The sequence below is a fragment of the Pseudomonas sp. NMS19W genome (assembly GCF_051554255.1).
Classification (GTDB): domain Bacteria; phylum Pseudomonadota; class Gammaproteobacteria; order Pseudomonadales; family Pseudomonadaceae; genus Aquipseudomonas; species Aquipseudomonas kribbensis.
Genome location: NZ_CP136718.1, coordinates 638,284 through 690,000, shown reverse-complemented (window position 1 = coordinate 690,000; position 51,717 = coordinate 638,284). Strand labels below are relative to the sequence as shown.

At 62.2% G+C, this 51,717-nt stretch carries 44 protein-coding genes and 7 pseudogenes (1 of these 51 only partly in view); 34 read left to right on the top strand and 17 right to left on the bottom strand.

Annotated elements, in window-relative coordinates; genetic code table 11:
* Positions 1-46: 46 nt before the first annotated feature.
* Positions 47-1,540: a CoA-acylating methylmalonate-semialdehyde dehydrogenase gene (locus R1A29_RS02995; RefSeq protein ID WP_085711290.1), complete on the bottom strand. Its 1,494-nt coding sequence runs from the start codon at positions 1,538-1,540 to the stop codon at positions 47-49.
* A gap of 76 nt (positions 1,541-1,616) precedes the next feature.
* On the bottom strand, positions 1,617-2,966 hold the full coding sequence (locus R1A29_RS02990) for an aspartate aminotransferase family protein (protein WP_438300609.1): 1,350 nt from the start codon (positions 2,964-2,966) through the stop codon (positions 1,617-1,619).
* A 139-nt stretch (positions 2,967-3,105) separates the two neighbouring features.
* On the opposite strand from R1A29_RS02990, the gene R1A29_RS02985 reads away from it, so the two are divergent.
* The 6 genes from R1A29_RS02985 (at position 3,106) to R1A29_RS02960 (ending at position 9,492) form a co-directional block, all read left to right on the top strand.
* Positions 3,106-4,026, top strand: coding sequence for a LysR family transcriptional regulator (locus tag R1A29_RS02985; protein ID WP_007958517.1), 921 nt, complete (start codon positions 3,106-3,108; stop codon positions 4,024-4,026).
* 94 nt (positions 4,027-4,120) lie between these two features.
* Positions 4,121-4,771, top strand: coding sequence for a TetR/AcrR family transcriptional regulator (locus tag R1A29_RS02980; protein ID WP_085711287.1), 651 nt, complete (start codon positions 4,121-4,123; stop codon positions 4,769-4,771).
* A gap of 7 nt (positions 4,772-4,778) precedes the next feature.
* Positions 4,779-5,360 (top strand): IMPACT family protein, encoded by a 582-nt coding sequence (locus R1A29_RS02975; protein WP_438300608.1) that lies wholly within the window; start codon positions 4,779-4,781, stop codon positions 5,358-5,360.
* 537 nt (positions 5,361-5,897) lie between these two features.
* Positions 5,898-7,448, top strand: a complete 1,551-nt coding sequence (locus R1A29_RS02970) for an ABC transporter ATP-binding protein (protein WP_438300607.1) — start codon at positions 5,898-5,900, stop codon at positions 7,446-7,448.
* A gap of 11 nt (positions 7,449-7,459) precedes the next feature.
* A complete protein-coding gene (locus tag R1A29_RS02965) occupies positions 7,460-8,566 on the top strand; it encodes an ABC transporter permease (protein ID WP_438300606.1) in 1,107 nt (368 codons plus the stop codon).
* Positions 8,566-9,492 (top strand): ABC transporter permease, encoded by a 927-nt coding sequence (locus R1A29_RS02960; protein WP_134825389.1) that lies wholly within the window; start codon positions 8,566-8,568, stop codon positions 9,490-9,492. The genes R1A29_RS02965 and R1A29_RS02960 overlap by 1 nt, the downstream gene beginning before the upstream one ends.
* On the opposite strand, the gene R1A29_RS02955 is transcribed toward R1A29_RS02960, so the two are convergent.
* Positions 9,460-9,888 (bottom strand): hypothetical protein, encoded by a 429-nt coding sequence (locus tag R1A29_RS02955; protein ID WP_438300605.1) that lies wholly within the window; start codon positions 9,886-9,888, stop codon positions 9,460-9,462. The genes R1A29_RS02960 and R1A29_RS02955 overlap by 33 nt on opposite strands.
* Positions 9,889-9,971: 83 nt before the next feature.
* Here R1A29_RS02955 and R1A29_RS02950 point away from each other — a divergent pair, with 83 nt between their 5' ends.
* The 3 genes from R1A29_RS02950 (at position 9,972) to R1A29_RS02940 (ending at position 12,586) form a co-directional block, all read left to right on the top strand.
* On the top strand, positions 9,972-10,322 hold the full coding sequence (locus tag R1A29_RS02950; protein WP_408986543.1) for a MerR family transcriptional regulator: 351 nt from the start codon (positions 9,972-9,974) through the stop codon (positions 10,320-10,322).
* 27 nt (positions 10,323-10,349) lie between these two features.
* Positions 10,350-11,045: an SDR family oxidoreductase gene (locus tag R1A29_RS02945; RefSeq protein WP_119429996.1), complete on the top strand. Its 696-nt coding sequence runs from the start codon at positions 10,350-10,352 to the stop codon at positions 11,043-11,045.
* 182 nt (positions 11,046-11,227) lie between these two features.
* Positions 11,228-12,586 carry an 8-oxoguanine deaminase gene (locus tag R1A29_RS02940; RefSeq protein ID WP_119429997.1) on the top strand — a complete coding sequence of 453 codons (1,359 nt, stop codon included), beginning with the start codon at positions 11,228-11,230 and terminating at the stop codon, positions 12,584-12,586.
* 123 nt (positions 12,587-12,709) lie between these two features.
* On the opposite strand, the gene R1A29_RS02935 is transcribed toward R1A29_RS02940, so the two are convergent.
* Positions 12,710-13,801: a calcium:proton antiporter gene (locus R1A29_RS02935; protein WP_248742986.1), complete on the bottom strand. Its 1,092-nt coding sequence runs from the start codon at positions 13,799-13,801 to the stop codon at positions 12,710-12,712.
* A gap of 286 nt (positions 13,802-14,087) precedes the next feature.
* On the opposite strand from R1A29_RS02935, the gene R1A29_RS02930 reads away from it, so the two are divergent.
* The 3 genes from R1A29_RS02930 (at position 14,088) to R1A29_RS02920 (ending at position 17,222) form a co-directional block, all read left to right on the top strand.
* Positions 14,088-15,161 carry a BMP family ABC transporter substrate-binding protein gene (locus R1A29_RS02930; RefSeq protein ID WP_134825383.1) on the top strand — a complete coding sequence of 358 codons (1,074 nt, stop codon included), beginning with the start codon at positions 14,088-14,090 and terminating at the stop codon, positions 15,159-15,161.
* A gap of 61 nt (positions 15,162-15,222) precedes the next feature.
* Positions 15,223-16,188, top strand: coding sequence for an isopenicillin N synthase family dioxygenase (locus R1A29_RS02925; RefSeq protein ID WP_438300604.1), 966 nt, complete (start codon positions 15,223-15,225; stop codon positions 16,186-16,188).
* An 80-nt stretch (positions 16,189-16,268) separates the two neighbouring features.
* Complete coding sequence (locus tag R1A29_RS02920) at positions 16,269-17,222, top strand: adenosine deaminase (RefSeq protein ID WP_011332312.1); 954 nt, start codon at positions 16,269-16,271, stop codon at positions 17,220-17,222.
* A gap of 49 nt (positions 17,223-17,271) precedes the next feature.
* Here the strand turns inward: R1A29_RS02920 and R1A29_RS02915 are convergent, their stop codons facing one another.
* The 3 genes from R1A29_RS02915 to R1A29_RS02905 all read right to left on the bottom strand — a co-directional run bounded on the left by R1A29_RS02915 (position 17,272) and on the right by R1A29_RS02905 (position 20,746).
* Positions 17,272-18,651, bottom strand: coding sequence for an MFS transporter (locus R1A29_RS02915; protein ID WP_438300603.1), 1,380 nt, complete (start codon positions 18,649-18,651; stop codon positions 17,272-17,274).
* 126 nt (positions 18,652-18,777) lie between these two features.
* Positions 18,778-19,512, bottom strand: coding sequence for an ArsR/SmtB family transcription factor (locus R1A29_RS02910; protein ID WP_438300602.1), 735 nt, complete (start codon positions 19,510-19,512; stop codon positions 18,778-18,780).
* Between the two features lie 304 nt (positions 19,513-19,816).
* Positions 19,817-20,746 carry a LysR family transcriptional regulator gene (locus tag R1A29_RS02905; protein WP_438300601.1) on the bottom strand — a complete coding sequence of 310 codons (930 nt, stop codon included), beginning with the start codon at positions 20,744-20,746 and terminating at the stop codon, positions 19,817-19,819.
* 116 nt (positions 20,747-20,862) lie between these two features.
* Here R1A29_RS02905 and R1A29_RS02900 point away from each other — a divergent pair, with 116 nt between their 5' ends.
* The 3 genes from R1A29_RS02900 to R1A29_RS02890 all read left to right on the top strand — a co-directional run bounded on the left by R1A29_RS02900 (position 20,863) and on the right by R1A29_RS02890 (position 22,541).
* The gene (locus tag R1A29_RS02900; RefSeq protein WP_438300600.1) at positions 20,863-21,156 is read left to right on the top strand and encodes a putative quinol monooxygenase; all 294 of its coding nucleotides are present in this window, start codon (positions 20,863-20,865) and stop codon (positions 21,154-21,156) included.
* Between the two features lie 31 nt (positions 21,157-21,187).
* Positions 21,188-22,201: a zinc-binding alcohol dehydrogenase family protein gene (locus tag R1A29_RS02895; protein ID WP_438300599.1), complete on the top strand. Its 1,014-nt coding sequence runs from the start codon at positions 21,188-21,190 to the stop codon at positions 22,199-22,201.
* A gap of 166 nt (positions 22,202-22,367) precedes the next feature.
* Positions 22,368-22,541, top strand: a complete 174-nt coding sequence (locus R1A29_RS02890; RefSeq protein WP_265812418.1) for a hypothetical protein — start codon at positions 22,368-22,370, stop codon at positions 22,539-22,541.
* An 11-nt stretch (positions 22,542-22,552) separates the two neighbouring features.
* Here the strand turns inward: R1A29_RS02890 and R1A29_RS02885 are convergent, their stop codons facing one another.
* A complete protein-coding gene (locus R1A29_RS02885; protein WP_438300598.1) occupies positions 22,553-23,755 on the bottom strand; it encodes a multidrug effflux MFS transporter in 1,203 nt (400 codons plus the stop codon).
* A 117-nt stretch (positions 23,756-23,872) separates the two neighbouring features.
* Positions 23,873-24,070, bottom strand: a complete 198-nt coding sequence (locus R1A29_RS02880) for a heavy-metal-associated domain-containing protein (RefSeq protein WP_085711270.1) — start codon at positions 24,068-24,070, stop codon at positions 23,873-23,875.
* Between the two features lie 148 nt (positions 24,071-24,218).
* On the opposite strand from R1A29_RS02880, the gene R1A29_RS02875 reads away from it, so the two are divergent.
* From R1A29_RS02875 to cueR, 3 genes are all read left to right on the top strand, one after another.
* Positions 24,219-24,602 (top strand): hypothetical protein, encoded by a 384-nt coding sequence (locus R1A29_RS02875; protein WP_265812420.1) that lies wholly within the window; start codon positions 24,219-24,221, stop codon positions 24,600-24,602.
* A gap of 109 nt (positions 24,603-24,711) precedes the next feature.
* Complete coding sequence (locus R1A29_RS02870) at positions 24,712-27,102, top strand: heavy metal translocating P-type ATPase (protein WP_438300597.1); 2,391 nt, start codon at positions 24,712-24,714, stop codon at positions 27,100-27,102.
* Positions 27,099-27,512 (top strand): Cu(I)-responsive transcriptional regulator, encoded by a 414-nt coding sequence (gene cueR, locus R1A29_RS02865; protein ID WP_025111722.1) that lies wholly within the window; start codon positions 27,099-27,101, stop codon positions 27,510-27,512. Before R1A29_RS02870 ends, cueR begins: the two co-directional genes overlap by 4 nt.
* On the opposite strand, the gene R1A29_RS02860 is transcribed toward cueR, so the two are convergent.
* Both R1A29_RS02860 and R1A29_RS02855 read right to left on the bottom strand, forming a co-directional pair.
* A complete protein-coding gene (locus tag R1A29_RS02860) occupies positions 27,466-28,683 on the bottom strand; it encodes an MFS transporter (protein ID WP_438300596.1) in 1,218 nt (405 codons plus the stop codon). The genes cueR and R1A29_RS02860 overlap by 47 nt on opposite strands.
* A gap of 56 nt (positions 28,684-28,739) precedes the next feature.
* The gene (locus R1A29_RS02855) at positions 28,740-29,636 is read right to left on the bottom strand and encodes a PA4780 family RIO1-like protein kinase (protein WP_085711266.1); all 897 of its coding nucleotides are present in this window, start codon (positions 29,634-29,636) and stop codon (positions 28,740-28,742) included.
* Positions 29,637-29,977: 341 nt separating this feature from the next.
* On the opposite strand from R1A29_RS02855, the pseudogene R1A29_RS02850 reads away from it, so the two are divergent.
* A pseudogene (locus tag R1A29_RS02850) lies at positions 29,978-31,168 on the top strand (cache domain-containing sensor histidine kinase); the annotation flags it as partial.
* Between the two features lie 90 nt (positions 31,169-31,258).
* Positions 31,259-32,026: a methyl-accepting chemotaxis protein gene (locus R1A29_RS02845; protein ID WP_371850984.1), complete on the top strand. Its 768-nt coding sequence runs from the start codon at positions 31,259-31,261 to the stop codon at positions 32,024-32,026.
* Between the two features lie 48 nt (positions 32,027-32,074).
* Here R1A29_RS02845 and R1A29_RS02840 read toward each other — a convergent pair.
* A pseudogene (locus R1A29_RS02840) lies at positions 32,075-33,351 on the bottom strand (acetyl-CoA C-acetyltransferase).
* Positions 33,352-33,528: 177 nt separating this feature from the next.
* Here R1A29_RS02840 and R1A29_RS02835 point away from each other — a divergent pair.
* From R1A29_RS02835 to R1A29_RS02820, 4 genes and pseudogenes are all read left to right on the top strand, one after another.
* Positions 33,529-34,881, top strand: a complete 1,353-nt coding sequence (locus R1A29_RS02835) for a 3-oxoacyl-ACP reductase (RefSeq protein ID WP_438300595.1) — start codon at positions 33,529-33,531, stop codon at positions 34,879-34,881.
* 2 nt (positions 34,882-34,883) lie between these two features.
* On the top strand, positions 34,884-35,738 hold the full coding sequence (locus R1A29_RS02830; protein ID WP_438300594.1) for a MaoC/PaaZ C-terminal domain-containing protein: 855 nt from the start codon (positions 34,884-34,886) through the stop codon (positions 35,736-35,738).
* A gap of 349 nt (positions 35,739-36,087) precedes the next feature.
* Complete coding sequence (locus R1A29_RS02825; protein ID WP_438300593.1) at positions 36,088-37,716, top strand: collagen-like triple helix repeat-containing protein; 1,629 nt, start codon at positions 36,088-36,090, stop codon at positions 37,714-37,716.
* 133 nt (positions 37,717-37,849) lie between these two features.
* Positions 37,850-39,519 (top strand): annotated as a pseudogene (locus R1A29_RS02820) (ShlB/FhaC/HecB family hemolysin secretion/activation protein).
* 81 nt (positions 39,520-39,600) lie between these two features.
* Here the strand turns inward: R1A29_RS02820 and R1A29_RS02815 are convergent.
* The 3 genes from R1A29_RS02815 to R1A29_RS02805 all read right to left on the bottom strand — a co-directional run bounded on the left by R1A29_RS02815 (position 39,601) and on the right by R1A29_RS02805 (position 40,611).
* Positions 39,601-40,008 carry a response regulator gene (locus R1A29_RS02815; RefSeq protein WP_096819712.1) on the bottom strand — a complete coding sequence of 136 codons (408 nt, stop codon included), beginning with the start codon at positions 40,006-40,008 and terminating at the stop codon, positions 39,601-39,603.
* A 63-nt stretch (positions 40,009-40,071) separates the two neighbouring features.
* Positions 40,072-40,284, bottom strand: coding sequence for a Flp family type IVb pilin (locus R1A29_RS02810; RefSeq protein ID WP_085711258.1), 213 nt, complete (start codon positions 40,282-40,284; stop codon positions 40,072-40,074).
* Between the two features lie 117 nt (positions 40,285-40,401).
* Positions 40,402-40,611, bottom strand: coding sequence for a Flp family type IVb pilin (locus R1A29_RS02805; protein WP_085711257.1), 210 nt, complete (start codon positions 40,609-40,611; stop codon positions 40,402-40,404).
* A 331-nt stretch (positions 40,612-40,942) separates the two neighbouring features.
* Here R1A29_RS02805 and cpaB point away from each other — a divergent pair.
* From cpaB to R1A29_RS02765, 8 genes and pseudogenes are all read left to right on the top strand, one after another.
* Positions 40,943-41,883 (top strand): annotated as a pseudogene (gene cpaB, locus R1A29_RS02800) (Flp pilus assembly protein CpaB).
* Between the two features lie 20 nt (positions 41,884-41,903).
* Positions 41,904-43,127 (top strand): type II and III secretion system protein family protein, encoded by a 1,224-nt coding sequence (locus R1A29_RS02795; RefSeq protein WP_438300592.1) that lies wholly within the window; start codon positions 41,904-41,906, stop codon positions 43,125-43,127.
* A pseudogene (locus R1A29_RS02790) lies at positions 43,124-44,313 on the top strand (AAA family ATPase). Before R1A29_RS02795 ends, R1A29_RS02790 begins: the two are co-directional and overlap by 4 nt.
* Entirely contained in the window at positions 44,310-45,578 is a 1,269-nt protein-coding gene (locus R1A29_RS02785; protein ID WP_085711253.1) for a CpaF family protein, read from the top strand. The pseudogene R1A29_RS02790 and the gene R1A29_RS02785 overlap by 4 nt, the downstream one beginning before the upstream one ends.
* 18 nt (positions 45,579-45,596) lie before the next feature.
* Positions 45,597-46,481 (top strand): type II secretion system F family protein, encoded by an 885-nt coding sequence (locus R1A29_RS02780; RefSeq protein ID WP_438300591.1) that lies wholly within the window; start codon positions 45,597-45,599, stop codon positions 46,479-46,481.
* Between the two features lies 1 nt (position 46,482).
* Entirely contained in the window at positions 46,483-47,367 is an 885-nt protein-coding gene (locus R1A29_RS02775) for a type II secretion system F family protein (RefSeq protein ID WP_438300590.1), read from the top strand.
* Between the two features lie 15 nt (positions 47,368-47,382).
* The gene (locus R1A29_RS02770; RefSeq protein ID WP_085711250.1) at positions 47,383-48,105 is read left to right on the top strand and encodes a tetratricopeptide repeat protein; all 723 of its coding nucleotides are present in this window, start codon (positions 47,383-47,385) and stop codon (positions 48,103-48,105) included.
* A gap of 16 nt (positions 48,106-48,121) precedes the next feature.
* Positions 48,122-48,393 (top strand): annotated as a pseudogene (locus R1A29_RS02765) (DUF3613 domain-containing protein).
* Positions 48,394-48,430: 37 nt separating this feature from the next.
* Here R1A29_RS02765 and R1A29_RS02760 read toward each other — a convergent pair.
* Positions 48,431-49,209: pseudogene (locus tag R1A29_RS02760) on the bottom strand (response regulator).
* Between the two features lie 125 nt (positions 49,210-49,334).
* Entirely contained in the window at positions 49,335-49,805 is a 471-nt protein-coding gene (locus R1A29_RS02755) for an A24 family peptidase (RefSeq protein WP_438300589.1), read from the bottom strand.
* A gap of 75 nt (positions 49,806-49,880) precedes the next feature.
* On the opposite strand from R1A29_RS02755, the gene R1A29_RS02750 reads away from it, so the two are divergent.
* A complete protein-coding gene (locus R1A29_RS02750) occupies positions 49,881-50,327 on the top strand; it encodes a TadE/TadG family type IV pilus assembly protein (RefSeq protein WP_432218473.1) in 447 nt (148 codons plus the stop codon).
* Positions 50,324-51,717: the 5' portion of a PAS domain-containing sensor histidine kinase gene (locus R1A29_RS02745; RefSeq protein ID WP_438300588.1), read on the top strand. 1,357 nt of this gene lie beyond the right edge of the window; the window shows 1,394 of its 2,751 coding nt (coding positions 1-1,394); its start codon is at positions 50,324-50,326; its stop codon lies off the right edge, out of view. Before R1A29_RS02750 ends, R1A29_RS02745 begins: the two co-directional genes overlap by 4 nt.

Sequence of the window (51,717 nt, the reverse complement as noted above, 5' to 3'; positions counted from 1 at the left end):
GAAGGCCGACCTTAAAAGGCCGGCCTTCTTTGCAATGCCCTTCTACTTACAAGCTAGGGAATGCGAATTGCGAAGCTTCATGACTCGCACGTTGTGGCCAGCGTTGGGTGATCGCCTTGCGACGGGTGTAGAAGCGCACACCATCCGGACCATAGGCATGCAGGTCGCCGAACAGCGAGCGCTTCCAGCCGCCGAAGCTGTGGTAAGCCACCGGCACCGGCAGCGGCACGTTGACACCGACCATGCCGACTTCGATCTCGTCGCAGAACAGACGCGCCGCTTCACCGTCACGGGTGAAGATGCAGGTGCCGTTGCCATATTCGTGATCGTTGATCAGTTGCATCGCCTCTTCCAGGCTGTTCACCCGAACGATGCACAATACCGGCCCGAAGATCTCTTCTTTATAGATGCGCATCTCGGGGGTGACGTTATCGAACAGGCAGCCGCCGAGGAAGAAGCCTTCTTCATGACCCGCAACGCTCAGACCACGACCGTCGACCACAAGGGTCGCGCCCGCCGCCACGCCGTCTTCGACATAGCCGCTGACCTTGTCGCGCGCCTGCCCCGTGACCAACGGCCCCATGTCCAGACCGCAAGAAGTGCCGGCACCGATTTTCAGCGCCTTGATCTGTGGAACCAGTTTCGCCACCAGTGCATCGGCTACCTGGTCGCCCACACACACGGCCACCGAAATCGCCATGCAGCGCTCGCCGCAGGAACCGTAAGCCGCGCCCATCAGTGCGCTGACCGCGTTGTCCAGATCCGCATCCGGCATCAGCACCGCGTGGTTCTTCGCGCCGCCCAGTGCCTGTACGCGTTTGCCGCGCTTGGTGCCTTCGGCATAGATGTACTCGGCAATCGGCGTCGAACCCACGAAGCTCAGCGCTTTGACTTCCGGTGCTTCGATCAGCGCATCCACTGCAGTCTTGTCGCCGTGCACTACGCTCAGCACGCCTTTCGGCAGGCCGGCTTCCAGCAGCAGTTGAGCGATCAGCAGGGTCGAGCTCGGATCACGCTCGGACGGCTTGAGGATGAAGCAGTTACCGCAGACGATCGCCAGCGGATACATCCACAGCGGCACCATCGCCGGAAAGTTGAACGGGGTGATACCGGCCACCACGCCCAGCGGCTGAAAGTCCGACCAGGCATCGATGTTCGGGCCCACGTTGCGGCTGTACTCACCCTTGAGGATTTCCGGAGCTGCACAGGCGAACTCGACGTTCTCGATGCCACGCTTCAGTTCACCGGCAGCATCTTCCAGGGTCTTGCCGTGTTCTTCACTGATCAATTGCGAGATGCGCGCTTCGTTCTGCTCCAGCAGTTGCTTGAAGCGGAACATGACCTGGGCACGTTTGGCCGGTGGCGTATTGCGCCAGGCCGGGAACGCAGCTTTGGCGGCATCGATGGCTTTCTGGATGGTTTCCTGGCTGGCCAGCGGCAGCTTGTGGATAGCCTGACCGGTGGACGGGTTGAACACATCGACCGCGCGACCGTTCTCGGTCACCAGTTCGCCATTGATCAAATGCGGGATAACGCTCATCGAAAACTCCTGAATTCTTGTGCGCAGACGCCCACAAGGGACGCCTGCTATTTGCGTAGCTATATAGAAGGAAAAATCAGTCGAGCTTGTTCAGCACTTCGCCGACCGCGTCGAACAGACGATCAAGGTCTTGCGGCTTGCTGTTGAAGGTTGGGCCGAACTGCAGGGTGTCGCCGCCGAAGCGCACGTAGAACCCGGCTTTCCACAACGCCATGCCGGCTTCGAACGGACGCACGATGGCGTCGCCGTCACGGCCCGCGATCTGGATCGCACCGGCCAGGCCGTAGTTACGAATGTCAATGACGTTCTTCGCACCTTTCAGGCCGTGCAGGGCATTTTCGAAATGCGGTGCAACTTCGGCCACGCTCTGCACCAGATTTTCCTTTTGCAGCAGGTCGAGTGCCGCCAAGCCTGCGGCGCAAGCCACCGGGTGCGCCGAATAGGTGTAGCCGTGCGGGAATTCCACGGCGTATTCCGGGGTCGGCTGGTTCATGAAGGTCTGGTAGATCTCGGAGCTGGCAATCACCGCACCCATCGGGATCGCGCCGTTGGTGACTTGCTTGGCGATGCACATCAGATCCGGGGTCACGCCAAAGGTGGTGGCGCCGAACATGGTGCCTGTACGGCCGAAACCGGTGATCACTTCGTCGAACACCAACAGAATGTTGTGCTGATCGCAGATCTCGCGCAGACGCTTCAGATAACCCTGTGGTGGAACCAGTACACCAGCGGAACCGGCCAGAGGCTCAACGAACACTGCTGCGATGTTCGAAGCATCGTGCAGTTCGATCAGCTTCAGCAGTTCATCGGCCAGGGCGATACCGCCCTGCTCCGGCATGCCACGGGAGAACGCATTGCTCGCCAGCAGAGTGTGCGGCAGGTGGTCGACATCCATCATCGCCTGGCCGAACAGCTTGCGGTTGCCATTGACGCCGCCGAGGCTGGTGCCGGCGATGTTCACGCCGTGGTAGCCACGGGCACGGCCGATCATTTTGGTTTTGGTCGACTGGCCTTTCAGACGCCAGTAGGCGCGGACCATTTTCACTGCGGTATCGGCGCACTCAGAGCCGGAGTCAGTGAAGAACACGTGGTTCAGGTTGCCCGGGGTCAGCTCGGTGATCTTCTCGGCCAGCTGGAACGACAGCGGGTGGCCGTACTGGAAGCCCGGCGAGTAATCGAGGGTGCCCAACTGCTTGGCCACCGCTTCCTGGATTTCCTTGCGGGTATGCCCGGCGCCGCAGGTCCACAGACCGGACAGCGAGTCGTACACCTTGCGGCCTTTATCGTCGATCAGCCAGCTGCCTTCGGCACCGACGATCAGACGCGGATCGCGCTGGAAGTTGCGGTTGGCGGTGTACGGCATCCAGTGCGCGTCCAGCTTCAGTTGGCTGGCCAGTGGCGACGGCGCGTTTTCAGGCATGTTCATCGGGCAAAACCTCGCAGGGCAATAAGCTTCAGGGAGATAAAAGTCGTTGTTGCAGCTAAGTTGCCACGCCGATAAAGTCGGTGAAATTCAACTCTTCTAACCTTCAGTTAGAACTCCGCTAAACAATGAGAACAACAAAATGAGCAGCCGCCGCCCCGATCCGCTGGCCCAGGTCAGTGACTTTGATATTCGCCTGCTGCGGATTTTTCGCAGCGTGGTGGAGTGCGGCGGCTTCTCGGCGGCGGAAACCGTGCTTGGCATCGGGCGCTCCGCGATCAGCCAGCAGATGAGCGATCTGGAACAACGCCTCGGCCTGCGCCTGTGCCAGCGCGGGCGCGCCGGTTTCTCCCTGACCGAAGAAGGTCGCGAGGTCTATCAATCGGCGTTGCAGCTTTTAAGTGCACTGGAAAGTTTTCGCACCGAGGTCAATGGCCTGCACCAGCACTTGCGCGGCGAATTGATCATCGGCCTGACCGACAACCTCGTCACCCTGCCCCACATGCGCATCACCCACGCGCTCGCGCAGTTGAAAGAGCGCGGGCCGGACGTGCAGATCCAGATCCGCATGATCGCTCCCAACGAAGTCGAACAAGGTGTACTCGACGGTCGCCTGCACGTCGGCGTGGTGCCGCAGGCCAGTGCGCTGTCCGGACTGGAATATCAGCCGCTGTACAGCGAGCGCTCGCTGCTTTATTGCGCGGTCGGCCATCCGCTGTTTTACGTCGATGACAAGCAACTGGATGACGAACGCCTGAACAGTCAGGACGCCATCGCGCCGACCTTCCGTCTGCCGGCGGAAATTCAGGCCCACTATCAGGCGCTCAACTGCACCGCCAGCGCCTCCGACCGCGAGGGTATGGCATTCCTGATTCTGACCGGTCGCTACATCGGTTATCTGCCGGATCACTACGCCAGTCTCTGGGTGCAACAGGGACGGCTGCGTGCGCTCAAGGCCAGCACGCGGTTCTATGATTTGAGCCTGGCCTCGGTCACCCGCAAGGGCCGGCGTCCGCATCTGGTGCTGGAAAGCTTTCTCGAAAGCCTCGCCGCCACCCGCTGATGACCGACGTTTTATTGCCCGGGGCTTGTCGCAGGCCGACGGTTGCGCTATCAACGCAACTGGTTGCACCCCACAGACAAACCCGGAAGTGCCTATGACCTTTGAAGTCCCTGCTCACGGTGGCAAACCTGCCAGCCGCATTCGTCAGAAGAACGAAGAGACCATCATCAAAGCCGCCGAAGACGAGTTCGCCCGTCACGGGTTCAAAGGCACCAGCATGAACACCATCGCCACCAAGGCCGGGTTGCCCAAGGCGAATCTGCATTACTACTTCACCAACAAGCTCGGGTTGTACGTGGCGGTGCTGAGCAACATCCTCGAGCTGTGGGACAGCACCTTCAACACCCTCACGGCCGAGGACGATCCGGCCGAAGCGCTGACCCGCTATATCCGCGCGAAAATGGAGTTTTCCCGCCGTCAGCCACAAGCGTCACGAATCTTCGCGATGGAAGTGATCAGCGGCGGCGAATGCCTCACCGAATATTTCAACCAGGACTACCGCGCCTGGTTCCAGGGCCGGGCCGCCGTGTTCCAGGCGTGGATCGATGCCGGCAAGATGGACCCGGTGGATCCGGTGCACCTGATTTTCCTGTTGTGGGGCAGCACCCAGCATTACGCCGACTTCGCCACGCAGATCTGCCGCGTCAGCGGTCGCAGCAAGTTGACCAAACAGGACATGGAAGACGCCGGCAACAACCTGATCCGCATCATTCTCAAGGGCTGCGGCCTCACTCCTTCTCTATAAGACGTTTATGCCATTTACCCTCAGCGGCTTCTGCGAGTTCCGCGAAGAGATTCGCAAAAGCCGTTTCATCACCTTCGCCGCGCCGATCAGCAGCCCTGCCGAGGCGCAAGCCTTCATCGAGCAGCACAGCGACTTGAACGCCTCGCACAATTGCTGGGCGTGGAAACTTGGCGACCAGTACCGCAGCAACGATGACGGTGAACCAGGCGGCACCGCCGGGCGGCCGATTCTCGCGGCCATCGAGGCGCAGGATTGCGATCAGGTCGCGGTGCTGGTGATCCGCTGGTACGGCGGCATTCAACTGGGCACCGGAGGCCTGGCCCGGGCCTATGGCGGCGGCGCCAACAAGTGCCTGCAAGCCGCGCCGAAAATCGAACTGATCAGCCGCGTGCCCCTGCGTTGTGCCTGCGGGTTTGCCGAACTGGCACTGGTGAAGTTACGAGTCGCGGATCTTGGCGGTCTGGTGGTGGAAGAAAACTTCACCGCCAATGGCGTCGAATTACAGCTGGCGGTGGGTGAGTCGCAGATTCCATTGCTGCAAAACCAGCTGGCCGATCTCAGCCGTGGACGCATCCTGCTCCAGCGCTGAACACCTGCAATATTTCGGGGCACGAGCAAATCCCCATATTCCAGAGAGTTGCCCACATCACCTGTGCACCCGACTGTGGATAACCTGAGCACACACCGCTGTAACCCTTCTGTCACGTGGCTTTGCGCGATTTGTACACTTTTCGCCCAAAGCACATGAAAAAAGTTTAATTCCAAGCAAAAACAATCAGTTAGATCTGTTTATCGCCATTGGGAGATAGCACCGGTGCGCTTATGCCAAGGTTGTCCGATTGCGCACAAATACTGTGGAGCAACCTGTGGATAACCCGTTCATGACTCACGTAGCCTCAGGTGCAGCTTGGCTCCGGCGGGATTGCTCGTTTTTTAACCAGAATTTCACGAGCAAAACTGGAGCCTGATCAAAGGCTTTGCGCTGAATTGGTGCTGCGAATCGGAGCAGTTTTACCTTCGCGGCTCTAGGTGAAGGGGCGCCGGGCAAACGCTTGAAGGGTTCCTGACTCAATGGCCAGGAAATTGCTTTATCCACAGGCACAACTCCAAGCAAGCCGAGCCTGTCATGCCCAACCCCACACCCACCCCGCGCCTGCAACTGCGCCGCATCAGCAAACGCTATCCCGGTTGCCTCGCCAATGACGCCATCGATCTGAGCATCGCCCCAGGTGAAATCCATGCGCTGCTTGGTGAAAACGGCGCGGGCAAAAGCACGCTGATGAAGATCATCTACGGCGCCACCCAGGCCGACTCGGGCGAAATGCTCTGGCAAGGGCAACCAGTGAACATGCGCAATCCGGCGCAGGCCCGGCAGTTGGGCATCGGCATGGTGTTCCAGCATTTCTCGCTGTTCGAAACCCTGACCGTGGCGCAGAACATTGCGCTGGCGATGGGTCCGGCCGCCGGGACGCCGAAACAGCTTGAACCGAAAATCCGCGAAGTGTCCCGCCGTTATGGCATGGCGCTGGAACCGGAACGACTTGTCCACAGCCTGTCGATCGGCGAGCGCCAGCGAGTGGAAATCGTGCGTTGCCTGATGCAGGACATTCGTCTGCTGATTCTCGACGAACCGACCTCGGTGCTCACCCCGCAGGAGGCCGACGATCTGTTCATCACCCTGCGTCGGCTGGCTGCCGAGGGCTGCAGCATTCTGTTCATCAGCCACAAACTTGGCGAGGTCCGCGCCTTGTGCCACAGCGCCACGGTTCTGCGCGGCGGCCGGGTGGCCGGACATTGCGTACCGGCGCAATGCTCCGACCAGCAACTGGCGCAACTGATGGTCGGCGAGTCGGCGGCGCTGATCGGCGAGTTTCCGAAAGCCAGTGGCGGCGCGACATTCCTGCAGGTTAGCGGATTGAACTGGCACAACCCCGATCCGTTCGGCTGTTCGTTGACCGACATCGACTTGCAAGTGCGCAGCGGCGAAATCGTCGGCATCGCCGGGGTGGCAGGCAACGGACAGGACGAGTTACTGGCGTTGCTCAGCGGCGAACAGACTCTGCCACGCAACGTCGCAGCCACTATTCGTTTCGGTGAACACGCGGTAGCCGATCTGCGCCCGGATGCACGGCGCAGACTCGGTCTCGCATTCGTTCCTGCCGAGCGTCTCGGTCACGGCGCGGTGCCGGAGTTGAGCCTGGCGGATAACGCCCTGCTCACAGCCTTTCAGCAAGGGCTGGTCAGCCACGGTTTGATCGAGCGCAACAAAGTCGAATCCCTCGCCCAGGCAATCATCCAGCGCTTCGGAGTAAAAACCCCGGACACCCAAACCGCCGCCCGCAGCCTGTCCGGCGGCAACCTGCAGAAATTCATCCTCGGCCGGGAAATCCTCCAGCAGCCGAAACTGCTGATCGCCGCGCACCCGACCTGGGGCGTGGATGTCGGCGCGGCGGCGGTGATCCATCGCGCCCTGATCGCCCTGCGCGATGCCGGCGCGGCGATCCTGGTGATATCCGAAGACCTCGACGAGCTGTTCCAGATCAGCGACCGCCTCGGTGCGCTCTGCGGCGGGCGGATGTCGGCGCTGCAAGACACGGCGCAAACCCGAATCAGCGATATCGGTGGCTGGATGGCCGGCCAGTTCCACAGCCCTCAACCTCAACCCGCTGCGGTTTAACGGAGTTTTTCATGCTGCTTTCCCTCGAACCCCGTGGCCGGCAATCGCGCCTGATGTTGTGGTGCTCGCCGTTGTTGGCGGCGGTGCTGACCCTCGGCTGTGGCTCGCTGCTGTTCATCGCTCTCGGCCATGATCCGCTGCAAACCTTGCACACCTTGCTGATCGCGCCGGTCAGCGACTTGTATGGCGTGTCCGAATTATTGGTCAAGGCGTTGCCGATCCTGCTCTGCGCCCTGGGCCTCGCGGTGGCCTATCAGGCGCGGATCTGGAACATCGGTGCCGAAGGCCAGTTGTTGCTCGGTGCATTGGCCGGCAGTGCGCTGGCGGTGAACATCATCGACATGCAAAGCCGCTGGGCACTGGTGCTGATCCTGCTCACCGGCACACTCGCCGGCGCCGCGTGGGCCGGGCTCACCGCCTGGCTGCGCACGCGCTTCAACGCCAACGAAATCCTCACCAGCATCATGCTCAATTACATCGCGCTGAACCTGCTGCTGTTCTGCGTCCACGGGCCTTTGAAGGACCCGGCCGGGTACAACTTTCCCGAGTCGGCAATGTTCGGCGACGCCAGCCGCCTGCCGTTGTTGATGGAGGATGGCCGGGTTCACGCCGGAGTGTATTTCGCTCTGCTGGCGCTGGTGGCGGTGTGGGTGTTGTTGCAAAAAAGCTTTGTCGGCTTTCAGATCAAGGTGCTCGGGCAGGATAAACGTGCGGCAGGATTTGCCGGGTTTCGCGAGAAGCGTCTGATCTGGTTCGCGCTGTTGATCAGCGGAGGATTGGCGGGACTTGCCGGTGTCTGCGAAGTCACTGGTCCGATCGGCCAACTGGTGCCGCAGGTCTCGCCGGGCTACGGCTATGCGGCGATCACCGTGGCGTTTCTCGGGCGGCTCAACCCCATCGGTATTCTGTTTTCCAGCCTGTTGATGGCGCTGCTGTACATCGGTGGCGAGAGCGCGCAGATGACGCTGAACCTGCCGCAGGCGATCACCCAGTTGTTCCAGGGAATGATGCTGTTTTTCCTGCTGGCCTGTGACGTGCTGATCCTCTACCGGCCACGCCTGAACCTGCGCTGGGTGCGGCGCACTTCAACCACCGCCGTAACCGCCGGAGCGCTGTGATGGACATCGATCTGCTGAGCAATGTTTTCTACGCCATGGTGCGTTGCGGCACACCACTTCTGCTGGTGGCGCTGGGTGAATTGATTTGCGAGAAGAGCGGCGTGCTCAACCTCGGGCAGGAAGGGATGATGCTGTTTGGCGCGGTGATCGGTTTCATCGTCGCCTTCAACAGCGGCAACCTGTGGCTCGGCGTTTTACTGGCGATGCTCGCGGGGATGCTGTTGTCATCGCTGTTTGCCCTGGTGGCGCTGGTGTTCAATGCCAATCAGGTGGCAACCGGGTTGGCGCTGACGATTTTTGGCGTGGGCCTGTCGACCTTTGTCGGCGCAGCGTGGGTCGGCAAACCGCTGGCGGGATTCGAGCCACTGGCGATTCCCTACCTGAGTGAAATCCCGCTGATCGGCCGCATGCTGTTTGCCCAGGATCTGCTGGTGTACCTGTCGTTCGCGCTGTTTGCGCTGGTGGCCTGGGTGATCGTGAAAAGCCGTGTCGGGCTGATCATTCAAGCGGTCGGCGAGAATCCCGATGCAGCCAGTGCCATGGGCCTGCCCGTACTGACCGTGCGTACGCTGGCCGTATTGTTCGGCGGCGCGATGGCCGGACTGGCCGGGGCTTATCTTTCGCTGGCGTACACGCCGATGTGGGCCGAGAACATGACCGCCGGACGCGGCTGGATCGCCCTCGCGCTGGTGGTGTTCGCCAGTTGGCGGGTGTGGCGGTTGTTGCTCGGCGCGTACCTGTTCGGCCTCGCCAGCATCCTGCACCTGGTGGCGCAGGGGTTGGGGCTGGCGATTCCATCGAGTCTGCTGGCGATGCTGCCGTACGTCGCGACCATCCTGGTGCTGGTGTTGTTGTCGCGGGATGCAGTGCGTACGCGGTTGTATGCGCCGGTGTCACTGGGCCAGCCGTGGCAGGCCGGACACTGAGGGGCTTTTAACAGGCAACACCTGAGCAATGCCCCACGCCAGTTCGAAGAGCAGGAAACCCACCAGCAACGAACTGGCGCCGTGGGCCAGGGCATACGCCTGCCACGCGGCGAACAGAAACCGCGCCACCGCGTCATAGCGTCCATAAACCTGCTGCGGATCACGAATCCGCAGCACCGCCCACACGCAAACCACCGAGCCCAGCAGGTTCGCCATCAACAGGTGCACAGATTCGAACGGCGGCAACTCACCGGGCAGGTTCAGCGCCTGACTCAGCGCCGTCAAAACCCCATGCAGCGCGGCAAAACTCCACGGCGTGGCAAACGCAGCCGTCACGATCAAGTCATACCAGGCACTGCCACGCACCAGGTTGCGATACTGCGTTGAAGTCCACATCGTCCTTGCTCCGAAAATTCAGGGAGCAACCACGGTAAAGCCTGGAGTATGCTCCAGGGTCAAACACTTTCGAGATGTCCTTGATGCGCATCGGTGAACTGGCCCAGAGCTGCGATGTCAGCCGTGACACGCTGCGTTTCTACGAGGAACGCGGATTGATTGCAGCGCAACGCAGCGCCAACGGCTATCGCGACTATCCGCCGGAGATGGTGCAACTGGTGCTGTACATCAAGACGGCGCAGCGTCTGGGCTTTACCCTCGGCGAGATCGGCAGCAGCGTTGGCGCGCTGTGGCAATCGCCGGATCCGGACAGCGCCGTCACGCAACTGCTGCAAGACAAGCTCAAGCTGATCGAAACCCGCATGGCCGAACTGGGCGAGCTGCGCCACGAGTTGCAGCAACGGCTCGGTCAACGCTGTCCATTGAACCCGTGATCTTTCAACTTTCAAGGAAAGCCAATCATGTCCGCACTTAATCCTGCCAAGCACGCACTGATCATCGGCGCCTCCCGGGGCCTGGGCCTGGGTCTGGTGAAAACCCTGCTGGCCGACGGCTGGCAAGTCACCGCCACGGTTCGCAACCCTGCGAATGCCGAGGCGCTGAAAGCACTGGGCAACGTGCAGATCGAAAAACTCGACATGGACGACCAGCAAGCGGTAATCGCCCTGAGCCAGCAGCTCAAGGGCGAGACCTTCGACCTGCTGTTCGTCAACGCCGGGGTCAAAGGCCCTGACGTGCAGACCCCGGGCGGCGCGACGCTGGCGGAAGTCGGCCAGTTGTTCTTCACCAACGCCGTGGCGCCGATCAATCTGGCCCAGCGCTTCGTCGGGCAGATCCGCGACGGCAGCGGCGTGCTGGCGTTCATGAGCTCGGTGCTGGGCAGCGTGACCATGCCCGACGCGCCGGAACTGGCGCTGTACAAGGCCAGCAAAGCAGCGCTGAACTCGATGACCAACAGCTTCGTCACGCAGTTGGGCGAGCAGAAACTCACCGTGCTGTCGCTGCATCCGGGCTGGGTGAAAACCGACATGGGCGGCGAAGGTGCCGACATCGACGTGGAAACCAGCACCCGTGGTCTGGTGGATCAAGTGGACGCGTTTGCCGGCAAGGGCGGCCATCACTTCGTGAACTACAAGGGTGAAACCATTCCCTGGTAAGCACTGGACCCTGTGGGGCTCGCTCCCACAGGGTTATCCCGGTGTCTGGTCGGGTTGGACTTGCCCGCCGTAAAATTTTGTTCGAAACTCCGCACCTCGTCCTTCGCGGCGACCCTGGATCAGCAGACAGGGCAACACTGAGCTGGCAACCCTGAACCCAACTTTCAGAGGAGCCGGCCACAATGCCTGCGACCCGTATCTGGTTAAAAAATCCCCTCGCCATTTTCACGGCCAACGGTCTCGATGCCCGTGGCGGTCTGGTGCTGCAAGACGGTGTAATCACCGAAGTGCTCGGCGCCGGTCAGCAGCCGTCGACCCCGTGCAATGAAGTGTTCGACGCCCGTGAACATGTGATCCTGCCGGGCCTGATCAACACCCATCACCACTTCTATCAGACCCTGACCCGCGCCTGGGCGCCGGTGGTCAATCAGCCGTTGTTCCCGTGGCTGAAAACCCTGTACCCGGTGTGGGCGCGCCTGACGCCTGAAAAACTCGCCCTCGCCACCAAAGTCGCGCTGGCCGAGTTGCTGCTGTCGGGCTGCACCACCGCTGCCGATCACCATTACCTGTTCCCGGACGGCCTGGAAAACGCCATCGACGTGCAAGTCGAAACCGTGCGCGAACTGGGCATGCGCGCCATGCTCACCCGTGGTTCGATGAGCCTCGGCGAGAAGGACGGCGGCCTGCCTCCGCAGCAGACCGTGCAGGAAGGCCAGGTGATTCTCGACGACAGCCAGCGGCTGATTCACGAGTACCACGAACGTGGCGACGGCGCGCAAATCCAGATCGCCCTGGCACCGTGCTCGCCGTTCTCGGTGACCCCGGAAATCATGTCCGCCAGCGCCGAACTGGCGAACAAACTCGATGTGCGTCTGCACACTCACCTTGCCGAAACACTCGACGAAGAAGATTTCTGCCTGCAACGCTTCGGCCTGCGCACCGTGGATTATCTGGACAGCGTCGGCTGGCTCGGCCCGCGCACCTGGCTGGCCCACGGCATCCACTTCAACCCCGACGAAATCGCCCGCCTTGGCGCGGCCGGCACCGGCATCTGCCATTGCCCGAGCTCGAACATGCGCCTGGCGTCTGGCATCTGCCCGAGTATCGAACTGACCGATGCCGGGGCATTGTTCGGTATCGGTGTGGATGGTTCGGCGTCCAACGATGCGTCGAACATGATCCTCGAAGCGCGTCAGGCGCTGTACATTCAGCGCCTGCGTTATGGTGCCGAGAAGATCACCCCGGAGCGTGTGCTGGGCTGGGCAACCAAGGGTTCGGCGAGCCTGCTGGGCCGTACCGACATCGGTGAACTGGCGGTGGGCAAGCAGGCGGATCTGGCGTTGTTCAAGCTGGATGAGCTGCGCTTCTCCGGCAGCCATGACCCGATCTCGGCGCTGCTGTTGTGCGGTGCGGACCGGGCGGATCGGGTGATGGTCGGCGGCAAGTGGCGCGTGGTTGACGGGCAGGTTGAAGGGCTGGATCTCAAAGGCCTGATTGCCGATCACAGTCAGGCGGCGCGGCAGTTGATCGCCGGTTCCTGATTCCCCGGTACTTAACCTGTGGGAGCTAGCCTGCTAGCGAATGCGATCTGTCAGTAAACAGAGATGTTGACTGATGTACCGTAATCGCTAGCAGGCTAGCTCCCGCAGTGGTTTCTGGTGGGCTCAAAGTCCCAGCAGCGACAACATGATGAACGTCGCAAACAGCACAAAGTGCGTCATGCCCTCAATGGCATTGGTCTCGCCGTCATTGAGGTTGATCGCGCTGACGATCAGCGTGATGAAGATCATCACCGTCTGCACCGGCGTCATCGCCATCTGAAACGGCTGCCCCGTGTAGAGCGCCATCGCCTCCATCACCGGCACGGTCAGGATCACCGTCGACAACGATGCGCCCATCGCAATGTTGACCACCGACTGCATGCGGTTGGCCAGCGCTGCTCGTAATGCGGTCAGAATCTCCGGCGCTGCCGAGATCGCCGCCACCAGAATCGCCGTGATCACCGGCGGTGCGCCCGTCCCTTCCAGCCCCAGATCGAGGGTCTTGGACATCACCTCGGCCAGTGCACCGATCACCACCACACCGAACACCAGAATGGCAATCGACAACGGCAGATTGACCTTCTCCGGTTCCTCCTCCGGCGGCTGTTTCTTGCGGCGCTTGTCCGGGTAGCTGTAGCTGAAAAAGTAACTGTGCGGCCCGACCTGCATCCGCAGGAACAACGCGTAAAGCACCACCATCGCGCCGATGGTGAACGCCGAATAGATTTTCCAGTTGGCTTCGGGAATGAACTCCGGCACCACCATCGACACGCCCATGGCGGTGAGGATCATCACGCTGTAACTGCGGGCCGAGTCGTCGTTGTAGGACTGCTCGCCATGTTTGATCCCACCCATCAGCGCGGCGAGGCCGAGGATGCCGTTGATGTCGAGCATCACTGCCGAATAGATCGTGTCGCGCACCAGTGTGGCGGAGGCTTCGTTGCTCATCATGATTGCCAGGATCACCACTTCCACCAGCACGGCGGCGAGGGTCAGGATCATCGTGCCGTAAGGGTCGCCGACTTTTTCCGCGAGCAGTTCGGCCTGATGGGCAACGCGCATCGAGGCGGCGACGATGAATGCGATCAGCACCAGCCCGGCTGTCAGCGCGACGACCTGGCCACTATGTAGCAACCAGTGCTCCAGCGGATACGCAACGACGGCCGCGATCAGGGCCAGCAGCAGAAAGCTTTCTTGCTTGAGGATCGTGAGCATGGCGGGCCTTCGGTTGCCGGGGGCGAATGAGTTACTGACTGCGAAGCGGCGCTGATGGTTCGTTACACCTTAGCGCACCAGTGGATAGCGTCCCTTTACGGACATGCACTTTTTTCGGCCCGGCCGGCCTCATCGCGAGCAAGCTCGCTCCCACAGGTGACCGTGTTCCCATGTCGGAGCTAGCTTGCTCGCAAAGGCCTCGCCGCAATTTCGAATCGATTTGTTGTCCGCTTGGTCAGCCTTTTGCATTGCCCTCACCACACACAACAAAAGGGAGTTCGCGTTCATGCAAAAACGTCCATTGCAGAAACTGCTGTGCATCGCCATGGGCCTCGGCCTCAGCCTGGGCGCCAGTGCCGCCGATCCACTGAAAGTCGGCTTCGTCTATATCGGCCCCATCGGCGACCACGGCTGGACGTATCAGCATGAACAGGGGCGCAAGGCGCTGGCGGAAAAACTCGGCACGCAGATCACCACCAACTACGTGGAAAACGTCGCCGAAGGCGCCGATGCCGAACGGGTGATCCGCAACATGGCCAAGGACAACTACGACCTGATCTTCACCACCTCTTTCGGCTACATGAACCCGACGGTGAAAGTCGCCAAACAGTTTCCCAAAGTGACCTTCGAACACGCCACCGGCTACAAGCAGGACAAGAACCTCGGCACCTATCTCGCGCGCACCTACGAGGGCCGTTATGTCGGCGGTTTCCTCGCGGCGAAAATGACCAAGACGAAGAAGATCGGCTACGTCGCCTCGTTCCCGATCCCGGAAGTGATCCGCGACATCAACGCCATCCAGCTGGCCCTGAACAAATACAACCCCGGCACCGAGATCAAAGTGGTGTGGGTCAACTCCTGGTTCGACCCGGGCAAGGAAGCCGACGCCGCCAACGCGCTGATCGATCAGGGCGTGGACGTGGTGTTCCAGCACACCGACAGCCCGGCGCCGATCCAGGCTGCCGAACGACGTGGTGTCTATGCCGTGGGCTACGCTTCGGACATGGCGCACTTCGGACCGAAGGCGGTGCTGACCTCGATCGTCAACGACTGGGCGCCGCACTACATTCAGGCGACCCAGAGCGTGATCGACCACAACTGGAAATCCCAGGACTACTGGGGCGGATTGAAGGAAGGCACAGTCGAACTGCCGATCAGCGATCTGGTACCGGCACCGGTGAAGGCCGAAGCCGAGCAGATCATCGCCGACATCAAGAGCGGCGCCCTGCAGCCGTTCACCGGGCCGATCAAGGATCAGGCCGGGGTCGAGAAGATCCCGGCGGGCAAGAGCGCGACCAACGTGGAACTGGCGTCGATGAACTATTACGTCGAAGGCATGAAGGCCGAGATGCCGAAGTAAATTCCTCCAGATCGCTCCCACGCTCTGCGTGGGAACGATCATTAACTTTCAAGGGTTGTGTATGGATCAGCTTCCGATCATCGACATCTCGCCGCTCTACTCCACCGACCACAACGCCTGGCCTGCCGTCGCCGAACAGATCGACCGCGCCTGCCGCGAATGGGGCTTCTTCTACATCAAGGGCCATCCGATTCCGGCGCAGCGCATTGAATCCCTGCTCGATCACGCCCGGCACTTCTTCGCATTGCCGACAGTAGAAAAACTGAAGATCGACATCACCCGGACCGTCCACCACCGCGGCTACGGCGCCATCGCCACCGAACAACTGGACCCGGAAAAACCCAGCGACCTCAAGGAAACCTTCGACATGGGCCTGCACCTGACGGCCGATCATCCCGAGGTGCTGGCGGAAAAACCCTTGCGTGGCCCCAATCGTCACCCGGCCATCCCCGGCTGGGAGACGCTGATGGAGCAGCACTACCGCGACATGCAGGCCCTCGCGCAAACCCTGTTGCGGGCCATGACCCTGGCGCTGGGCATCGAGCGCGATTTCTTCGACAAGCGCTTCAACGAGCCGGTCAGCGTACTGCGGATGATCCACTACCCACCGCGCCACACCGCCAGTTCCGCCGACCAGCAAGGTGCCGGGGCACACACCGATTACGGCTGCATCACGCTGTTGTATCAGGACGCGGCCGGCGGCTTGCAGGTGAAAAACGTCAAAGGTCAGTGGATCGACGCACCGCCCATCGACGGCACGTTCGTGGTCAACCTCGGCGACATGATGGCGCGCTGGAGCAACGACCGATATCGCTCGACCCCGCACCGGGTGATCAGCCCGCTCGGCGTGGATCGCTATTCGATGCCGTTCTTCGCCGAACCGCACCCGGACACCCGCATCGAGTGCCTGCCCGGTTGCCAGGACGACCGACATCCGGCGAAATATCCGACCACCACCTGCGCCGAATTCCTGCTGTCGCGCTTCGCCGATACCTACGCCTACCGACGGGAGCAAGAAGCAGTGTGATGGATCGGTTGGTCAGGTTTTGCCAATTGTTTCGGCGCGCATCTGTAGAATGCCGTCATTGCACCTGATGAGAAAAGAATATGTACGACTGGCTCAACGCCCTGCCCAAGGCCGAACTGCACTTGCACCTCGAAGGCTCGCTGGAGCCCGAGCTGCTGTTCGCCCTGGCCGAACGCAACAAGATCGCCCTGCCGTGGAGCGACGTCGAAACCCTTCGCAAGGCCTACGCCTTCAACAATCTGCAGGAATTTCTCGACCTGTATTACCAGGGTGCCGACGTGCTGCGCACCTCCCAGGATTTCTACGACCTGACCTGGGCCTACCTGCTGCGCTGCAAAGAACAGAACGTGATCCACACCGAGCCGTTCTTCGATCCGCAGACCCACACCGACCGTGGCATCCCGTTCGAAGTGGTGCTCAACGGCATCGCCGCCGCCCTGAAGGATGGCGAGCAGCAACTGGGCATCACCAGCGGTTTGATCCTGAGCTTCCTGCGCCACCTGAGCGAAGACGAAGCGCAGAAAACCCTCGACCAGGCGCTGCCGTTCCGTGATGCGTTTGTCGCTGTAGGTCTGGATAGCTCCGAGATGGGGCACCCGCCGAGCAAGTTCCAGCGCGTGTTCGATCGTGCCCGTCACGAAGGTTTCCTGACCGTCGCTCACGCTGGCGAGGAAGGCCCGCCGGAGTACATCTGGGAAGCCATCGATCTGCTGAAGATCCAGCGTATCGACCATGGTGTGCGCGCCATCGAAGACGAGCGCCTGATGCAGCGGATCATCGACGAGCAGATCCCGCTGACCGTATGCCCGCTGTCGAACACCAAACTCTGCGTGTTCGATCACATGTCCCAGCACAACATCCTCGACATGCTCGAGCGTGGCGTGAAGGTCACAGTCAACTCCGATGACCCGGCGTACTTCGGCGGTTATGTCACCGAGAACTTCCATGCGCTGCACGAACATCTGGGCATGACCCAGGATCAGGCCAAGCGCCTGGCGCAGAACAGCCTGGATGCACGGTTGGTAAAACCGTAACAGCACAAAGCCGTTCGAATACACCCGTGTTCGAACGGCTTTTCAGGTCTCAGCGCACAACCGCTTCAGTCAACTCCTCCAGCGTCTTGCCCCGGGTCTCCATCCCGAACAACCACACCACCCCCGCCGCCACCGCAAAGCACAATGCTCCCAACGCAAACACCCCGCCCTGCCCGGTAATCGGGAACACCAGCCCGGTGACCAACGGCCCGAGCAGCGAACCGACGCGCCCGATGGCCGAGGCGAACCCCGAGCCCGTCGCCCGCGCCGATGTCGGGTACAACTCCGGCGTGTAGGTGTAGAGCACCGCCCACATGCCGAACAGGAAAAACTGCATCAACAGACCCGTGCCGATCAGCAGCGCCACGTTGCCGCCAAACACTGCGCTTTGTCCGTACAGAAACGCCATCACCCCGCCGCCGAGCAAGGTGATGATGCACACCGGTTTACGCCCCCAGCGCTCCACCAGCCACGCCGCCATCAGAAACCCGGGAATCCCGCCGAGGGAAATCAGCACCGTGTAATACACCGACTGAGTCACCGCAAACCCTGACTGTTGCAGCAACGCGCTGAGCCAGGACGTCAGACCGTAAAACCCGAGCAGCGCAAAGAACCACAAGCTCCAGATCATCATCGTGCGCTGGCGGTACAGCGGCGACCAGATCTGCCCCAGGGCCGAAAGGAAATTTCCCGGTGGCGTGATCACCCGAGGCAGGCGAACAGGCTCCGGCAACGCGGCCCCGCCCAGCGACTTCCGCACCCGATCCTCGATCCCGCACAACACTTTGTCCGCCGCCTCATGCTTGCCGGCCTGTTCCAGCCAGCGCGGCGATTCGGGAATGAAAAAGCGGATCGCCAGCACAAATACCGCCGGCACCGCCAGCACCAGAAAGATGTCGCGCCAGCCAATCAGTGGCAGCAGGAAATACGACAGCACCCCGGCGGCGACAAAACCCAGCGGCCAGAAACCGTCCATCAAGGCAATGTAGCGCCCGCGACGCTTGGCCGGTATCAGCTCCGACAGCATCGACTGGGCAATCGGGAACTCCATGCCCATGCCGATCCCCAGCAGGATGCGGAATAGCGTGAGGCTCTCGACCGTCTGCGCCGTGGAGCACAGGTAACTGGCCACGCCCCACAACACAATGCTCCACTGAAACACCGGTTTACGACCGAAACGATCAGCCAGCAGTCCGGACAGCGATGCCCCCAGCACCATGCCGAAAAAGCTCGAACTGGCGAGCAGACCGGCTTCGGCGCTGCTCAGGCCGAATTCGGTTTTGATCGAGCCGAGCAGGAAGGTCATCATCGCCAGATCCATGGAGTCGAAGAAAAACGCCAGGGCGATGATGATGAAAATGATCCGGTGATAGCCGCTGACCGGCAGGCGTTCCAGTCGATCCGCCGCGCTGAAGCTTCCTGTGTCCATGCCACCTCCTCCATCCGAAATGTCTGCGGATCGAGTGTGCGCGATAGACGTTGAGCGTTTGTGCCAGATGCGACCTGATCGCAGTCGTGGACGACGCCAATCATCAGAACAATGACAACAAGTGCTCTACAACGCCATTTCCAGCTCGGTCTCCCGGGCAAACCGGTGAATCTCTCGTTGCCCCGCCGCCGTCAGTTGCAAGGCGCGGGAGTCGTTGGGCAGCGTCAACCAGCCGGACTGCATGAACAGCTGCAACAACGCCGCGCCCAGCGAGCCGCCCATGTGCGGACGACGCTCGCTCCAGTCCGGGCAGGCACAGGCCACCTGAGCATTGCGATGAGCCAGCGCCTGAATGAAGACCCCGCGCCTGGCCAACTGTGTCGCCCCCTTCTGGGTGACCACCACCCGATGTTCGAGCTGTTCGATCCAGCCCGCATCGAGCAGGCGCTGGTATAGATCCGCAGCCAGCGTGCCGCCCAGATGGTCGTCGCAAAAGCGTGCTCGCAGCAGAGAAGACGGGGTCGCCCGTGGCCTGGCAATTGGCGTCGAGCGCTTGAATACGTCAGGAATCTTCTGCGGGGCACTGGCAATCGAGGCACTGGCCAGTGCCTCGATTGCCGCGCCGATTTCGGGAGCGGCGAGGCGAAAGAAGCGTTTGCGCCCACGGACCTCGACCTTCAACAGGCCGCCAGCGGACAAGCGCCCCAAATGTGCGCTGGCCGACGAGGGCGACAATCCTGCGAGCAGCGCCAGTTCCTCGGTCTGCCGGGCCGAGCCATCCATCAGCGCCCACATCATTGCGCTGCGTTTGGGATCGGCCAGCAACGTGGCGATCTGGCTGATGCAAGGTGCATGTTCCATGTATTCACTCCCTGTTGAATCGTATCGTCTACTGCCCGGAGACATCTTGACCAGTAATCAGCCGTCGGCCAATCCGCACAAATGCCTTGAGCAAAAGGCAAGGCACCACCCGGCCACCGGCATTCGCTGTACTTGATGCAGCCACCACCGCCACCGGTCAGTGACGATCTGATCGTGCCTGTGCCAGCGCGCCGGTGCAGGCTTCAGGCGGACGCTAGTATAAGCGGGTTGATAGCGGCGTCCTGCGCCGGAGCGGGTACGGCTGGTGATTGTTCCTGACAGAAATTTCGCTATTTACCTGCGACTAATGATCGACCTGCGAAAAAACGGGAAATCGGCTACTCAATTCGGCGCAACGACTGGCGAGCATTTCCCTCAACAGGTTCACCGGCTTACTCAATTGAGCGCGATGGGCGCACAACAGATTCAGCGGCGCCCGTTCGCAGAGCAGACCTGGCAACAGTACTTTCAGGCGTCCGGCGAGCACATCGTCGGCCACATCCAGCCATGATTTGTAAGCGATACCGACTCCCGCCACCGCCCATAAGCGCACCACATCGGCGTCATCGCTGAAGCGATCGCCACTGACGGTCAGGCCGACTTCGCGTTTGCCGTCATGAAAACTCCAGTGGTCGTGCACCCGACTGCCCAGCATGTACAACAGGCAATTGTGCTGCGCGAGCTGCTCCAGTTGAGTCGGTTCACCATGTTTCGCCAAATAGCCGGGAGAGGCACACAGTACCCGCCGGTTCTGCGCGGCGATGGGCAATGCGACCAGACTGGAATCCTCCGGTTCGCCATAGCGCAGGGCGATGTCCACCGGTTGGCGAAACAAGTCAGCGATGCGGTCGCCCAGCAGCAGACGCACGGTCAATTTCGGGTGTTCACGCTGAAACTCATCGAGCCACGGCAGCAGCAGGTTGCGACCAAAATCCGAGGGCGCCGACAGCTGCAGAATCCCGCTGACCTGATCCTGACCGCTGGCCAGCAGACGACGTCCCTCATCCAGGTTGCTCAGCGCCGCCCGGGCGTATTCGAGGAAGCCTTCGCCCTCGGACGTCAGCCGCAGGCTGCGGGTGGAACGCGCCAGAAGCCGTGCGCCGAGCTGTTGCTCGATACGCTTGAGCGCCGCGCTGGCCACGGCGGCGGACATATCCATGACCCGGGCCGCCGCCGACAGGCTGCCCAGATCCGCCGCCCGGACAAACAACTGCAAGTCATCGAAACGCAGCATTTCAGCCTCGATTATCAAAAAAACATTGAAAGAGACTGCTCTTTTAGCCGGTTTTATCTCGCGCAGAAATAGCCAATCATGCCTCCCATCGAATTCACCCCGTTCCGGAGTCGACCATGTCCCAGCCCTTCACCGCTGTCGCCACCCTGATCGCCAAACCCGGCCAGCAGGACGCCCTCGAAAACGCCCTGTGCGCACTGGTTGAGCCGAGCCGTGCCGAGGATGGCTGCAGCCAGTACGACCTGCACCGCGACCTGGCCGATCCGCTGACCTTTTATGTGATTGAGCACTGGGCCAGCGAGGAAGTCCTTCAAGCACACAATACCAGCGCGCATTTTCGGAACTTCCAGGCCACCGCCGGCCATTGCATCGAACACTTCCAGTTAAAACGCCTGGGCGCCATCGCCTGAATCCTTCTTCTATTAATTTGTGGAGCCAACCATGAAAGCCATCGCCTATTACGCATCCCTGCCGATCAGCGACGAAAAATCCCTGCAAGACATCGAACTGCCGGAGCCGGTGGCCGGCCCGCGCGACCTGCTGGTGGAAGTCAAAGCGATTTCGGTCAACCCGGTCGACACCAAGGTTCGCCAGAACGTCGCGCCGGAAGGCGGCGCCGCCAAAGTGCTGGGCTGGGACGTGGCCGGTGTGGTCAAGTCGGTCGGCAGTGAAGTGACGCTGTTCAAGGCCGGCGACAAGGTCTTCTACGCCGGTTCCATCGCCCGGGCCGGTGGCAACAGCGAACTGCACGTGGTGGATGAGCGGATCGTCGGCCATATGCCGAAAACCCTCGGCTTCGCTGAAGCCGCCGCCCTGCCGCTGACCGCCATTACGGCGTGGGAACTGTTGTTCGAACGCCTGCAAATCCGCGAAGGCAACACTGACGAAGGTCAGAGCCTGTTGATCGTCGGCGCGGCCGGCGGTGTGGGTTCGATCCTGACCCAACTGGCCGCTCAATTGACCGGGCTCAAAGTGATCGGCACCGCCTCCCGTCCGCAAACCCGGGAGTGGGTGACAGAACTGGGCGCCGACCGGGTGATCGATCACAGCCAGCCGTTGAGCGAAGAACTGAAGCGCGCCGGCATCGACCACGTGACCCACGTCGCCAGCCTGACCCAGACCGATCAGCACCTGGACCAACTGGTCGAGGCCTTGGCGCCGCAGGGCAAACTGGCGTTGATCGATGATCCGAAGTCGCTGGACGTGACCAAACTCAAGCGCAAGAGCCTGTCGCTGCACTGGGAGTTCATGTACACCCGCTCGCTGTTCGAAACGCCGGACATGATCGAGCAGCACAAACTGCTCAACCGGGTGGCCGAGCTGATCGATGCCGGGACGTTGAAAACCACGGTGGGCGAGCACTTCGGCAAGATCAACGCGAGCAACCTGCGCCGGGCCCATGAATTGCTGGAAAGCGGCAAGGCCAAGGGGAAAATTGTTTTAGAAGGTTTCTAAAACTCCGGAGGCTGCAGTCCTCGTCAGGGCCAGAAGTGGCTGACTCGGGGGCTGCGGTCGCTTTTTGCCGTCAGTCAGATGCTTGACCCTTGTCACAATTGCGATCGTATTCGGGTCTACAATCGAAACCTCTGCGATGCAATCTTTTACGTACGGGAGGTCAGCAATGAAGATCCTGATAAAAGAAGTGGCAAAGTCCCAATGGCAAGTTCGCCTTGACCAGCACGCCGTGACATTCCGCAGTGAAGCCGAAGCCCTGGCCTTCACCCGCACCCTCGAAGCGCGTCTGCACGCGCCCCATCAGATTCCCGACATTCCCCAGCAACGCGCTGTCGGCTGAGTTTCTTCGGTTCAGACTTCGGCCTGCGCCTTTGCCAGCGCCCGGGCATTCTGCATGCGCCGGGTGAGCATCGCCGCGCTGACCACCAACAGACCGCACAGGCTGATGACCATGGCCATCGGCACGGCGGAGCCGTCGTGCAAGACCCCCACCAGCGCCGAAGCCCCGGCGGCGACGCTGAATTGCATGCACCCGAGCAATGCCGAAGCACTGCCGGCGCGAGCGCCCTGGCCGTTCATCGCACTCGCCGCCGCATTGGGGCTGATGCAGCCAAGACTGGCCACGCAAATGAACAATGGAATCAGCAGCGGCCACAATGCCTCGGTGTGCAGGGCACTGACCGCGAGCAATGTCAGCCCGGCACCGAAGTAGACCCAGACCGCCCGCGACAACAGAAACGCCGGGCCGCGCTTGGCCAACAGTCGCGCATTGATCTGCGCCACCAGAATGAAGCCCGCCGCGTTGGTGCCGAACAGCCAGCCGAAATGCTCGGGCGGAACGCCGTACAGCTTGATGAAAATGAAGGGGGAGCCGGCAATGTAGGCAAACATCCCGGCGATGGCGATGCCACCGGTCAGGGCATGGCCCATGTAGATCGGGTCGGTCAGCAGTCGACCGTACTGACGCAATGCACCGGACAGTGGCTGGCGCGGAACATGGGCCGGCAGACTTTCCGGCAGGCCGAGGGCAACCGCCAGACCGGCCAAGGCACTGAACCCGGTCAGCACCAGGAAGATCGACTGCCAGCCCGTGGTGTTGACCAGCAGACCGCCGAGCATCGGCGCCAGGATCGGTGCCAGCCCCATCACCAGCATCAGTTGCGAAAAGACCTTCGCCGATTCCACGGCGTCGCATTTGTCGGCGACCACCGCCCGGCCAATCACCATCCCCGCACAACCGCCCAGTGCCTGAACGAACCGCGCACCGATCAGCCATTCCAGATTCGGCGCATAAGCGCAGGCCAATGACGCCAGCGTGAACAGCACCAGGCCCGTGAGCAATGGAATCCGCCGTCCGAAACGATCCGCCACCGGACCGTAAGCCAGTTGGCCGATGGACAAACCAAAGAAGTAAGCCGACAGCGTCAGCTGGACGTGTTTCTCATCGGTGCCGAACGCCAGCGCCATGGAGGGAAATGCAGGGAGATAGAAGTCGATCGCCAGCGGACCGAAAGCGGTCAAGGCACCGAGAATCAGAATGGTACGGAAGTTCATCAGGCGTCCAGGTTTGGCAGGCAGTTGGGCGGGCACTTTGGTAAAGAGTGCAGCCCGACAGTCTAGCCGCGCGAGGACGCCTTGAACAATCCGGTAGCTCGCTAACTATTAAAAAGTTCAGGCGAGTCGGATGGCGTAGCCTTCTTCGCTGATCGCCTCGATCACTTGTTCGGCGCTCAACGCACTTTCGACACCGACTTCCTTCGCCGCCAGATCGACCCGCACGCTGGCCGCCGGATCCTTGCTCTGCACCGCCTGGGTAACGGCCTTGACGCAATGACCGCAGGACATGCCTTCAACACTGAACACTTGCATGGAATGACTCCTTTGAGTGAGGTTGCCGGCAGTGTCGAGCTTGCCACGATGGCAAGGTCAAGTTCTGCAAACAACTGCCGGGCTGGCAATCGGCGCCGCGCTCGGCCAAGCTGCGTGCATCCATGACATCAATTCAGGAGATTCAGCCATGCGCTGGTCAGCTTTCAGCCTGTTTGGCCTACTCAGCTTCTTTGCCTGCCTGCCCCAGGCCAACGCGATCGGCGAGGATTACGCCGTTCTGATCATCTCCCGCGAGCGTCTGGAAGTGCCGACCTCCTGCGAGATCGGCGTGTACATCCAGGATCAGTTCGCCGGGCGGCTGCTTCAGGAGCAGTCCACCTCGTTCAACCTGCCCCACGGCACGTTCTCCATTCGTCTGAAGCTGGAACCGGGCCAGGTCCCGGGCTGCCAGCCGGGCATGCTGGCACCGCCGGCGCAGGAGATCTCGCTCAAGGCCGGCGATGTGGTGAAGTACCGGATCGCGGCAAACGCCAAAGGGTTGTACCTGCGGCCGGCCGCGCTCGAATACTGAGCGAATCGAAAATGGGGGAGCCGGCTGGCTCCCCCCATTTTTTTCGCGCTTGACCTTGCCAGCATGGCAAGGTTGATCCTGTAGGCATCCACTACAGGGAGTACGACCGATGTCCGATTCCATCACGTTCGATCTGCCCATCAGCGGCATGACCTGCGCCAGTTGCGCCGGCCGCGTCGAGCGCGCCTTGAGCAAAGTCAGCGGCGCCAGTGCCGTCAGCGTCAACCTCGCCACCGAACAGGCCCGGGTGCAGGCCCCCGGCGACAGCCTGCCAGCGCTGATGGAAGCGGTTGAGCGCGCCGGCTACAGCGTGCCGCAGCAAACCGTGGAATTGAACATCGACGGCATGACCTGCGCCTCCTGTGTCGGCCGCGTCGAACGTGCCCTGAACAAAGTGCCGGGGGTGAAAAGCGTCAGCGTCAACCTCGCCAACGAACGCGCTCATCTTGAGCTGCTTGGTGCGCTCGACCCGCAAACCCTGATCGCTGCCGTGAGCAAGGCCGGTTATTCGGCCAGCCTCTTCGAACTTGAACACCAGACCGACGATCATCAGCAACGCCTGAACCACGAGCGCTGGGCGCTGATCTGCGCCATCGCCCTCGCCTTGCCGCTGGTGTTGCCGATGCTGCTACAACCGTTCGGTATTCACTGGATGCTCCCGGCCTGGGCGCAATTCGCCCTCGCCACTCCAGTGCAATTCATTTTCGGCGCACGGTTTTATGTGGCCGCGTGGAAAGCCGTGCGCGCCGGGGCCGGCAACATGGACTTGCTGGTGGCCCTCGGCACCAGCGCCGGTTACGGCTTGAGTCTCTATGAATGGGCGACCGCCGACGGAGGCATGCCGCACCTGTATTTCGAAGCCTCGGCGGTGGTCATCGCTCTGGTGCTGCTCGGCAAATATCTGGAAAGCCGCGCCAAACGCCAGACTGCCAGCGCCATTCGCGCCCTGGAGGCATTGCGGCCTGAGCGGGCGATTCAAGTCATCGATGGCCGCGAACAGGACGTCGCCATCAGCGCCCTGCGCCTCGGCGATCTCGTATTGGTCAAACCCGGCGAACGTTTCCCGGTGGACGGCGAAGTGCTGGAAGGCCAGAGCCATGCCGACGAAGCACTGATCAGCGGCGAAAGCCTGCCGGTGCCCAAGCAGCCGGGCGACAAGGTCACCGGCGGCGCGATCAACGGCGAAGGCCGCCTGCTGGTGCGCACTTCCGCGCTCGGTGCGGAAAGCGTGCTGGCGCGGATCATCCGCCTGGTGGAAGACGCTCAGGCCGCGAAGGCGCCGATCCAGAAACTGGTGGATAAAGTCAGTCAGGTGTTCGTGCCGACGGTTCTGCTGCTGGCCCTGGCCACGCTGATCGGCTGGTGGCTGTACGGCGCGCCACTGGAAACCGCGTTGATCAACGCCGTCGCGGTGCTGGTGATCGCCTGCCCCTGCGCTCTTGGTCTGGCGACACCGACCGCGATCATGGCCGGCACCGGCGTGGCGGCGCGCCACGGGATTCTGATCAAGGACGCCGAAGCGCTGGAGCGCGCCCATGAAGTCAGCGCTGTGGTGTTCGACAAGACTGGCACCCTGACCTCCGGCACCCCGCGCATCGCGCATTTCAGTGCGATCGACGGTGATGAAGACGCCCTGCTGACAGCGGCTGGCGCACTGCAACGCGGCAGTGAACATCCACTGGCCAAAGCGGTGCTGGATGTCTGTGCCGAACGCAATCTGACTGTGCCGGATGTCAGCGACAGCCAGTCCCTGACCGGTCGTGGCATCGCCGGCCATCTCGACGGTCGACGTCTGGCGCTGGGCAATCGTCGACTGTTGGAGGAAACCGGTCTGGGCGCCGGCACGCTGGCGGAGTCCGCCAAGGCCTGGGAAACCGAAGGTCGCACACTGTCCTGGCTGATAGAACAAAGCCCCGAACCCCGTGTGCTCGGTCTGTTCGCCTTCGGCGACACCCTCAAGCCCGGCGCACTGCATGCGGTGCAACAACTGGCTGCGCGACATATCCACAGCCACTTGCTGACCGGCGACAACCGTGGCAGCGCCCGCGTCGTCGCCGAAGCGCTGGGCATCAAGAACGTCCACGCCGAAGTGCTGCCGGCGGACAAAGCCGCCACCGTCGCCGAGCTGAAAAAGACCGGGGTCGTAGCCATGGTCGGCGACGGCATCAACGACGCCCCCGCGCTGGCCGCTGCCGATATCGGCATCGCCATGGGCGGAGGCACCGACGTGGCCATGCACGCCGCCGGCATCACCCTGATGCGCGGCGACCCACGGTTGGTGCCGGCGGCGCTGGAGATCAGCCGCAAGACTTACGCGAAGATCCGCCAGAACCTGTTCTGGGCCTTCGTCTACAACCTGATCGGCATTCCGCTGGCAGCGTTAGGCTTGCTCAATCCGGTGCTGGCCGGTGCGGCGATGGCCCTGTCGAGCGTCAGCGTGGTGAGCAATGCGCTACTGTTGAAAACCTGGAAACCCGAGGATCTGGAGGACAACCGATGAACATCGGCCAAGCGGCCCGCCACAGTGGCCTGAGCGCGAAGATGATCCGTTATTACGAGTCGATCGGCCTGCTCAAGGCCGCCCATCGCACCGACAGCGGCTATCGCGTTTACGGCGACGATGACCTGCATACCCTGGCGTTCATCAAGCGCTCCCGGGACCTGGGCTTTTCGCTGGAGGAAGTCGGCAAGCTGCTGACCCTCTGGCAGGACCGCCAGCGCGCCAGCGCCGATGTGAAGGCCCTGGCCCGCCAGCACATTGACGAACTGAATCAGAAGATCCGCGAACTCGGCGAGCTGCGCGACACCCTGCAGGACCTGGTGGAGCACTGCAACGGCGACCATCGTCCGGACTGCCCGATCCTCAAGGAACTGGCGTCGGGCTGCTGCGCGCAACCCGCCCGCGCCTGAGCAACAGGATCTTCATCGACAGCACAGTGACAAGGGGAATGCCGTGGAACAGCAGCACCACGGCACCCGGTGCCCACCCGTTGTAGAACGGTGCGGCGATCAGCATGCCGACGCCGAACCCGGTCATCTGCAGCAGCGTCAGGAAGCTGAAGATCGGCAAGCGCAGCGGCTCCGGTTCCCGTTGCAGCCGTGACATCAGCCCCACTTCCGAGAATCCGTCGCCCAGCCCGGCCGGCAACGAAAACAGCAACAAACCGACGACGCTGTGCTGCTGAAACATCAGGATGAAACCGCAGGACATCAGCAGCACGCCGGCGAAGTAGCGGCGCTCCAGATGGATATTGTCAGAGCCGTTCAGGCGACTGGCGATTCGTGCGCCCAGCAGTTTGCCGACGGCCCAGACTGCTAGCATCAGGCCCAGCGTGGTGCTCGCCGAATCTGGTGTCAGCAGTCTGGAAATGATCGGAAACCCGACGTTGTGCGCAGCGCTGCCCAAGGTGTCGGCCATCGTGACCGCCAGCATCGCGGCAACCACCGGGGCACTGCGCAACCCCTGCAACAACGCCGACCACTCACCCTGTTTAGCGCCGGATTCGGTCACCGGCTCCGGTGCGCTGAACCGCAGCGGCGCAATCAACAGCGCCGCCAGCAGATAGGTCAGCGCGTTCAGAGCGAACACCGTTTCAAAACCAAACCCCGCGACCAGCAGCCCGGACACCAGACTGCCGCCGACCATCGCCATGGAAGAGGCGGACGTGATCCACGCATTGGTCTTGAGCAACTGCGCAGGCTCGATCAATCGTGGCAATTGACTGTTGAGGCCGATGGCGAACATCGAATTACCAAAACCCAGAGCGAACGCGATCAGCGGCAGCAAAAACGCCTGCTGACTGACCGGCACGATCAGCAACAACCCCAGCACAGCAGCGCGCAGCAGATCGAAGGCAATCAACGGCAAGCGACCGCTGCATCGGCGATAGAACGCGGTGCCGATCAGGCTGGCGAAAATCCCGCCGCCCACCCGACTGGCCAGGAAGATCCCGACGCTCATGGCGCTGTCGCTCAGCAGGTAGACATAAGTGGCCAGCGCCACCATGTTGAGGAAAGCGCCGAAATCGGAAATCAGCCGCGCCGTGATGATCAGCCGAGCATTGCGGGAGGTGGTGGTCACAATCAATCCTTGAATGTGTAAAACCCGGCCGAAGCCGGGTTTTGTTTTTCAGATGCTCACTGCATCCACGGTGGCGGAGGCGGTTCGTCGGATTTGCCTTTCGGCGCATCCTCTGCCGCGCGGATCGCTTGCTTGCGCTCCTCGTCCAGACGCGCCGCTTCGATCTCGCGCAGCACCCCGCCGACATCGGCCAGGTCCTCGGGATCGTCGAACTCGCCGGTCAGCACGCTGGCCGGGTGCAACGTACCTGCTTCGTACAACGCCCACATTTCCTTGGCGTACCGGGTCTTCTTCAACTCAGGGGCGAAGCGGCCGAAGTACGACGCCATGTTGCCAACGTCACGTTCGAGCATGCTGAACGCGTGGTTGTTGCCGGCGGCGTCCACCGCTTGCGGCAGGTCGATGATGACCGGGCCGGTCGGCGTCAGCAGCACGTTGAACTCCGAGAGGTCACCGTGCACCAGACCGGTACACAACATCAGCACGATCTGCGAAATCAGGAACGCATGGTATTCGCGGGCCTGATCCGGCTCCAGCACCACGTCGTTCAGACGCGGCGCGGCATCGCCGTATTCATCGGCCACCAGTTCCATCAGCAGCACGCCTTCGAGGAAGTCGTACGGCTTGGGCACCCGCACCCCGGCGTTGGCCAGGCGGAACAGCGCCGCGACTTCGGCGTTCTGCCAGGCGTCTTCGGCTTCCTTGCGCCCGAACTTGGACCCCTTGGCCATCGCCCGGGCCTGTCGGCTGTTGCGAACCTTGCGGCCTTCCTGGTACTCGGCCGCCTGGCGGAAACTGCGTTTGTTCGCCTCCTTGTAGACCTTTGCGCAACGTAACTGATTGCCGCAGCGCACCACATAAACAGCTGCTTCTTTGCCACTCATCAGTGGACGCAGCACTTCGTCGACCAGACCGTCCTCGATCAGGGGTTCAATGCGTTTTGGAGTCTTCATCAGCTTTTATTGTGGGTCCTTTATTGCCAAACACGCGAATGTCACTCGTTATACGGCAATCCCCGCATCACGGGGAAGGGTTGCCGACCTGTGAACCTGTGGATGCACACACTGTGCCGGATCAAATACGTCAATCCACCGCTCTTGTATCGACCGCTGCGAATCATAGCCGAGCCTGTCGGACTTGTTGGCGCAAGGACTTGAGGGCATTTGCGACAGAATCTGACATCCAGCTTCGCTCCCGTCGTAAGAATTTTCTCTTACAGCCTCAATTTCCCTCTTCGGCAGCCGAATTCCTCTGAGACAGAGGAATTTGTCCGACAATCGTTCCAAAAAAATCGATGTCGCACTCAAGGAAAGGAGTGGCAAACAACGTTTTTCGGCTGCCAAAAAACCGCGAGTCATCTGCACTGCGTGGGCCTACAAGAAAATCTGGAGCGCGGATGAACATCAAACAGAAGTTGACCTGGGCGTTTGCAATCATCGCCTGCTTGCCCGTGGTGCTGGTCGCCACCCTGGTGGTACTGAACCTGCGCAGCGATGCCCGGGAAGGATTTGTCGACAGCAGCGGGCGCGAGATCCGTCAGGTCAGCAATGCCATGCAGCTGTTCTTCGACGGCATCAGCCAGAACGTCGATTACCTGGCGGCGCAACCGCTGGTCCAGAGCGCCGATGGCAGCGTAAGAAGCCGCATGAGCGCCAACGCCGACGACACCCGCGACGGTGAAATCGACAAGCAGCTGTTTGCCCTGTTCGAAAGCCTGGCCAAATCCCATCCGGCCTATTCCTATGTCTCCTATGGCCTGAACAGTGGCGGCTACGCGTTCTGGCCGGGCGACCCGAAAATGTCCAACTACGATCCGCGCACGCGCCCGTGGTACAAGACCGCCATGGCCAACCCGGGCAAGACCCTGCGCACCGAAGCCTACTATTGGGCCGGCGACGATGCGGTTCTGGTCAGTACCGTGCGCGCGGTGGCCAACCAGTTGGGCGCCCAGGGCGGCGTGGTCAACATCGACGTTTCGCTCAAGCAGCTCACCGAGATCGTCAAACAGATCAAGCTGGGCGAAACCGGCTACCTGATGCTGATGGAAAACACCGGCACGGTGCTGGTCGATCCGAAGCAGCCCGAACACAACTTCAAACGCCTCGACAGTCTCGGCGAGGGCTACGCGCAACTGGCCAAGGCCGGCAAGGGCCTGGTGGAAATCGAGCTCAACGGCGAGCGCTACATGGCCAACGTCTGGCCGTCGGAGCAACTGGGCTGGACCTTCATCGGCCTGATCAAACAGAACGACGTGATGAGCTCCGCCACCCAGTTGACCTGGCTGATCGCAATCATCGCGGCTGTGCTGGCGGTGATCTTCGCCGTGGTCGGCGCCAGTTTCGCCAGCCTCATCGTGCGGCCGATCCGCAGCGTGGCCAGCGGTCTGGAAGGCATCGCCCAGGGCGAAGGCGACCTGACCAAGAACCTCGACATCCGTGGCAGCGATGAAACCGCGCAACTGGCGAGCTGGTTCAACCAGTTCCTCACCGCGATCCGTAGCCTGATCCAGCACATCGGCGGCGCCGCCGGGAAAATCCTCGCCACGTCGCAGAGTTCGACCCGGGTCTCCGGCGACATGGCCGAAGCCGCCGGACGCCAGCGCGAAGCCGTGGACATGGTCTCGACCGCGTTCCACGAAATGGTCGCCACCGCCAACGAGGTCGCACGATCCTGCAGCCAGGCAGCGGAGTCGGCCGACAGCGGCCAGCGCCAGGCCCGCGAAGGTCAGCAGCAGATCGATGCGGCGGTGCACAGCGTCGATCAACTGAGCCAGGAGCTGGAACAGTCGGCGCAGTCGATGCAGCAACTGGAACGCGACAGCAACGATATCCAGTCGATCCTCGGCACCATCCGCTCCATCGCCGAACAGACCAACCTGCTGGCGCTCAACGCCGCCATCGAAGCGGCGCGTGCCGGTGAGCAAGGGCGTGGTTTTGCGGTGGTGGCCGACGAGGTTCGCGCACTGGCGAAACGCACGGCTGACTCGACGGCGGAAATCGACGGGCTGCTGGGCAACCTGGCCAAGCGCACCAGCGCCGTGACCCAGCAGATGCGTGCCAGCCTCGATGTGTCGCAGCAATCAGTGGCGCGCATCGGTGAAGCGCGGGAAAGCTTCGGTCAGATCCGTGAGTCGGTGGATGTGATTCGTGACATGAACACACAGATCGCCACGGCGGCGGAAGAGCAGCATCAGGTGGCTGAGGACATCAATCGGCATATCAGCCAGATTCATGGTGATGCGCAGCTGGTGGCAGAGCTGGCGAATTCGGCGCGGCTGGATTCGCAGAGTCTGGCGGGGTTGTCGAATGAGCTGGATGGGTTGGTGCGACGGTTCCGCACCTGAGTAACCTTTGAATTCCCTCTCCCTTTGGGAGAGGGAATTCCTGTTCTTTCAGCGCTCGACGATCGCCGTCACACCCTGTCCGCCAGCCGCACAAATCGAAATCAAGCCCCGCCCGCGCCCCGCCGCATCCAGCAGCTTCGCCATGTTGGCTACGATCCGCCCCCCGTCGCGGCAAACGGATGCCCTGCTGCCAGCGAGCTGCCCTTGACGTTCAAACGACTGCGATCAATCGATCCCAGCGGCGCATCCAGCCCGAGCCGTGTCTTGCAGTACTCCGGATCCTCCCAGGCCTTCAATGTGCACAACACCTGCGCGGCAAACGCTTCGTGGATTTCGTAGTAGTCGAAATCCTGCAAGGTCAGACCGTTGCGCGCCAGCAAGCGCGGCACCGCATACACCGGGGCCATCAGCAGCCCTTCGGCGCCGTTGACGAAATCCACCGCCGCCGCTTCGCCGTCCCGCAGATACGCGAGGATCGGCAAGCCGCGTTCTTTCGCCCACTCTTCACTGCCCAGCAACACCACCGAGGCGCCATCGGTCAACGGCGTGGAGTTGCCGGCGGTCAGCGTGCCCTTGGCGCTTTTCTCGAAGGCCGGTTTCAGGGTCGCGAGTTTTTCCAGGGTCAGGTCCGGGCGCAGGTTGTTGTCGCGGGTCAGACCGAGGAACGGGGTCATCAGGTCGTTGTGCCAGCCCTCGCTGTAGGACGCCGCCAGTTTTTGGTGACTTTCGAGTGCCAGTTGATCCTGCTCTTCGCGAGGAATGTTCCAGGTCTGCGCCATCAGCTCGCAATGTTGCCCCATCGACAGGCCGGTGCGCGGTTCGCCGTTGCGTGGGAATTCGGGGATCAAGTGTTTCGGGCGCAATTGCAGGAAGGTCTTGAGCTTGTCGCCGGTGGTCTTGGCGCGGTTGGCTTGCAGAAGGATTTTGCGCAGGCCTTCGCTGACGCTGATCGGCGCGTCCGACGTGGTGTCGACGCCGCCGGCAATGCCGCAATCGATCTGGCCGAGAGCGATTTTGTTCGCCACCAGCAACGCGGCTTCCAGGCCGGTGCCGCAGGCCTGCTGGATGTCATAGGCCGGCGTCGCCGGTGACAGACGCGAGCCGAGCACGCATTCGCGGGTCAGGTTCATATCCCGTGACAATTTCAGCACTGCCCCCGCGACCACTTCACCCATGCGCTGGCCGTGCAGGTTGTAACGCTCGATCAGGCCTTCCAGGGCGGCGGTGAGCATCACTTGATTGCTCGCGGTGGCGTACGGGCCGTTGGAACGGGCGAACGGAATGCGGTTGCCACCAATGATCGCGACGCGGCGCAGCTGACTCATGAAAAACTCCTTGTGAAATATCCAGTCTGAAAATCGGGCACTGAAAATCCCGCCGGGCCCCAAAAACACCGGGGGCAAACTACTCTGCTGTTCTAGCGTAGGCCTTATTGCGTGGATCGAACGATTGATTGCCCTTCGCAGTCCACACTTTGAACCCCATCTTCTGGAGAGCGTTCCATGTCTGACCGCTATATCGACTTCGCCAACTCGTCCATCGGCCACCGTCTGGTCGGGGCCCTGGGCCTGCCGTCGCCGGTGCGCCTGGAACGCTGGCAGGCCGGGCGCCTGCGGCCGGTGGACGGTGCGCTGCTGATCGGCGGCGGGCCGCTGGCCGAACAGGTCAGCGCCTTCGCCAACCGGCTGACCGATGCCATTTATCGCTACGGCGACCAGCCTGCGTCCGCCACCCAATGGATTCCCGGCCATGGTCCGAAACTCAAGGCTGTGGTGTTCGACGCCAGCAATCTGCAGCACACCGACCAGCTCAAGCAGTTGCGCGAGTTCTTCCAGCCGTTGATGAAGAACCTCGACAGCAGCGCGCATCTGGTAATCCTCGGCCGTGCCCCGGAAACCCTGCGGGAACCGTTTGCCGCCAGTGCACAGCGCGCACTTGAAGGTTTCTCTCGTTCGCTGGCCAAGGAGCTGCGCAGTGGTGGCACGCTGCAATTGATCTACGTGGGCGAAGGCGCCGAGGATCAGCTCGAAGGGCCGCTGCGGTTTTTCCTCTCGCCGAAAAGCGCGTTCGTGTCCGGGCAAGTGATCCGGCTGAATCCTTGCGCCACACCAGTGACCGACTGGACGCGCCCACTGGCCGGGCGCAAGGCGCTGGTCACCGGCGCGGCGCGCGGCATCGGCGCCTCCATCGCCGAAACCCTGGCCCGTGACGGCGCCGAAGTGATCCTGCTTGACGTACCGCCAGCGAAAACCGATCTGGAAGCCCTGGCCGCCCGCCTCGGCGGCCGGGCCATCACCCTCGACATCTGCGCCGAAGACGCTGCCGCGCAACTGATCGAACAGTTGCCGGACGGCCTCGACATTCTGGTGCACAACGCCGGCATCACCCGCGACAAGACCCTGGCCAACATGACGCCCGAGTTCTGGGATGCGGTGCTGGCGGTCAACCTCAATGCGCCGCAAGTGCTGACCAAGGCCCTGCTCGACAGCGGCACCCTGCGCGACAACGCGCGGGTAATCCTGCTGGCGTCGATCAGCGGCATTGCCGGCAATCGCGGGCAAACCAATTACGCGGCGAGCAAGGCCGGGTTGATCGGCTTGGCTCAGGCGTGGGCACCTACGCTGCTGGAACGGGGCATCAGCATCAACGCCGTGGCGCCGGGCTTCATCGAAACCCAGATGACCGCGCACATTCCGTTCGGCCTGCGCGAAGCCGGCCGGCGCATGAGTTCGCTGGGCCAGGGCGGTCTGCCGCAAGACGTTGCCGAAGCGGCGGCCTGGCTGGCGCAACCGGGCACCGGCGCGTTTACCGGGCAGGCGCTGCGGGTCTGTGGACAAAGTGTTCTGGGGGCTTAGGCATGAGCATCGAATGGCACACGCTGCACCGCGAGCCGAGCCTGCCCGGGTTGTATGCCCGGGCAGCGACCCGGCGAAAAATCACCGGCATCACCTTGCCCGACAGCGGTTTGCGCTGCTGGGTCGACGTCGACGGTAAACGCCTGGCGGCCTATCGCAAGGTCTGCGGGTTTGCCGATGACGGTCTGCTGCCGCCGACGTATCCACACGTCCTGGCGTTTGCGTTGCAGATGCAATTGCTCACGGCCAGGGACTTTCCGTTTCCGTTGCTGGGATTGATCCATCTGAGCAACCGCATTCGCGTACTGCGGCCAATGGGCGGGATCAGCCGCGCACAGGTCAGCGTTCGGGTGCACAACCTGCAACCCCATCCGAAAGGCGCGACGTTCGACCTGCTGACCACCCTCGACGATCAGCTCGGTCCGCTGTGGGAAGCCGAAAGCCGGATGCTCTGTCGAGGTGTGAAGCTTGAGGGCGAACCGTTTGAACAAACCTGGGAACCCGCGCTGCCACTGATGCAGGTGGCGCAATGGAAAGCCCCGGCGGACATCGGCCGGCAGTACGCCAAAGTCTCGGGCGACTACAACCCGATCCACCTGAGCGCGGCCAGTGCAAAGCTGTTCGGTTTCCCTACCGCCATTGCCCATGGCCTGTGGAACAAGGCCCGTACGTTGGCGGCGCTGGCGGATCATCTGCCCCGGGCCAATCTGGAAGTCACCGTGCATTTTCGCAAGCCTGTGCGCCTGCCAAGCGAAGTATCGCTGTTCGCCAGTGTGGCGGGGGCCAGTGGTGAATTGCGCCTGATCGGTACCGGAGAACTCGAACACATGGTCGGCAACTGGCAACCGATTGCCTGAATCGATACGCCGCTTCGGCCGCGCTCCCGTCCCTGGCGGGAGGCGGATCACAGCGACGGAACATGATTAATTGTGTGTATATAACTTAAGTTTTTACGGGCGCCACCCGCCCGCAAGTCAAACACCAAGCCTTGATTTTCAAGGCTTTTTTTGCGCGTTTATATCCTCGGCATTAGTCGTTAAGCAGCAGGTTCACCGATCTATATAAAGGCGTTAATACCAAGTCGAGAATGGTGTGGATCCAGCCTTGCGATTGATATGAGCACAACGGGCGAAGGCATTGCCGGCGGCAGAATCGGCGGGCCATCGAAGACAACGAACGTTGTGACAGGTGCAAGGAATTACCATCATGAAAACCCAAGTGTGGTGCAAATCGGCAACAGCACTGGCATTGATTCTCTCCCTCGGCCTGGCCGGCTGCAGCAGCGGCGGTGGCGGTCATCACAGCAGCTCCAGCAGCTCGACTCCGGACAGTTCCACCGCCGGCACTGGCGGAACATCCGGTTCGGGTTCGGGTACCGGCACTGACACTGGCACCGGCACCGGCACTGGCGGAACAGGTGGCACCGGCACCGGTGGAACGGCAGGTACTGGTGGAACAGGTGGCACCGGAACGACAGATCCAACCAACCCCACCAATCCAACCAATCCAACCAATCCAACCAACCCGACGAATCCGACGAACCCCACCAACCCGAGCACACCAACGCCACTGGTCACCTCGACCCTGGTGCAGGATGTCGGCACCACCGTTGCCGGCGTCGGCAGCGGCGTCGGTCAGGTCGGCGACTCGCTCAGTAGCGTGCCTGTCGTCGGCGGTGTCGTGCAAAGCGCCGCCAAAACCGCAGGCAACGTGGTCACCACATTGGGCGACGGCGTAGCCAACGGCCTCGGCAAACTCGGCACCACCGACAACGGCCTGGGCGTCACCGCCTCCGCGGTCGGCGGCGTGGTGCAGGATGTCGGCAACGGCGTATCGGACCTGAGCGGCAAGCTGGCCACCGCCACCGGCAGCGTTCCCGTGGTCGGCGGTGTAGTGACCCAAGTTGCGCCGTTGCTCAACGGGGTGGGTGAAAAAGTCACCATGCTCGGCGATACCCTGAGCACGGCCACAACGACCGGACCACTCGGCTCGGTGACCAAGGACGTCGGCAACGGTCTCGTGCCGGTGATCGCCATGGTCGAAAGCACCACCGACAAACTGGGCAGCGCGACCGGACTGGGTGCGCCATTGAACGGCGTTCTGCAGAAAGTCGGCAGCACCGTCAGCGGCGTGGGCGGCAACGTCGCCGCGGCCGGTAACGGCAACGCCCTGACCAACACCGTCGGCGGCGCGCTGAGCAATGTCGGCACCACCGTCGGCAAGGCCGGCGGCCTGGTGGACAACGGCACCGGATCGGGCACCGGCGTGGGTGGCGGGCTCGGCGGTGTCGGCAACAATGGCCTGCTGCAAACCGTCGGCGGCGCCGTGGTCAACGTCGGCGCCGGGCTGGGTGCAGGCAACAGCACACTCGGCGCACCGGGCAACGTGCTGGTCTCGACCGGCAATACCGTGGCTTCGCTCAACACCGTGCTCGGTGGTTCAGGCTCGCCGATCACCAGCCCTACTACGCCTCTGGCCAGCCTGGGCAGCGGCGTCGGTGGCGGGCTCGCGCCAGTCACCAGCGCTGTCACCAACCTGACCCAGAACGTCGGCAGCGCCACCGGCCTCGGTGCTCCGGTGGCCGGCATCACCAGCCAGGTGGGCGGTGCGGTGGGTAATCTCGGTGGCGCCATCGCCGCCACCAACAACCCGGTCACCACCGCCGTCGGTGGGCTGGTCAGCAACGTGGGCGGTACCGTGGCGGCGGTCGGCGGGCTGGTCAACGGTGGCGCATCAACCGGTGGCACCGGTACCGGTACGGGCACTGGCGTCGGCGGCGGGCTGGGCGGAGTGCTCGGTGGCCTGACCGGTGCGCTGGGCGGCAATAAACGCTGAATTGCACCTGGCCGATTCGACGGCCGAACCTACAGCGCCTACGCTTGGTTGAGGGCGGAAGATTCCCGTGAGTCTTCCGCTTTTTTCTTAGGAAAACCCTGCCCGGTGCTGCGGTTTGAACATGGAGTGTCCTATGCGCGTAATGGCATCCCTGCTGTTGCTCAGTCTCAGTTCCACAGCCCTCGCCGACACCCTTCCCAGCTTTCTGAACAGTAACGAAACCATCCGCAACCTGCCGGTGCCGAACCTGCCTGCCGACGCCTACCGGCCAAGCGCGGCGCCGCTGCAGGTCCCGGAGCCCGGTGCCGCAGCGGCCGAGCCGTTGATGATGGGCACGAAGATCAACCTGAAAACCGTGCAGATCGAAGGGGGACGCTCTACCCGCTCAACGAGCTGGCAGAGATCTACAAGCCTCTGATCGGCCATGAATCCAGCCTCGCCGACCTGATCGAAGCCACCCGCAATATCACCCGACGCTACCAGAACGACGGTTACCTGCTGTCCTACGCCTTCCTGCCGAAACAGAATTTCGATAACGGTGTGGCGCGCGTGGTGCTGGTGGAAGGCTATGTGCGGGATGTGCAAGTGCAGGGCGACGTGGGCCGGGTCAAGGGGCTGCTCGACAGGCTGGCGGCGAAAATCCAGGCTGAACGTCCTCTGACCCGCAAGACTTTCGAACGCTACACCACACTGATGACCCGCATTCCCGGCGTCACGATCCAGGCCCAGGTGCCACCCCCGGGGACCACCGATGGCGCGACCACGCTGGTCGCCCAGGCCAGCCGCAAACCTTTCACCAGTTCTCTGAGCACCACCGAAGACAACCGCAAGGGTACTCAGGCCCTGCTCGGTGTGAGCAGCAACTCACAGACGTCGATGGGCGAACAGCTGACGCTCAGCGGGCTGTTTCCACCGGGAAAGGATCACGAGCATTACTACCGTCTGGACTACAGCCAGTTCCTCGACGCCGAAGGTACACAGCTGAATCTGTCCGCCTCGCGCTACCGTGCCGACCCCGGCACCAACGTCGCGCTGGACAATGGCCTGGAGCTCAAACCCCACCGCGAGAACGACCGTTACTCGGTCGGCTTCAGCCTGCCGCTGATTGCCGCCTCGAACGAACTGCTGACCGCCGGAGCGCGCCTGTACGCGGTCAATGACAAGACCCGCTATAACGTCATCGGCTACCCCTTGAGTGTCGAAGAACGCACCGACATCCGCGCCCTCGCCTTCGAAAGCGACTGGCGCAAGGCCGACGCCCGCCAGTTGCGGATTCTCAGCGGCGGCATCTATCAAGGGCTGGACAGCATGGGGGCGCACACCAACAACAGCGCCATCGATCTCAACTTCCTGCGCCTGCGCCTTTCCGGGGTGCAGAGCGACAAGTTCTTCGATAACTGGCAAGGCGTGCTGTCCGGCGCGCTGTACTGGACCGACGACACCCTGCCCGACAGCGAGCGCGCGGTGTTTGGCGGGCAGAATTTCGGCCGTGGCTACCCGGACGATCAGGCGTCCGGCGACAAGGGCTGGGGCGTGGCTTACGAGGTCAACTACAGCTTCAACCGCGACGGCAACTGGGTGCGCATCCTGCAACCCTACGTTGTGCTCGACCGCTCCCGCAGCTGGTTCAACCAGTTGCCGGTGCAGGCCAACAGCCTGTCATCGGCAGCCGTGGGCCTCCGATTTGGCGATGCCAAGTACTACAACATCGCCCTGGAAGCGGCCAAACCCATGTCGGATGAAGCGCTGGATACCTACAACCGCCGACCGCGCTACAGCATCAGTTTCAGCTATCAGCTGTAGCCATCGGGCGTCGGATTGAAGTTCTTTCGCAGTGACCGTCAGCCTTGAGACCACTGACGGTCACTGCAGCGGTCTCAGGATTCAGGAAACATTGACCTTGGGCTTGGGAAACAGGTTGTCCAGGGTTTCCAGCAGCCGCACGTGATAGATCGGCTTGCGGAACAGATCCAGCACTTGCAGGCGCAGCATGTCGCTGACGTCCTCCATATCCGCATGTCCCGAGGTCACGATCACCGGCAGGTGCTGGCGCGAGGTATGTTCACGAAGACGTTTGATCAGCGACATGCCACTTTCCTCCGGCATGCGCAGGTCGGTGATCACCAGGGCGATGTCTGGATGGCGGGTCAGATGATGCAGAGCGAGCTTCACCGAGGTCGCGGTATGACAGACGAAGCCCTCGCCCTCCAGCAACTCCGCCAACTCCAGCAATGCGTCCTCTTCATCGTCAACCAGAAGCAACTGTTGGCGGGGCAGTGAAGAAGCAGTCATTGGTCAATCCCTGAGAAGCTGAAGGTGGAACCGAGTGTAGTGCGAGATTCGCCACCCATCGAGTCAGGGTAACTGCGTCGGCGCAGTCTGTGCCGTACCGCCCAGGGCCACGAGGATGTTGTTGAAGATCGCCAGCACCTTGGCACCTACCGGCGTCACGAACACCACAACCACAATGGCAACCATTGCCACCACAATTGCGTACTCGATGGCCGACGCGGCTTCGGTGCTTGCCAGGAACGACCGGGCACGCATCATCAGGTATTCGAAGAGCATGGACATTCTCCTTCATGCCCGGGATTTTCCGGGCACCGGAAAGCCAATGATCGGGGCAATGCCTGAACGCTCCTGCTCGGCAGCAGACAGGCATCGACAGAGGGAGAGTGCGTTCGGTCAAGGTATGCCGGGCTTGGTCGGGGCAGTGCCACCGAGCGAGGTCAGGATCGCGCTGAAAATATTGAAGACCTTGGTGCCCATCGGTGTCACGAACACCACGACCACCACCGCCACCATCGCTACCACGATCGCGTACTCGATAGCCGAAGCCCCTTCCTCACTCTTGAAAAACAAACGGGCCCTGGCCAGCAGATAATCGAGAATCATACGTCCACTCCTTTGCGCCCATGGCGCCGATGTCGCGACAGCGGCAAAGCTTCCACCGTGCTATCTGAGCATTGTCAACAAAGCCCCCGTCAACAACTGTAAGAACGGATTAATCACAAAGCGTTAATTGCTTCGTCGATCCCCGGATTTCGACTGCTAATTGGCCAACACCCATACTTTCGTAGGTTATTTACCGGACAGTAATGGCGTTTTGGCTTGTTTCAGCTAGCGTGGAAATAGCGAAATAGTTGGATGTTCATAGCTGCCTGATTGCGATGTTCCCTTGGTTGGAAGTGCGGGCTGGTAGTGCAGCAGGAAAGGGAGAGCCGTCATGAACAGTCGTGTCACCATGGGTCTTGCCGCCGTGCTTCTGCTGGGGGCTATCGTCGTCGGCTACTGGGGCCTGGTGCTCAGCCGGCAACCGGCGCCGGTTGCCGAGGCGCCCGCGCCGGCAGTGGTCACCGTGGAAAAGACCGTCGCCGCCGCCGAAGACCAGACCCGCCAGCCTGTGGTGGTGCTGGTGCATGACGTCCCGCCATTCACCCCCTCACCGCCGCCGACCTGGCCATCGAAAAACTGCGCAGCGCCCCCGCCGGCAGCCTGAGTGCAATCGATCAGGCCGTGGGCCGCACACCGTGGCGTCACCTGAGTGCCGGCACCTGGCTCAACGCTGAAAGCTTCGAGGCCGGCGGCGCGCTGGCGCGCATGATCCACAGCGACGAGCGCGCGCTGGCGGTGTCGGTCGATGAAGTCATCGGTGCCGCCGGGCAACTGATTCCCGGCGATTACGTCGATGTGTTGCTGTACCTGCGCCAGGACGCCAGCAACCCGCAACAGTCGGCGCAGATCGTGGTGCCGGCGATGCGCGTACTCGGCGTCGGCGAACAGTACGGCCTGACCAACGACGGTCAGCCGGCCACACCCACGCTGAGCGCCGACGACAAGCTCAAACAGGATCAGCGCCGACTCACCGCGCGCACCGTGGTGCTGGCGGTGCCGGAACAACTGCTGAGCCGGATGATGCTCGCCACCCAGGTCGGGACGTTGCGCCTGGCGGTGCGCAGCAGCGAAGAACAACGTCTGGCCAAGTACTGGGCCGGTGAAAACCAGGCACCGGACAAACTGGTGGCCGCCAACAGCCAACTCTTCCAGTTCACCCAACTTGCGCTGGGTGCTGCGCCGAAAATTCCGTCCAGTGGCGAGCACAGCGGCGCAGTGCGGCCGGCGGTGGAAGTGATTCGCGGCAATCAGATCACCCAACAGAATCCATGACAGAGCAAGGATCCAAGTGCATGCAGAGTCGTTTCTGGCCGACCTTCAATCCCCTGCTCCGGGCCTTGCTGTTGACGGGACTGTCGATCAATGCCGCGCAGGCTGCCACCGGCAACTGTTCGGCCCTGAGCCGACTGCCGCCGGTAATCGAAGTCAATGAAGGCTGGCAAAAGGATCTGCAATCGCCGGTGGCAATCACGCGCCTGGCCATCGGCGATCCGAAAATCGCCGACGTGCACGCCACCGGCAACTCGTCGTTCCTGCTCACGGGTGTAGCCCCCGGCGCCACCAGCCTGATGGTCTGGACCGGCTGCTCCAGCGAGCCGCGCCAGAGCATGGTATTTGTCCAGGGCGCTGCCACGAACGCCCTCACCGGCGCCGGTCCGTTGCCTTCAGATGACGCGCAGCTGCCTTCGCAGGTACAGACCGACATTCGTTTCGTTGAAGTCAGCCGCACCAAACTCAAGCAGGCCTCGGCCAAGCTGATCGGCACCCGCGGCAACTTCCTGTTCGGCTCCCCCGGGACACTGCCGCCCATCGATGGCGTGCCGCAGCCGCGACTGCCGGTGGACAACTCGCTGTTCAACTTCTCGTGGATCGGCGGCAATACCATGGCGATCATCAACGCCCTTGAAGGCAGCGGCTTCGCCTACACCCTCGCGCGGCCAAGCCTGGTGGCGCTGAACGGGCAGAGCGCGAGCTTCCTGGCCGGCGGCCAGATCCCGATCCCGGTCCCCAGCGCCGGCAGCGACAGCGTATCCATCGAATACAAGGAGTTCGGCATCCGCCTGACCCTGACGCCCACGATCATCAGCCACGACCGCATCGCCCTGAAAGTCGCACCGGAAGTCAGCGAACTGGACTTCAGTAACTCCGTGCAAATCGCCGGCACCACGGTACCGGCCCTGACCATCCGCCGCACCGACACCAGCATTTCCCTGGCCGATGGCGAGAGCTTTGTCATCAGCGGTTTGATCAGCACCACCAACAGTTCCCAGGTCGACAAGTTTCCGGGGCTCGGCGATATCCCGGTGCTCGGGGCGTTTTTCAAAAGCTCGCAGATCAAGCGAGAAGAGCGCGAGCTGCTGATGATCGTCACCCCGCATCTGGTGCGTCCACTGTCGGCGGAGGCGCAACTGCCGTCGCTGCCGGGAGAAAAACTGCGCAACTACGACCCGAACTTCTATCGCATGTTTTTCATGGAAAACGGCAACTTCGACAAGCGCAGCGGGTTGTCCCAATGAGCCAGAGCCTGAGCCAGACCTTTCTCGCCATCACCCGCAACAGCACCGATCTGGAATGGCTGCAAAGTGCGCTCGCGCCGCTGGGGCAAGTGGTCAGCGCCGGTACGGGCAGCCTCGATGAATTGCTCGCGCTGGTGGATGTCACCTTCGCCAGCCTGGTGTTCGTCGGCCTCGACCGTGAACATGTGGTGGCGCAAAGCGCTCTGATCGAGGGCGCGCTGGAGGCCAAGCCGATGCTGGCGATCGTCGCCCTCGGCGACGGCATGGACAATCAGTTGGTGCTCAACGCCATGCGCGCCGGCGCACGGGATTTTGTCGCCTACGGTTCGCGCTCCAGCGAAGTGGCCGGGCTGGTACGCCGCCTGAGCAAACGCATGCCGCCGGTGACCCACAACACGCAACTGGGTGGCCTGACGGTTCTGTACGGTGTGCAGAGCAGTTCCGACGGCGCGCTGTTGTCCAACCATATGGCGCTGGTGGTGCAAAAGAGCGGGCAACAGACGCTGCTGCTGGACCTCGGCCTGCCCCGTGGCGACAGTCTGGCGCTGCTGGGGCTGGAGAGCTCGTTCCACTTCGGCGATGCCTTGCGCCACTTGCGCAGGCTCGACGCAACGCTGATCGACAGCGCCTTCACCAGCGCCGAATCCGGGCTGCGGATTCTCGCGTACGCCGACAATGACGAGCCGCTGGAAAGCACCAGCGCTGCCGAGCTGTACATGTTGCTCAGTGCCTTGCGCCAGCACTTCCAGCACATTGTCGTGAACCTCACCGGCCAGCCTGACAGCGAAGCCTTGCGCACCTTTGTCAGCCATTGCGACAAGCTGATCTGGTACACCGACCAGAATGTGCTCAATTGCCGGCGCAACCTGGCAATGTTCAACCTGTGGCGGGAAAAAGGCATGAAGCTCGATCACGGACGGCTGTTGGTCGACCGCTATCTGAGCAACGTCGCACCGGATGCGGACACCCTCGGCAAGACCTTCAATCTGGAGGTGATCGCCGTGCTGGCCCTGAGCCCGGAACTGCGCCTGAATGCCAAGAATCAGGGCGTCAGCCTGTTTGAACTGGCCCCCGGGAAAAACTCACCCAGAGCCTGCGCGCACTTGGCGAGCGTCTGGCCAAGCGTTCCGAGGGCCTGGCCAAACCCAAGGTCACCTGGTTCGACCGGTTGCGGGGCAGCTCATGAGTCCGGAAAAACTCTTCGGTGCCCCGGCTCGCGGTCAGTCGGGCAACACCGACCACGAAGGCCTGAAACTGGTCCTGCATCGCTACATCATCGATGCCATCGAGGAGTCCGGGAAAAACCTGCTCGAAGGTTCGCGGCAGTTGCTGGCGCAGTTCGTCACCGACAAGGTCGCCGAATACATCGCCCGTCTGCACCTGGCGATTTCACGTTACGAGATGGAGCGGCTGGCGGAAGAAATCGTCGATGAACTGACCGGTTTCGGCCCGCTGGAAGTGTTGCTGCGCGACAGCGCCGTGACCGAAATCCTGGTCAACGGGCCGCACCGGGTATTCATCGAACGCGACGGCGTGCTGCACCAGAGCGACTTGCGCTTCATCGATGCGCACCACGTCGAACGGGTCATGCAGCGCATTCTCGCGCCGCTCGGGCGACGGCTCGACGAGTCGTCGCCGATGGTCGATGCGCGCCTGCCCGACGGCAGCCGGGTCAACGCGATCATCCCGCCGATCGCCCTCGACGGGCCGTGTCTGTCGATTCGAAAATTCCGCAAGGACATGCTCAAGAGCAGCGACCTGATCGCCATGCAGACCATCGACCTGGCGATCTTCGATTGCTTCCAGGAGGCCGTGGGCAAACGCTGCAACATCCTGATCAGCGGCGGCACCGGCACCGGCAAGACTACGTTGCTGAACATTCTCAGTCAGTTGATCAACCCCCATGAACGGCTGGTGACCATCGAAGACGTCGCCGAACTGCAGCTCGGCCACCCGCACGTGGTGCGCCTGGAAACCCGGCCGCCGAACGCCGAGGGACATGGCGAGGTCAAGGCCAGCGACCTGATCCGCAACGCCCTGCGGATGCGCCCGGACCGGATCATCCTCGGCGAGATCCGTGGCGTCGAAGTGCTCGACGTGCTCACGGCGATGAACACCGGTCACGACGGTTCGATGAGCACGGTCCACGCCAACAATGCCCAGGATGCGTTGCTGCGTCTGGAAACCCTGGTCGGCCTGACCGGTCGCACGGTGGCCGAGCGCACGTTGCGGCAAATGATCTGTGCCGCACTCGACATGATCATCCAGTTGACCCGCATGCCCGACGGCCGCCGCTGCGTGAGCGAGGTGGTGGAAGTGGTCGGCGTGCGCGAAGACATCTACGTCACCAACACGTTGTTCCGCCTCGATCGACGCACCGGGTTCGGCTTCCTGCGCGAAGCGGTCAATCCAGCCGGCGACAAGTTGCGGCACGAGTCGAGCCTGGGCTGAGCACATGGAGCTTTCGTCATGATGGGGCCGGTGATTCTCATCGTCATTTGCCTGATGCTGCTGGGGCTGTCGATTCGCCTGTTCCTGCATGGCGTGCGCAAGACCGCCAACGAACGGGTGCTCACCCGACTGGCCGCCGGGCAACCGCAGACAGCGCCCGGCAAAACTACTTGGACGGGCCTCGAACGCATGTTCCTGCGGGCTGGCCTGGGCCGCCCCGGCGAGCGTCTGGGGTTGTGGCTGGCGTTATGGGCCATCGCGATGATGCTGGGTTACCTGACCGCCGAGTGGATCGGCCTGCTGATCATGATGCTGGCGCCGCCCCTGGTGTTGCGCCTGTACATCGCGTGGCTGTATCGCCGTCGGCTCAACCGCATGATCGAGCAACTGCCGCAGTTGCTGGACCACACCGTGCGCAGCCTCAAATCCGGGCGCACCCTGAACGACGCGGTGCTGGGCGGCATCGACTCCAGCGAGGATCCGCTGAAGATCGCAATGGGCCGGGTGCAGCGCAACGTGCAACTGGGGGTGAACCTGCCGGATGCGGTGAGCGACTTCGCCGAGCTCTACGAACAGGACGAACTGCGCATGTTCGCCCTGGGCCTGAAGGTCAACTATCGCTACGGCGGCAACGCCAGCGAGTTGCTGGAAAACCTGATCAAGCTGATCCGCGAACGCGATCAGGGCGCCCGCCAGTTGCGTGCCCTGACCGGCGAAACCCGCCTGACCGCGTGGGTGCTGGGATCGCTGCCGGTGATCATCGTCAGCTACTTCATGCTGACCAATCCCGGTTACATGCTCGGCATGTGGAAAGACCCCGGCGGCCAGACCATGCTGATCATCGCGGTGGTGTTGCAGGTCATCGGCAGCCTGGCGCTGTGGCGCATGTTGAGGAGTGTCTGAGATGGTGATCCTGGCCAGTCTCATGCTGCTGCTCGGGGCGCTGTTGCTGGTCGGCAACCATTTGCTGACCGAACGTCGCCGGGTACGTCAGGTCAACCAGCGCCTGCAGGGCCATCTGGTGCGCGAGAGCCGTTTGCGCACCTTGTTGCGAGCGCTGGGCAACAGCCGGTTCGGCCAGCGTTCGGTGAGCATGGACAGCGAAACCCAGACCCTGCTCAACCGTCTCGGCTGGCGCCGGGCCAGCGAGCGCTCGCTGTTCGCCGCGTGCCAGATCGGCACGCCGTTACTGGCACTGGGCATCGGTTTGTTTCTGCAGGAAGTGTTCTTTCCCCAGGCGTCCAAGGGCTGGCTGGTGCCGATGTTCGCCACCGGTTTGGGCTACCTGCTGCCCAAGCGCCTGCTGGCGTATGCCGCCGCCCGGCGGCAGAAAATCATTTCGGTGGAGGTTTCGACGTTCATTCCTCTGCTGCGCATCCTGTTCGAGTCCGGCATGGCGGTCGAACAGGCATTGCGCGTGCTGAGCATCGAGGGCCAGAAACTGCTGCCGGAACTGACCAGCGAATTGCGCCTGATCCTCGCCCGCGTCGATTCGGGGCTGGAGCTGGGCCAGGAACTGAACAAGGCGGCGGTGATGCTGGCGGTGGATGAATTCACCGACACCTGCGTGATCCTGCAACAACTGATTCAACAGGGCGGCGGCGCGATGAAATCGCTGCTGGCGCTCAAGCAACTGCTGGATGACCGACGCCTGACGCGCTTGCAGGAATACATCTCGAAGATGTCGGCGAAGATGTCGGTGGTCATGATGCTGTTCCTGTTTCCGGCCTTGCTGATCGTACTGGCAGGCCCCGGATTTACCGCAATCACCCGGGCGTTTGCGTCCTGACATGGAGAGCGTTTGATGAAAGCACTGATGGTGGTGGCAAGCCTGTTGCTGCTGGGCGGTTGCGCAACCGATGGTCAGGCGCCATGGACCGCCATGCTGGCGCCGACCAATTGCAGCAAGCTGAGCGCCGAGCAGGAGCTGTCGCTGAATCTGGTGGATGATCTGGCCAACGACGGCAAGCTGCACGCCAGCCTGGCCAACCTGCAGGGCCTGCCCGATAACCTCGTGGAGGTGCGTCTGCGCAAGGCCAAGGTCTATCGTCTGCTGGGGCGCAGCGAAGCCGAACCGCTGTATCGCGGCCTGCTCGGCACTTGCCTGAGTGCCGACGCCGAACACGGTCTGGGTCAGCTGTATGCCGCCCGTGGCGATAATGGCCAGGCCCAGGCGCACCTGCAACGGGCCGTTCGACTGGCACCGACCAATGAAAACATCCACAACGATCTGGGCGTGGTGTACCTCAATCAACTGCGGCTCGAAGACGCGCGCTTCGAGTTCCTCACGGCCATCGAGCTCAAGCAGAACAATCAATTGGCGACGCTGAACCTGATCACCCTGCTGATCTACCAGAACAACTGGCAGCAGGCCGCCGAAATCGTCAGTCGCGCGCATCTGACCCCGGAACAGTTCACCGACGCTCAGGAGCGGGCGGAAAAGCTCAAGTCCCCGATCAAGGCAAAACCTGCCACCGGCAATCAGGTCGCGGTAGTGGCCGACCCGCAACCGGCGACGATCAAGTGACCTTCAAGGAGGCGCCATGAACCGCTTCAAGAAATTGTGCTGTCTGGGTCTGTTGAGCCTGCCCTTGAGTGCGCAGGCCATCGACGCCGGCCCCGCCTCGGCTCAACAGCAGGAAACCGAGGGCTGGTTGTTGCTGCAAAGCCGCAACAAGGCCGCCTCCCCGATCCGCAGGCGGCCACGGCCACCGAACGTGAACTGGCCATGCAGCGCTGGTTGAAGAAGTACAAATATGACATCCCCGACTTCTATGACCCCGACGCCGGGGGCAAGATCGAGAGGAAGAACTGACGTCCCTGGCCGCACGATGGCGGCCAGGCACAACGGACTAGTGCGCGGTCACCCGCTGCCGCAACGCCGCCGCACTCGGCGACAAGGCCAGCGCCAGTTGGGTGCGGTTGTGCATGTGGGTCAGGCGCAGCACCTGCGAGACGTAAAGCTTGACGGTGTTTTCGGTGATGCCCAGCTCGCAGGCGATCTGGTAGTTGGTCTGGCCCTTGCCCACCAGGCGCGCCACGTCCAGTTGCCGCGGTGACAACTGATTGAAGATGGCCGGGATCTCCAGCGCGTCGGTGTCACCCGATGCCTGCTCACTGACGGGAGCCGGCCCGCGGCGCACCTTGTCCAGATCCTGGTACAGATCGTCGATGGACGACGACAGGTCCTGAAGCTTCTGATTCAGGTGCCCCAATTGCAGGGGGTTTTCTGCCGCTCCTGCAGCACCGCCTCCTGACGCTGCAGGCCTTCGAGCAGTTCGTCCAGGTTGACCGGTTTCTGGTAGTAGTCGGCAATCCCGGCGCGCAACGCCTTGATCACATCCTGCTTGTCGGCGCGGCCGGTGAGCATGATCGCTTCGAACACCCGCGCCTTGCCGGCCTGTCGCTGCAGTTCCTGCACCAACTGAATGCCGTCGAGGTCCGGCATGTGCAGATCGCACAGCACCAGACCGATCGCCGGATCTTCGGCAAAACGCTCGACGGCCTCTTTGCCGGACCCGCAGGGGACACAGCGATAGCCGTTGCTCTCGAGGAACTCACAGAGTTCCTCGACGATCAGCGCCTGATCATCGACAACGAGGACTTTTACCGCAGATGTAAGCTTGTTCACGTGCCACTCCATGCCCGGGCCAAAACTGACCATTCCTGTACTGTCAGCCGTTGGCCGTATAACCAGTACCTTTGAAAGTAGACGCACTTTCCGACTATGTACATAAGACTAGTGGCGTTTGGCGACTAATGGATCCAAGGTAGTACAAGCAGGAAACCGATCAGCACGAACGGCGCAAATGGCAGCTTTTTTGACATGGATGGCCCCATATATCGAAGACGATACCTAAGCCCTTGACTCATATGCAGCCAGACTCTTGGCGCCAGCAGGATCCAGACGACGCTTGCGACGCCGGCGCCGATAAAAATCCCGAGCAACGACAGACCGTCCGTCGCAAGGCCGAGGGCTGTCATTAATTTCACATCGCCGGCGCCCATGCGCCCCATGAAATACCCCGGCAGGGTGAACGCCAGTGCCACCAGACAGGCCCAGCCGCCCTGCTCCGCTGCAGCCCCCGTCCAGGTCGTTCCGAAATACAGCAGATAAACCAGTGCCAGGGCGCCAACGCCCAACGTCATGGCGTTGGCGATCCTTCGTTGCCGGGCATCCTGGGCCGCACACAAGGTCAACCAGATCAGAAGAACAAGGCTTTGCATCCGGTAAAAACCGTCCGTTTTGGCTGAATGATTCTATGCTGATACTACGCAGTGACTGTCAGGGTAGACGCACGGATGAAAACCGGCTCTCGGAAGGCGCAAAAAGGCGCGGTGGCGATCGAATTCGCCCTGGTGTTCGTGATCTTTTTCGCGGTGTTTTACGGCCTGGTCAGCTATGCCCTGCCGTTCGTACTGATGCAGACGTTCAATCAGGCCACCGCTGAAGCGGTCCGTCGCAGTGTGGCCGTCGACCCCACGACGCCCAACTACTCGACAGTTGTCGTCAACACCGCCAACGCCGCCCTGACCCAGCAGTTTTCAGGCCTGCCCAGTGCCCTGAACGTGGTGGTCGGCGTGGACACTTCAGCGATCTATGACTCGACGCAAGGTACGCTCACGGTCAGCGTCAATTACCCCGTCAGCAAACTCAATCAGGTCATTCCGTTTCTGGTGTTGCCGGGCGTCGGCGCCGTCCCCAGCCTGCCCACCAACCTGACCGCCAGCTCGAGCCTGAAATTTTGACGGCCGGGGACAATCTGTTCGGTCGCCTGCTCAAGCGCGCGCCGCTGGCCGGCGACCTGCCGGACGTGCTCGGCTCGCCCGCGACGGGCCTGCACCTGTACCTCGATGGCGAAGGCGTCGTATTGCAGATGGCCGGCCCCTTGCGCCTGTTGCTGGCACAGCAGATGCCCCATGACAAACCGTTGCCGCTGCACGATTTACTGCTACCCCACAGCACCCTGGCGATCGAAGGCCGGCCTCAGGAATGGCAAGGGCTGCTGCTGGACCTGGATTTCCCCGGCCTGGGCGAACAGACCCTGCACCTGCGCGGCTGGGCCCAGCCTCTGGGCAACGGCTGGCTGCTGCAACTGATCGACATTGCCGACCTCTTGTCCGAACGCCAGCAAGCGCATCAACGCGAGGCGTGCCAAGGGATTGCCGGGCAGATCAGCAAGCAGTTGCGCAGTTGCAGCCTCGGACGACTGCCGGTGGTCGTCAGCGAACAGCTGCAGATCATCGCCCAGCGCTGGCAGATCCCCTGTGTGGCGCTCGCCTTGCTCAATGAGCAGGAACAGGTGTGGCAGGTTCACTGCCAGTTCCACGCCCACGACGCACCCGCGCTGTGGCACGACGGCCAGCGCCTCGGTACGCCGCTGGATAGTCTCAATGGCACCGGCCCGCAACGCCTCGGCGCGCATTACGGCCAATATGAACATTCACGGGTGCAGGGGCTGTTCGGCAATGCCGAGGGTTTCGCCGTGCCCTACAGCGATGATCGAGGCGTGATGGCGTGGCTGCTCTGCGGCTTTTACGCAGTCGACAAGACCGCGCCGTATCTGACCGACCGTGACTGGCTGATGCTGGCCGGCGCACTGGCGGGGCCGTTGCTCGGGCGTTTGCGTGAGCAGCAGCATCAGCTGCAACTGGAGCGCCTCGAGTCGTTGCAGACATTGCTGGGCACCGGCTGGTGGGAAATCGGCAGCAGTGGCGAACACATTCAGCTGGCCCCGACGCTGACCGTCACCCTGCAACAGGACAGCTCGACGCTGGCCCTGGAACATTGGCTGAACCTGATCCACCCCGCTGACCGCGAAGAAGTGCGCAGCCGACTGCAAGCCCTGCAGATGCACGGCGAAATCCTCGACCTGTGCGTGCGCCTGCACCGACCTGACGCCAGTCAAACGCCAGCGTGGTATCGCCTTCAGGGGCAGGTCAGCGGCACCGGCGATCACCGTCGGCTGGCGGGCTTCATGCTGGACATCAGCGACATCAAGAACCAGCAGCAACTGGCCGCTGCGGCCCATGCGCGACTGGACAACCTGATCGCCAGTTCACCCGCAGTTATCTATGTCCAGCACTACGTCGAAGGGGCCTTGCTGCCGGCGTTTTTCAGCGCCAGTCTGCAGCCGTT

What these genes read in the sequence shown, in the direction of transcription:
- R1A29_RS02995 (WP_085711290.1), bottom strand. Translation starts at nt 1,540, where the DNA reads ATGAGCGTTATCCCGCATTTGATCAATGGCGAACTGGTGACCGAGAAC.
- R1A29_RS02990 (WP_438300609.1), bottom strand. Translation starts at nt 2,966, where the DNA reads ATGAACATGCCTGAAAACGCGCCGTCGCCACTGGCCAGCCAACTGAAG.
- R1A29_RS02985 (WP_007958517.1), top strand. Translation starts at nt 3,106, where the DNA reads ATGAGCAGCCGCCGCCCCGATCCGCTGGCCCAGGTCAGTGACTTTGAT.
- R1A29_RS02980 (WP_085711287.1), top strand. Translation starts at nt 4,121, where the DNA reads ATGACCTTTGAAGTCCCTGCTCACGGTGGCAAACCTGCCAGCCGCATT.
- R1A29_RS02975 (WP_438300608.1), top strand. Translation starts at nt 4,779, where the DNA reads ATGCCATTTACCCTCAGCGGCTTCTGCGAGTTCCGCGAAGAGATTCGC.
- R1A29_RS02970 (WP_438300607.1), top strand. Translation starts at nt 5,898, where the DNA reads ATGCCCAACCCCACACCCACCCCGCGCCTGCAACTGCGCCGCATCAGC.
- R1A29_RS02965 (WP_438300606.1), top strand. Translation starts at nt 7,460, where the DNA reads ATGCTGCTTTCCCTCGAACCCCGTGGCCGGCAATCGCGCCTGATGTTG.
- R1A29_RS02960 (WP_134825389.1), top strand. Translation starts at nt 8,566, where the DNA reads ATGGACATCGATCTGCTGAGCAATGTTTTCTACGCCATGGTGCGTTGC.
- R1A29_RS02955 (WP_438300605.1), bottom strand. Translation starts at nt 9,888, where the DNA reads ATGTGGACTTCAACGCAGTATCGCAACCTGGTGCGTGGCAGTGCCTGG.
- R1A29_RS02950 (WP_408986543.1), top strand. Translation starts at nt 9,972, where the DNA reads ATGCGCATCGGTGAACTGGCCCAGAGCTGCGATGTCAGCCGTGACACG.
- R1A29_RS02945 (WP_119429996.1), top strand. Translation starts at nt 10,350, where the DNA reads ATGTCCGCACTTAATCCTGCCAAGCACGCACTGATCATCGGCGCCTCC.
- R1A29_RS02940 (WP_119429997.1), top strand. Translation starts at nt 11,228, where the DNA reads ATGCCTGCGACCCGTATCTGGTTAAAAAATCCCCTCGCCATTTTCACG.
- R1A29_RS02935 (WP_248742986.1), bottom strand. Translation starts at nt 13,801, where the DNA reads ATGCTCACGATCCTCAAGCAAGAAAGCTTTCTGCTGCTGGCCCTGATC.
- R1A29_RS02930 (WP_134825383.1), top strand. Translation starts at nt 14,088, where the DNA reads ATGCAAAAACGTCCATTGCAGAAACTGCTGTGCATCGCCATGGGCCTC.
- R1A29_RS02925 (WP_438300604.1), top strand. Translation starts at nt 15,223, where the DNA reads ATGGATCAGCTTCCGATCATCGACATCTCGCCGCTCTACTCCACCGAC.
- R1A29_RS02920 (WP_011332312.1), top strand. Translation starts at nt 16,269, where the DNA reads ATGTACGACTGGCTCAACGCCCTGCCCAAGGCCGAACTGCACTTGCAC.
- R1A29_RS02915 (WP_438300603.1), bottom strand. Translation starts at nt 18,651, where the DNA reads ATGGACACAGGAAGCTTCAGCGCGGCGGATCGACTGGAACGCCTGCCG.
- R1A29_RS02910 (WP_438300602.1), bottom strand. Translation starts at nt 19,512, where the DNA reads ATGGAACATGCACCTTGCATCAGCCAGATCGCCACGTTGCTGGCCGAT.
- R1A29_RS02905 (WP_438300601.1), bottom strand. Translation starts at nt 20,746, where the DNA reads ATGCTGCGTTTCGATGACTTGCAGTTGTTTGTCCGGGCGGCGGATCTG.
- R1A29_RS02900 (WP_438300600.1), top strand. Translation starts at nt 20,863, where the DNA reads ATGTCCCAGCCCTTCACCGCTGTCGCCACCCTGATCGCCAAACCCGGC.
- R1A29_RS02895 (WP_438300599.1), top strand. Translation starts at nt 21,188, where the DNA reads ATGAAAGCCATCGCCTATTACGCATCCCTGCCGATCAGCGACGAAAAA.
- R1A29_RS02890 (WP_265812418.1), top strand. Translation starts at nt 22,368, where the DNA reads ATGAAGATCCTGATAAAAGAAGTGGCAAAGTCCCAATGGCAAGTTCGC.
- R1A29_RS02885 (WP_438300598.1), bottom strand. Translation starts at nt 23,755, where the DNA reads ATGAACTTCCGTACCATTCTGATTCTCGGTGCCTTGACCGCTTTCGGT.
- R1A29_RS02880 (WP_085711270.1), bottom strand. Translation starts at nt 24,070, where the DNA reads ATGCAAGTGTTCAGTGTTGAAGGCATGTCCTGCGGTCATTGCGTCAAG.
- R1A29_RS02875 (WP_265812420.1), top strand. Translation starts at nt 24,219, where the DNA reads ATGCGCTGGTCAGCTTTCAGCCTGTTTGGCCTACTCAGCTTCTTTGCC.
- R1A29_RS02870 (WP_438300597.1), top strand. Translation starts at nt 24,712, where the DNA reads ATGTCCGATTCCATCACGTTCGATCTGCCCATCAGCGGCATGACCTGC.
- cueR (WP_025111722.1), top strand. Translation starts at nt 27,099, where the DNA reads ATGAACATCGGCCAAGCGGCCCGCCACAGTGGCCTGAGCGCGAAGATG.
- R1A29_RS02855 (WP_085711266.1), bottom strand. Translation starts at nt 29,636, where the DNA reads ATGAAGACTCCAAAACGCATTGAACCCCTGATCGAGGACGGTCTGGTC.
- R1A29_RS02845 (WP_371850984.1), top strand. Translation starts at nt 31,259, where the DNA reads ATGGCCGAAGCCGCCGGACGCCAGCGCGAAGCCGTGGACATGGTCTCG.
- R1A29_RS02835 (WP_438300595.1), top strand. Translation starts at nt 33,529, where the DNA reads ATGTCTGACCGCTATATCGACTTCGCCAACTCGTCCATCGGCCACCGT.
- R1A29_RS02830 (WP_438300594.1), top strand. Translation starts at nt 34,884, where the DNA reads ATGAGCATCGAATGGCACACGCTGCACCGCGAGCCGAGCCTGCCCGGG.
- R1A29_RS02825 (WP_438300593.1), top strand. Translation starts at nt 36,088, where the DNA reads ATGAAAACCCAAGTGTGGTGCAAATCGGCAACAGCACTGGCATTGATT.
- R1A29_RS02815 (WP_096819712.1), bottom strand. Translation starts at nt 40,008, where the DNA reads ATGACTGCTTCTTCACTGCCCCGCCAACAGTTGCTTCTGGTTGACGAT.
- R1A29_RS02810 (WP_085711258.1), bottom strand. Translation starts at nt 40,284, where the DNA reads ATGCTCTTCGAATACCTGATGATGCGTGCCCGGTCGTTCCTGGCAAGC.
- R1A29_RS02805 (WP_085711257.1), bottom strand. Translation starts at nt 40,611, where the DNA reads ATGATTCTCGATTATCTGCTGGCCAGGGCCCGTTTGTTTTTCAAGAGT.
- R1A29_RS02795 (WP_438300592.1), top strand. Translation starts at nt 41,904, where the DNA reads ATGCAGAGTCGTTTCTGGCCGACCTTCAATCCCCTGCTCCGGGCCTTG.
- R1A29_RS02785 (WP_085711253.1), top strand. Translation starts at nt 44,310, where the DNA reads ATGAGTCCGGAAAAACTCTTCGGTGCCCCGGCTCGCGGTCAGTCGGGC.
- R1A29_RS02780 (WP_438300591.1), top strand. Translation starts at nt 45,597, where the DNA reads ATGATGGGGCCGGTGATTCTCATCGTCATTTGCCTGATGCTGCTGGGG.
- R1A29_RS02775 (WP_438300590.1), top strand. Translation starts at nt 46,483, where the DNA reads ATGGTGATCCTGGCCAGTCTCATGCTGCTGCTCGGGGCGCTGTTGCTG.
- R1A29_RS02770 (WP_085711250.1), top strand. Translation starts at nt 47,383, where the DNA reads ATGAAAGCACTGATGGTGGTGGCAAGCCTGTTGCTGCTGGGCGGTTGC.
- R1A29_RS02755 (WP_438300589.1), bottom strand. Translation starts at nt 49,805, where the DNA reads ATGCAAAGCCTTGTTCTTCTGATCTGGTTGACCTTGTGTGCGGCCCAG.
- R1A29_RS02750 (WP_432218473.1), top strand. Translation starts at nt 49,881, where the DNA reads ATGAAAACCGGCTCTCGGAAGGCGCAAAAAGGCGCGGTGGCGATCGAA.